Origin of the sequence: Sphingomonas floccifaciens (genome assembly GCF_042681125.1) — a bacterium.
GTDB lineage: Bacteria > Pseudomonadota > Alphaproteobacteria > Sphingomonadales > Sphingomonadaceae > Sphingomonas > Sphingomonas floccifaciens.
Genome location: NZ_JBHUFC010000003.1, coordinates 796386 through 853206, shown reverse-complemented (window position 1 = coordinate 853206; position 56821 = coordinate 796386). Strand labels below are relative to the sequence as shown.

Sequence of the window (56821 nt, the reverse complement as noted above, 5' to 3'; positions counted from 1 at the left end):
TGATTAGCCGATGTGAGCATCCGCCGTGCCGGGTCTATAGCCGGTCTCAGCCATTCTCCGGTTCTTGGCCTGGCTTGTAGCTGGGCTTTGCTGGCGGAACGATATAGCTCAACGTAACGATCCCCGCGACGATCAGTCCAGCACGCCAATTCCAGAATGCCAAGACGAACGCTGCCCAATAGGCTCCGGCAGTTAGGCCATATTTGATGGTAAGGCGGCGAAGATAAGCCTCGGTCAGCCTTCGATCGGGAAGACCTCTCGCGGTGGCGTATACCCAACGAAGAAACCACCAAGTCGCCGGTGTCGCTGCTACGCCCAGATACCATTGGGCGGCGGTGGTGCTCTCCGCATCTCCGCCGAGGTGTTCGACCAACGGCCGCGCAGGAAACGGAGTGATGCTGACGGCAGCCAGAAAGCCGATGCTCAGCAGATTGTAGCCGTGGTCGGTCTTCTCCAGCAGCTTGCCGCTGAAATGGCTGTGCGCCCAGTAGAGGCCGATCAGGATCACGCTGAGGACGTAGGTGCCGTACTCCGGCGCCAGCTTCAGATACGCCGCTGCGAGATCGCCCTCTTCAGGCTTCGGTGCACGCAGCTCCACCGCAGGAAAGGTGATCGCGATCGCAAGCACCGCGTCCATGAACGCCCCGAGGCGATCCGATTTGCGTTCGGTTGCTTTGAGAGAGGATGTCGCCATCTGACGCTACAGCATTTCGAGTGGGCGACGGCCCGCTGGCCGGGGAAATGCCGCATCAAGTGTCGCAAGGTCGGCGTCGGAGAGGACGATATCTGCGGCAGCGCGGTTCTCCCGCACATGTGCAATCGAACTTGCTTTCGGGATGGCGATAAGGCCATCGTGGCGCAACGTCCAGGCAAGTGCGACCTGCGCAGGGGTTCCGCCAACCTGGGCCGCTACTTTGTCGAGGGCGGGATGGCTTGTGAGGCGTCCCTGCTCGACGGGACTATACGCCATCACTGGCACTTTGTGCTGTGCGAGCCACGGCAACAGGTCCAACTCAGGGCCTCGACGGACGAGATTGTATAGGATCTGATCGGTCACGCAGCCATCCCCGCCGGCAGCGACAAGCTCGTCCATATCGTCGGTATCGAGGTTGCTGACACCCCAATGCCGAATCTTTCCTGCCGATTTCAGCGCCTCCATTGCCTCTATCGTCTCAGCGAGCGGCACCGATCCACGCCAGTGGAGCAGGTAGAGGTCGAGCCGATCGGTGCCGAGCCGCTTCAGGCTCGCCTCGCACGCACCGGCAAGGCGGGAGCGCGATGCGTTCTGTGGATACGCCTTGCTGACGAGGAACAACTGGTCGCGAAGGCTGCCCAGCGCCTCGCAGATCAGCGTTTCCGCCGCACCATCGCCATACATTTCGGCGGTATCGACGAGCGTCATGCCCAGCTCGACACCCGCGCGCAGCGCGGCGATCTCATCGGATCGCCGTTCGGCACGTTCGCCCATCTTCCAGGTGCCTTGACCCATCGAAGGAACCACTTCCCCGCCGGGCAATGTCACGTGTTTCATGTGCTTTTGTCCTATGAGATGAGTTCGACTGTTCGGTCGCGGGAGGCGGATTGGCAGATGACCACCATGTAGCGATCATATCGCGGCCGGCCATCGATCGAGTGCCATTCTGGCGATGGAGAGCAGTTCGTTGATCGTAGCGCCGTCGCGCGCCTGAACGGACATGCCTTCCATGACCGTATTGATGAATTTGCCTAGCACGGCCGGATCGGAGTGGGCCGCAAGCTCGCCCTGCGCGGCGCCGCGTTGCAGACGCTCGATCAGGAGGGCCTCCGCCGCGATACGCTTGTCGCGCAGCAGGCATTCGATGGCGGCGGACGCCGGCGAAACGGCTGCCGCTGCTGAATACATGAAGCAGCCGGCCGGCGTTCCGGGTTCCGAGAATGATGACGCCGCCCGTTCCAGCAGGCCTTTGACGGCCTCGTAGGTGGACAACGCCGGATCGTTGATGGGTGCATAGAGGTGGACGCTGAACGTCGCGGCGTAGCGCTCGATCACCGCCGCAAACAGCCCCGCCTTGTTGTCAAACGCTGCATAGAGACTTGCGGCGGCGACGCCAGTCTCCGCCACCAGATCGGCCATCGATGTCGCTTCGTAGCCGCGCTGCCAGAACAGCCGTACCGCCTTGTCGAGCGCAGCGTCAGTGTCGAACACACGAGGGCGACCTGCGCGGCGACGGGCTTTCGTCTCTGTCATCTCTGGTGCACGATATGGAACGATCGATAAATAATATCTTGAATCGGGTAGTTCGCTCCCTTACAGAACGATCATTCAATAATCAAGGAGTCTCCAATGAGCCGCATCGTCCGTATCCACGATTATGGCGACGCCAGCGTCCTCAGGATTGAAGATGTGGCAGTGCCCGCGCCCGCGGCCGACGAGGTGCAGATCGCGGTGAAGGCGATTGGCATAAACCGTGCCGAGGTGATGTTCCGCAACCATGCCTACCTTCAGGAAGCCGAGTTCCCGAGCCGCCTCGGCTACGAGGCCGCCGGCACCGTCGTTACGGTCGGCGCCGACGTTACCGGGTTTGCGGAAGGCGAAGCCGTCAGCGTCATCCCCCCGCTCGATATCGCGCGTTGGGGCACCTATGGCGAGGTCGCCAACGTGCCCGCCCGCCTCGTCGTCAAGCATCCGGCGGCGCTGTCGTTCGAGGAAGCGGCGGCCGTGTGGATGCAGTATGTCACCGCCTGGGGTGCACTGGTGGAGCAGGCGAAACTCGGCGAGGGCGATTTCGTCATCGTCACAGCTGCCTCCAGCAGCGTCGGCCTTGCTGTCTTCCAGATTGCGCGGATGGTCGGCGCGACGGTAATCGCGACGACGCGTACCGGCGCCAAGCGCCAGGCCCTGATCGATGCCGGTGCGCATCATGTCGTCGCGACCGGGGAAGAGGACCTGGTAGCGAGGGTGATGGAGATAACCGATGGTCAGGGTGCGCGCGTGGTGCTCGATCCGGTCGGCGGCCCGTCGTTCGAGCCGCTGACCGAGAGCATGGCACGCGGCGGCATCCTGCTCGAATATGGCGCGCTCAGCGGCGAACCGACGCCGTTCCCGTTGTTCTCCGTGCTGGGCAAGAGCCTCACGCTCAAGGGGTATCTCTACAGCGAGATCGTCTCGGACGATGCCGCCCTCGATCGCGCCAAGGCTTTCATCGTGGCGGGTCTGGAATCGGGCGCGCTCAAGCCGCGGATCGCGCGCACTTTCCCGCTCGACGCCATCCAGGACGCTCACCGCTTCCTCGAATCGAACGACCAGATCGGCAAGGTCGTCGTTACGGTCTGACCGGCATACCGGGGGGGTGAGCGATCACTCCCCCCTTCCCCGACAGAGGATCGGACCCTCGGCGCCCATGCCAGGGCTGCTCGTGGCGCAGGCTTGAGAGCATGACCGGAACCTCGCCCGATTGAAAAACGCCCGGCTCCGTGCAGGATTGAAACTCCCCCCCTGTATAGTATGCTTCAGCGATTTCTCGGGAAAACGCGATGCCACATTCATCAGAGGACAAGAAGCGAGCCATCACACGCTTGCGGCGTATCAAGGGTCAGGCGGACGCTCTGGAACGCGCGATCGAAGCGGGGGCCGATTGCGCTCCCCTGCTGCAGCAAATTGTCGCCATGCGTGGTGCGACAAATGGACTGATGGCAGAAGTGATGCAGAGTCATCTCAGGGAAACATTCGGTGCGGGCGCAAATCGGGCCGTCGGAGGCGCAGGTGGCGATCACGATGACGGCGTGGAGGGCGTAATGAAGATTCTGCGTACTTATCTTAAATGACAATTTCAGGCCCATTTTCGCGCCCGTGTTCTCCCGCACTCAGAAGCCAGCCCCTGCTGCCTTCTCTGGTTTGAGATCCTCGTTAGGACACCTCTTGTATACTGCTGGGGAGTATGATAAAGATACTCCCTGCCAGTATGAGAATGTCGACGAATTTGCGCTGACGCGACGGCCTCGCACCAGCAATCGGTTCAACTCAACGAGGGTATCCCAACATGAAATCTCGCGCCGCTGTAGCCTTCGAGGCGGGCAAGCCACTCGAAATCGTCGAGATCGATGTCGCCCCACCCCGGAAAGGCGAAGTCCTTATACGGGTGACGCACACCGGTGTGTGCCACACCGACGCGTACACGCTGGCGGGGAGTGATCCGGAGGGTGTTTTCCCGGTGGTTCTGGGCCACGAGGGCGCGGGCATCGTTGTCGAGATCGGTGAAGGCGTCACCAGCGTCGGACCGGGCGATCACGTGATTCCGCTCTACACCGCCGAGTGCGGCAAGTGCGACTTCTGCCTGTCGGGCAAGACCAACCTGTGCGTCGCTGTCCGCGAAACGCAGGGCAAGGGCTTAATGCCCGATGGGACCACCCGCTTTTCGTACAATGGTCAGCCCCTCTATCATTACATGGGCTGTTCAACCTTCAGTGAATATACGGTCGTCGCCGAAGTCTCGCTCGCCAAGATCAATCCCGAGGCAAACCCCGAACATGTCTGCCTGCTCGGCTGCGGCGTCACGACCGGCATCGGCGCAGTCCACAATACCGCCAAGGTCCAGCCCGGAGACTCGGTTGCCGTGTTCGGCCTCGGCGGCATCGGCCTCGCGGCGATGCAGGGTGCGCGCCAGGCGAAGGCGGGTCGCATCATCGCCATCGACACCAATCCGTCCAAGTTCGAGCTGGCACGCCAGTTCGGTGCGACCGAGTGCATCAACCCCAAGGACCATGACAAGCCCATCCAGCAAGTGCTGATCGAGATGACGGGCTGGGGCATCGATCATACCTTCGAGTGCATCGGCAACGTCCACGTCATGCGCGCCGCGCTTGAATCAGCGCACCGTGGCTGGGGTCAGTCGATCGTGATTGGCGTTGCCGGCGCTGGCGAGGAAATCTCCACCCGCCCATTCCAGCTCGTCACGGGCCGCGTATGGAAGGGGTCCGCGTTCGGTGGCGTCAAGGGACGGACACAGCTCCCCGGAATGGTCGAGGACGCGATGAGAGGCGATATCGATCTGGCCCCATTCGTAACCCACACGATGGGTTTGGAGGAAATCAACGAGGCCTTCGCACTGATGCACGAAGGCAAGTCGATCCGCACGGTCATTCACTACTGACCCGCCGATCCGAAGCGGCGCGAGGCGCTCGGATCGACAACTCGGCCGTCATCATGGCCCGACCCCGGCCATGATGACGCGCGCTCTGGCAAAATGGGCAACGCGTCGCGATGCGGTAACAAGCGCCGAAGTGCGGTCGTTACATGCCGATAGCGGCATGGACCAGGGCCGCCTGGCCCAGGCGCTTACCAGTGGAGTGCGTGTGGCCTCGTCGCGCGACCCAACGGGAAAAATGGTTTTGTCGTAACCTTTGTCCAATGCTGGAAAAATATTTCAAAGGTGCCGAACATCGGGCCAGCCTGGCCGTTGGATGTATTGAGTCGGAAATGCATTCATCTGTTACCCGACTGTGATGAACCACAGGCCGCACGGGCGTATAGGGCAGAAAACTGAATTGAAGAGCAAGGATATTCACGCGACGACGCCGGCCACCGATCATGGGCATACGGGGCCGCCCGCTTGCGTGCAGGTTCGCGGCGCGCGCCAGAATAACCTCAAGAATGTTGACGTCGATGTACCGCGCGACGCCTTCGTGGTGTTCACCGGCATATCCGGCTCGGGCAAGTCATCGCTCGCGTTCGGCACCCTTTATGCCGAAGCCCAGCGGCGTTATCTGGAATCGGTTGCGCCCTATGCCCGTCGCCTGATCGACCAGGCCGGCGTGCCGGAGGTCGATGCGATCGACGGTTTGCCGCCTGCGGTCGCGTTGCAGCAGCAGCAGCGCGGCTCGGCCAACGCGCGATCCTCGGTCGGCAGCGTGACGACTCTCTCCAGCCTGGTGCGGATGCTCTATTCGCGCGTCGGCGAATATCCGCGCCATCAACCCATGCTCTATGCGGAGGATTTCTCCCCCAACACGGTCGCGGGGGCCTGCGCGACCTGCCACGGTATCGGCCGCATATATGACGCGACCGAAGAGACGATGGTTCCTGACGACACGCTGACGATCCGGGAACGCGCAGTCGCCGCTTGGCCGGCGGCATGGCATGGCCAGAACCTGCGCGATATCCTCGTGTCGCTCGGCTATGATGTCGACACGCCGTGGCGCGATCTGCCGAAGAAGGATCGCGACTGGATTCTCTTTACCGACGAGGCGCCGACGGTGCCGGTCTATGCGGGCCTGACGCCCGAACAGACCCGGACGGCGCTCAAGCGCCGCATGGAGCCGAGCTACCAGGGCACCTTCACCGGCGCGCGCCGCTATGTGCTGGAAACCTTCGCCAACACTAAAAGCGCGCTGATGAAGAAGCGCGTCTCGCAATATATCATCGGCCGCGATTGCCCGACCTGCGATGGCAAGCGCCTGAAGCGCGAAGCCCTGTCGGTCAAATTCGTCGGCCTCGACATTGCCGAGTTCGGTGACCTGACGGTGCTCAAGCTGAAGGATTTGCTGATGCCCGTCGCGCATGGCGCGTATGGGGCGGTCTCCGCCCCCTCAAAGGGCCATGTTCTGGAAAAAGCGGCCCGCGATGCAGCGGTCGAACAACGGGTTGCGGCGGGCGGCTCTGCGCACAAGAGCGCGCCCGACGTACGCCGCACGCCCAATCTCTCCGACGAGAAGCGGATCGCCGCCCAACGCCTTGCCTGCGAATTGATCGAGCGGCTAGAGCCGCTGATCGATCTTGGCCTTGGCTACATTTCGCTCGCCCGCAGCACGCCGACGCTCTCCTCCGGAGAGCTGCAGCGCTTGCGGCTTGCCACGCAATTGTCGTCACAGCTTTTCGGCGTGGTCTATGTGCTTGACGAGCCTTCGGCAGGGTTGCACCCGGCAGATGGCGAAGCCTTGCTCACCATTCTCGAGCGTCTCAAGGCGGCGGGCAACTCCCTGTTCGTCGTCGAACATGATCTCGACGTGATCCGCCGCGCGGAATGGCTCGTCGATGTCGGGCCAGGAGCCGGGGAAAAGGGCGGTGAAGTCCTCTACAGCGGGCCGATAGAGGGGCTTGCCGACGTCGAGACTTCGATCACCCGCCGCTACCTGTTCGCAGAGCCGCTCCGCAGTGAGCGCACGCCGCGCGATCCCAAGGCATGGCTACGCCTGGAAGGGATCAGGCGGAACAATCTCCATGGTCTCGACGTCGAGTTTCCCATCGGCTGCTTCACCGCTGTCACCGGCGTTTCGGGATCGGGCAAATCCAGTCTTGTCAGTCAGGCGCTGCCCGAGCTCGTCACGGAACACCTCGGCGGCTCCCCCGTGGCCGAGGAGGAGGATATCGATCCGCTGCTCGATGTTGCGCAGAACGACACTGAAGGACGCATTGTCGCAGGCATGGAGCATGTTCGCAGGCTGGTGCGGGTCGATCAGAAACCGATCGGCCGCACGCCGCGCTCGAACCTATCCACCTACAGCGGCATGTTCGACCATGTGCGACGGATCTTCGCTGATACGCCGCTCGCCTGCCGGCGGCACTACAGCCCGGGAAGGTTCTCGTTCAACGTCGCGCAAGGCCGCTGCCCCGTGTGCGAGGGCGAGGGATACGTCATGGTGGAGCTGCTGTTCCTGCCGAGCGTTTTTGCCCCGTGCTCGACCTGTCATGGCTCTCGCTACAACCCGCAAACGCTCGAAGTCGAATGGAACGGGCGCAATATCGCCCAGGTGCTCGAACTGACGGTCGACGACGCGTGCGATTTCTTCGCTGGCGAGGCATCTGTGATGCGCTCCCTCGACGTGTTGCGGGAGATCGGTCTTGGCTATCTGAGGCTCGGTCAGCCGGCGACCGAGCTGTCTGGCGGGGAGGCGCAGCGCATCAAGCTGGCGACTGAACTGCAACGCGCTCAACGCGGCAACACGATCTACATCCTCGACGAGCCAACTTCGGGGCTTCACCCCTCCGATGGCGACCGGCTGATGCAACACCTGCAGGGCCTCGTAGACGCCGGCAATACCGTCGTAGTCGTCGAACATGACATGCGCGCCATCACGCAGACGGACTGGATCATCGACCTGGGACCGGGGGCCGGGGAAGATGGGGGCCGTATCGTTGCCAGCGGCGTCCCTGGCGTCGTTGCGGAAGCGGAAGGCAGTCTCACCGCCCGCTATCTCAAGGCGGCGCTTTAGGTCGTAAATCTGGCCGAACGCACGTTCGATCAGGTGCATCTCAACCACACGTTGGAATGGGTCGAATCTGGAAGCGGGAGCCGGCGATGTGTCACCGCGGTTGACGCGGCTTAGGGTTTGAGTGCCCGTCAGGTGCGCCGTGTTCGTGTGATACGCGGCGTGGCGGACGGCCAATCGCTGGCCATCCGCCACGCTTGCTTTGTGCGGACCTTCTTTAGGGAGAGGGCCCTCACATGGTTCGTCGAAACGCCCCGTCTTAATTCCCTGCTGCGAGCGCTGCGCCGACACCTTCTGCGATTTCCTCAACGAGTTTGGCACAGAAGGCGGGCAAATCATTGGGATCGCGGCTGGTAACAAGGCCGTTGTCGACCACGACTTCCTCATTGGTCCATGCACCGCCGGCGTTCTCGATATCGACCTTCAGCGTCGGGTAGGACGTCAAGGTGCGACCCTCAAGCACGCCCGGCTAAGCTGATACGGCCTTCATACATGTGACGGTCCGACCCGCAGATATTGGTCGTGGTCAGCCGGATGATAACATCGGTCTGCTTTTCGATCTTGGGATCATCGATGGTATTGACAGAAACATCTTTGGGCCCGTTGTACACGACAGCTTTCACGGATCTTTTCGTTTCGCAGCCCTTCTCAACGCGTCATCAAATCGAGACCGTGCTGTCGATCCGGGCCATCGCAACGGCGGAGGACATCGCACCCTTTCACGTGATCTCAGTTTCCTGAACCTTCTGCTACCTGAGAGGTTCCTTCCCGTAGGGCCATCCTGGGATCGATTCCCGGTGGTATTCTGAATGACTGGGCCAGAACAGCCGAATAACGCGCCAAATCGATGTGCTCAAGAATCTTCCGCGAACTAATGTGCCGTTACGTCGCGACACATCAACGGCGCCTTATCAGTAATTTCAGAGGTGTGATAAGCGCAAAAGACAAGGCCATCCACTATCGCGGATGACCTGTCTTATTCAGTTATTCATTTCCCGATTCGGCCGGGCCATCCATTCCGGATGGAAACACGAGCCTTACCCCGCATTCAAACGGCAGCTTAGGGTGCCGACCGCTTCGCTATTTCGCCGCCAGCAGGGTGAACTTGTGAATCTGCGGCGGTTCGGAAAACAGTTCTTCTGCCTTGTCCATCAGTGCGGCGGCAACCTTGCCGTCAAGATGGGCCTGCCGATCCTCCTCGGTGTCGAACGTATCGAAGATCGCGTACGCACCCGGGCCTTCCTCGATCGCATACCAGGTCAGCGTGCCCGGCTCAGCTTGAACGAGCGGCAATGCCGAGGTCAGGAAATCGGCGACATCGCGCTCTTTTCCGGGCTTGGCCTTCAGGGGTACATACAGGGCAAGTTTGGGCATAAACGACTCCTCAAGTGAAACGGACAGATATTCGGCAAAGTAACGGACGAGCGGGCCGGTCCGTTCCCCATGAGGCGGAGCCCACGCGGCCCCGCCTCCTCGTCGAAATCAGAACTGCTGTGCGGTCGGCCGGATGACGATCGCGTTGACGTCGACGTCATCAGGTTGTTCGACAGCGAACGCGATAGCACGCGCCACCGATGCCGCCGGGATGGCCTGCTTGTAGAAGTCCAGTACCGTCTCGGCAGCCGTGCCAGAGGTCGTGAACTTCAAATCGCTTTCGACAGCTCCAGGCTCGATTGACGTGACCCGGACCTTTTCCCCCACCTCGTGGCGCAAGCCCTCGCTGATCGCGCTGACGGCGAACTTGGTGCCGGAGTAGACCGTGCCGCCCGGTGCGAAGACCTTGATGCCCGCAACCGAGCTCAAGTTGATGATGTGACCGCTGCCCTGCTCGAGAAAACTGGGAAGGGCCGCCGCGATGCCGTAGAGCGTACCCTTCAGATTGACGTCGATCATCTGGTCCCACTCGTCGGTGTTGACCTCGGCCATCGGACGGATCGGCATCAGCCCGGCGTTGTTGATCAGCACGTCGAGGCGGCCGAAGTCGGCAATGATTGCGGCGACGACGGACTGGACCGCCGATTTGTCGGTCACGTCCAGCGCGTAGCTACGTGCCGTGCCGCCGCTTGCGGCGATGTCCGCGACGACCTCGTCGAGCCTGTCCTTGCGCCGCGCGGCGATGGCCACCTTGGCGCCGCGTTCCGCGAGAAGCCGCGCGGTTTCCGCGCCGATGCCGGTGCTGCCGCCGGTAATGAGAACGACCTTGCCTTCGATACCCTTGGTCACGACTGTATTCCTTCAAGTCAGTTGTTGATTTTTCGCCGGATCGCGGCCCCGCGCCAGCGATAGGCGCGTAGATGAATGAGGCCCAAGAGCCCGGCGCGAAGCGCAGGTGCCAACAGGCCGGTCAGCCGCAACACGTCTGTGTCGAACGCCTTTACAGGCCGTGCCGCACCCACCCATTCTTCAGGCTTGCCCAGTGGCAGCTCCTCAGGTTGACGAGACGGGGTTGAGGACAAACGCGGCGCGCTCGGCCAGATCGCCGATCTGAGACAGATAGTTTTGGAAGTGGGGCGTCGCGCGGTGGGCGGTAACCGCATCCGCGTCCGCGTACAGCTCGTCGAGGACGAAGCGGTTCGGATCGCTCTGGTCCTGCCAGAGATCGTAGCGCAAATTGCCCGGCTCGGCACGGCTCGGCTTTAGCATGGCGTCGAGCAGAGCGCGCAGGCGGTCGACGGTATCCGCACGGGCGGTTAGGACGGCGACGATCTTCACGTTGGCGGTCATGGCACCATACCCTCTCCTGGTTATGTCCGAAGCGGGGCGTATCCTGAGCGCCCCGCCCGTCATCCTGGTACTCACGCAGCGGCGCGATCGAGGGCTTCGATCAACGCGTCGGCCATGGCCCGGTCCGACGCGGGATTCTGACCCGTGATCAGTTCCCGGTCCACGACGACATTCGAAGCGAAGTTCTTGTCGGTGACAGAGACGTCGCCACCGGCCGACCGCAGCGCCTTTTCCATGTCGAAGTAGAGTTCGCCCTTCAGCACTTGCTCCTCGGCGATCTTTTCCTCGCTCGCCGAAAAGACTGTCATGCGGTAACCTGCGTAGATCCAGTCTCGCGCCAGGTCGGCCGCCCCGGCGTCATCACCTTCCTCCAGCGCCTTGCGGAAGGCCGGAGCATCGTCGAGCGTAGAGACAACGGCAACCGGTCCGTGGCAGAGGAGCGCGGTCGGCTTGGCCGCCGTGTGGAAGTGACGGAGGATCGTGCCCGCGTCGTGATCCTGCATCAGGTCGACGATGGGAGCGTGGCCGCCCGGCACGAACACGCCAACGAATCCGTCCAGACCCTCGTCGACGACCGATTTCAGCGTGCGGACGTCGTTCATGACCGGGTGGCTGGCGAAGAAGTCCTTGGCGCGCTGGTATGCCGCCTCATCACCGCCGAAGTGGTCCTTCGTGTCGGAGCCGGCGTCGATGTGCGGCTTGGTCCCGTTGGGCGTAGCGAGAACAATATCATAGCCGGCGTCGAGCAGTGCCAGCGCGGGGACTGCCGTCTCGTTGAGATACTGACCGACCGTCGCCGTACCGCCGCCACGCAGACTGATCTGCGTCGCGTTCGATCCAAGAACGAGAACCTGTCCCTTGCTCATCTGAACCTCCATGTTCGCGGCGTCCGTCGCCGATGGATGGGAAATGGGCCTCGTTGACATATTCCAGAAGTTTGTATTTCTGATTTCAGATATAGCGCTAACAGGATGACTGCATGCGCTACGATCTGAACCTGCTGCCGATCTTCGTCGCGTTGATGGAGGAGCGCAGCGTCACGCGGGCCGCCGAGCGCATGGGCATGACACAGCCCGCCCTGTCTAACGCCCTATCGCGTCTACGACTGATGCTTCAGGACCAACTGTTCGTCCGCGAGCGCTACGGCATCCAGCCGACCCCGATCGCGCTTGAACTCTCACCGCTGATCGCCGAGGCACTTGCGCAGCTCGACAATGCGGTCCTCGGTCAGCAGGCCTTCGACCCCGTACAGGCCGAACGGCTCTTCACGATCGCGCCAAACGGCTATGTCGAGTTCGTCCTCGTTCCCGCTATCGTGGCGCGCCTGGAGAAGGTCGCCCCCGGCATAAAGCTTCGTCTGACGCCCTACGGAAATGATCTTGTGGAAACAGGCGTCGTGTCGGGCACGACGGCGCTCGTGCTGGGCCGCATCGTCGATCCGCCCGACAACCTCGTCGTCCAGCACCTGATGGACGAAGGGCTCGCCTGCGCCGTCCGTGCCGACCATCCGGGCGTCGGCGATGTCATGACGCGCGAGCAGTTCGAGACGATGAAGCATGTCAACATCGTGCCGCCCGGACGGATGCGCGCCGGGCTGTTCCAGGCGCTGGCGCAGCAGCAGCTGAAGCGCGACGTCGCAATCTCCGTGACAAACTTCTTCGCGGTAGCCGAGATGGTGGCCGTGACCGACTATTGCGCCACCTTGCCCTCGCTCATCTGCAGGCGGCTGATGCACGACCCCCGGCTGAAGATCCTGCCGGCTCCGGTCGACCTTGGCAGCTTTCCCGTGGAAATGGCTTGGCACGTCCGCTATCGGCATGATCCCGCACACCGCTGGTTACGGGCGCTGATCGGCGCGGTCATCACCGACCTCACGGGGAAGACGGCAGCGGCAACCACGCCGTCGCCAGCCTGAGGACGATGTCGAACCGCGATGTCGCTTGTGCGTATCCCGTACGCGACAACGTTCGCTATACAGCCCCTGACAATAGGATTTATCATGCGCGCAATCGGCTACCAGCAGCCCGGAACGATCGATCGCACGGAAGCTCTCGTCGAGATCGACCTTCCCGATCCCAACGCTACCGGCCGTGATCTCCTCGTCGAGGTCAAGGCTGTCTCGGTAAACCCGGTTGACACGAAGGTGCGCGCTGGCTCGGGTTCGATCCACGGTGATTGGCGTGTCCTGGGTTGGGATGCCGCCGGTGTCGTTCGCGCTGTTGGCCCTGAAGTGCGCGGCTTCGAACCGGGCGACGAGGTGTTCTACGCGGGCAGCATTGGCCGCGATGGGACCAACGCCGAGTTGCACCTGGTCGACGAGCGCATTGTTGGGAAGAAGCCGGCCAGCCTCGATTGGGCAGAGGCAGCGGCGTTGCCGCTGACGGCGATCACCGCGTGGGAGGCCCTCTTCGAGCGATTGTCCGTGCGTACTCCTGTAGCCGGTGCAGCACATGCGCTGTTGATTGTCGGGGGTGCTGGCGGGGTAGGCTCGATGGCAATCCAGCTTGCTCGCCAGGTACCCGAGCTGATCGTCATTGCGACGGCCTCGCGCCCTGAAACGCAGGCCTGGGTGGGTGAGCTCGGTGCGCACCATGTCATCGATCATCGCCAGCCGCTGGCTCGGCAAGTGGCGGATTTGGGCATCGGCGCGCCGGCTTTCATCTTCTCGGCCACGCACACCGACGAGCATATCGAGCAGATCGCCGAGCTGATCGCCCCGCAGGGACGTTTTGCGCTCATCGACGACCCCAAGACGCTCGATGTCGTACCGTTCAAACGCAAGTCGGTGTCGACCCACTGGGAGTTTATGTTCACCCGGTCCATGTTCGAGACTGCTGATATGGAAACGCAGGGTCAGATCCTGTCGGCCATCGCCAGCCTCGTGGACGCCGGCGAGGTGCGCACCACCCTCACCGAACGGTTCTCCCCCATCAACGCCGCGAACCTCAAGCGCGCGCACCAGGCGCTTGAGAGCACTACCGCACGCGGCAAGATCGTCATCGAGGGTTGGCAGTGATGCGGTTCACGCTCACTCAACGTCCGCCGCGCCCGCGGCCCCCGCTGCACCAACTGAAAGGGACCAAGCCTCGGCGTTATCGATGCCAGCCATGTGCGGTTGTGGGCGTCGCTTTCGCTGGGTCACTGATATCTACAATCGTAAAAGACCGTGATGTTTCGAGATAGCAGACGCGGTCCTCGGGTGAAAACTCGGGACGTTTGCTAGCTCGGCATCTCACCAATCGGTGCCAAGAGCGGGGAGTGCTTCGGCTAAGAAGTCAATCCACGCCCGCGTCTTGGCGGCGGGGCGCCGCGTCGGGTGTGTGATGGCATATGCCGCTCCCAGCATCATAGGCGGCTCGTCCAGCTCAAGCTCGCTCAACTGACCGGCGCGAAGCGCCTCTGCCGCAATAAAGCGTGGCCCATAGACCAGCCCTTGGCCCGCGATGGCAGCGCGAACCAAGGCCTCGCCATTGTCGGAACACATCGATCCTGAGATCGGCACCTTGATCGTCCCGTCTTTGCCGAACGCCCACGATGTCGTTCCTGCAAGCGACGCGTTGGTGTGGCCCAGACAATCGTGATCGCCGAGATCGGCCAGGCGGGTTGGCGTTCCCCGCCTCGCCAAATAAGAGGGGGCGGCACACAACACGACGCCCATCGCGACGAGCTTGCGGGCAACAAGCGCACTGTTGGCGAGGCGCCCGATCCGTACGGCGACATCCCAGCGTTCTTCCAGCAGGTCGACGTAACGATCGTTGAAGCCCAGTTCGATCGTCACCTCGGGATGACGTGCGGAGAAAGCAGGGATGAGTGAGGCAAGGTGCAGAACGCCGAAGGTGGCGGGCGCACTGACGCGCAGCAGTCCCTGGGCGGTGATCGACCGCGACGATGCCTCCGCCTCGGCTTCCCCGATCTCCATCAGGATACGTTCGGCCTTTTCGAAATAGTCGGTGCCTGCCTCGGTCAGCGACAGCCGACGCGTCGAGCGCTGGACCAGCGTGGTGCCGAGCCGCGCTTCGAGGGCGTCTAGGTGCTTGGCCGCCATCGCCGGCGACATGTGCAGATCGCGTGCGGCAGCAGAGATGCCACCGAGCCTGATCGCCTTTACGAACACGTCCATACCCGTCAACCGATCCGCCATGATTTCCTACCCGTGGTTGAAGCTGATCCTTCTACGTGGCAGATTATCATTGCGCGATAGTGGGCACATATCCCGGTCAACAGATCGAACCATGATCCAGGCGGCTTCCGTGGCGCCTGCACCGGAGTGTATGACCATGAGCGTCCAGCCTCCCGATATTCCATTCAACAACTAGGGCAACGCGTATCCGACGGTTGCCTGCGCTACGGGGCGATCCTCACTGTCTTGCCAGATGCGCACGTCGACGACAGCCAGTCTTCGTCCAAGCTTCAGTAAGCGCGCTTCGGCAACGATCATGCGCATTTCGCAGGCTCTCAGGAAATTCATCGTAAGCGTGTTGGTGACAGCCATGGCGACTGGTCCGACATGGGCGATCACCACTGCATAAGCGACTACGTCTGCCAAGCCCATCAGCGTCGGCCCAGACACCCGCCGCCCAGGCCGCAGCATGGCTTCGGTCGGGTCCAGCCGCATCTCGGCATAACCGGGCGCGACCGTCGACACGCGCCCGTAAACCGGCCGCGTGTCCTTGGGAAATGCGGTATCCAGAAAGGCGGCAACCGCCGCCGCGTCCATGATTTGCTGATAACTGCCCACTTCAGTTCGCTTCACTTTTTGACAGCGCGTTTAGGCAGCTTAGCGCTTGAGAGCCATCGGGTCCGTTCGTTTCAATTCCATCGCCAACCTACTGGATTGAGATTACCAACCACCTCCGTTCGACCTCGCTGCGCAGTGATCATCTTGCCGGCCTGCTCTTGTAGCTCGACGAACGCGAACTTACTGGTCAGGTCGATCACGACGAACGGGCGCAACTTGCCCTCTGCGGTCTGCACCTCCACGATATCAATATGGAAGTAGCCTATCGGGCATGCCTTGAACTTGCGCTTCGGCGTCTTGTCGCCGGTGACTTCGGGTAGTCGGCTGATACCGTGTCGTTGCATGCAGCGATGCAACGACGAGCGCATCAGATGTGGGATGGTCGCCTGCAGTGCGTTGAGGCAGTCATCCAGGGGCAGCAGCGTATGGCGGCGGAAGGCGATGATGACAGCCTCGTCCTCGATGGTCAGCACCGTTGAGTGCGGATTCTTCGAGCCGGCCGCCCTCCTTCCCGCCGCGCGGGTTGAGCGGTATGCAATATGCCCCCTTGAATTGCTTGCGATGAGCGCTCGGCGATGCCCACCAGTCCTGCGTCCACTCCCACACATTGCCGATCATGTCGTAAAGTCCGTACGCGTTCGCCGGATAGGAGCCGACCGGTGACGTTCTCTCATAACCATCAAGCAGTTGATTGGCATAAGAAAAGGTACCCTGCCAGTAGTTGGCGAGCATGACGCCTTCAGGCGCAAGTTCATCGCCCCATGCAAAGTCTGCTCGGTCCAGCCCGCCCCGCGCGGCGTATTCCCACTCAGCCTCGGTCGGAAGTGATTTGCCCGCCCAGCTCACATAAGCAAGCGCATCGGCATAGGCGACATGTACGACCGGATGATCCTCCAGCCCGGCGATCGAACTGTTCGGACCCCAGGGATGGCGCCAATCGGCGCCTGGCATGAACGACCACCAGTTAGCCGAATTGTCGAGATCGAACGGCCCATCTGTACGCGCGAAGACGAGCGAACCCGGTTGCGCGAACTCGGGCAGCATTCCGGGATAGTCCGCCGGATCAGGTGCGATCTCTGAAAAGGTCACATAGCCGGTCGCGTAGACGAAGCACGTGAAGTCGGCGTTCGTCACCGGACGAACGTCGATCAGAAATGAGTTCACCCGCACCTCGCGCACGGGAGCTTCTTCGGGATAGAAGCCGCCCGATCCCATGAAGAACCGCCCGCCGTCGATCCGGCGCATTTCAGGATCGGAAAACCGCGGATCGATGAGATTTGCCGACTATATCATGCGTTGCAGTATCCGAATTCTGGCAATCCCTACCTAATGATGCCAGCTGTTCGCATCTTGAGGTGTGTGGGCGTCGAGAGGGAGTGAAACGCACCGCCGGAAACTTCGGCCTTCACGAATCCCAATCGTCCACCGATCTTTTGCATCCATGATTTTTGTAGCACCGTTGCGAGAGTGTTGCGAATGCACTTTATCAACAAGGTGGTGCGAAACCGGCACGATCACCATCAAAGACCCGGTCCGATCGAAATCGCCATCGACCGGCGCCGGCTATGTGGTGTCTATACACACTCGTTGACGTCTGCCCGTAATTACATGGCAGACATCTCCTCCAGCGCGGTTCGGATCCGGTGCCAGTCGTCCTCGAACATACGGTGCATCTGGGCGGGCGGGTCGTCGAACATGGCGTGCACGGCGGCGAACCCGGAGAGGTGGTGCGTCAGCACGGGTGTGACGATATGCACATGGGGGCTACGGCTGGAACGCGCATCGGACGGCATGTGCTGGACGATAAGGCTGCTGAGATGCCTGGGCTGCATGCAGAGCGCCGTGTACATATAAGCGGCGTGCATCATGCCATGACGCGGCAGCGATGCCGGAAACCGCAAGGTCTGGACGACCGCGAGCAGGTTCTGGCCCGGCTGGATGTGGGCGTCATAACGTTCAAACAGCTCACGCGGGCTAACGACGTCGCCGACACCGTCGGCGAGCAGCAGCCGGTAGTCGGCGGCGGTGACCGCCCAGTCCTCGCCGACCGCGGCGATCTCCGCGGCGGTCGGCTTGCGCGGCTGTAGCTTGGCGCGGGCGAGGTCGGCGACCCGGTGGGCACCGCCCTTCCCATCACCGGCCCACAGCAGCGCGAACCCGTAATTGCTGTCCGGCCCGGTGCGCGCCGGATCGTCATACAGCATATCCATCGTCTGGGCGGGGCTAATCCACTTCATCGTTCAGCCCTCCAGTGCCTGGTCGATCAGCACGCGGGCTGCGGTCAGCCCGCGATAGCCGTCGATCGTGTTCGCAAACGGCTTGGACCTGGGCTCAAGCGGCCCGCCAGCCAGGCGGAACGACGGCTCGGCGTCGACCGGCGCACGGGGGTCGGGCACCAGCCATAGGTCGCCGGTCTGCGATAGCCACGGCAAGTGCGGGCCATACCAGTGGACGCCGAGCGACGACCACAGGCTTACCAGCGCCGAGACCTGACGCTCGCCGCGCGTGGTCTTGCCGATGTAGATGATAAGCGCGTCGCTGCGCGCCTGGCGCACGGCGCTGCCGACCGTGCCGCGCAGGCCACGCGGATCCTCGATCGTCGGCACCAGCAACAGCGCCGGTTCGCTCACGTAAAGGTAGTTCCAGAAGTCGCGGGGCAGCTCCGTGGTGGCGTCCTTGCGAATCGTCCAGCCGGCGGTGGTCATCAGCGCGAGGCTCGCGCCGATTACCTGCGCCTCCGCGATGCGGCGCGCGTGAATGTCGTTGCTCACTTGGGTCTTCTTGTGTCAGCGCGTCGCCGGCTGCGGACGCGAGCGCGCGAGGGACATTTTCACCTGACGGTACAGCCGCAGGCTCCTTCCCAATTCAATTCAATCGGCGGCGCCGATCCTGGCCGCCAGGCGGTCTTATTCAGTCGCCGATGCCGGGCCCGTGCCGCCCGGTCGATGGCAATGACATCGCGCCGCCGCGCTGATCGAGCACCTGCCAGCTATCGAACCTTTCAGCATCGCCCGGCACCGTCTCGGCAATCCGCACCAGCAGCCAATATCCGGCGTCGCTCACCGCCAAGGCGCGCAGACGGTCCATCACCTCGTCCGATGCAGTCGCGGCCAGCATTACGCCACCGTCGATCCGCAGCGACGCCCGCCCCGCGACGATATCGTTCAGCGGTTCCTGCATGCTATCGTCAAACGTTCGCTGGCCCGACTTATCGAGCCGCGCGTACAGCGTATGCTCGCGGAACGTGGCGACGACCTGATGCACCGACTGCAGTCGGCGGTCGTGCTCAATTTGCTTCGGCCTTGCGCTGGGTGGCGGCTGCGATAGCGTGGTCCGTGTTGCTGGTTTGGGCGACGGGTCGGGCGGCGACGTGGTGCCATGCACTGGACGCTGCCGGACAAGATCGCGCAAACGTTCCGTCGGCGACGCGGATGCGCGTCCGACGGTTTCATGCCGCGGCGGCGCGACCGTGTTGCGATCCGGTAGGCCGACATCGCCGGGAGCCTCGCCCGGGTCAGGTTCGCCCGGATCGGCGGAGCGCATAACCGATTGCCCGACCCTCACCTGATCCCCCGCATCCGACATCGGAACTTGTTCGGCGAGCGCGCTTGGTGACGGATGCCCGCCCGTGTCTGACAAGGCAACGACAGCCTCCGGCTCTTTGCCCAGGTCGCTGACGGAAGGTGTTGTGACAGGCTGCCCAGGCTCGAGTCCCCGACCTGCGACACGCGGCCGAGGCGCAGTCTGCACCGCCCCGGCGGACGGAGGATTCGTCCGCGCTTCGGCATCGATCAAGCGCGCCGCTACCGCGGCGCGCTCTTGCCTCGTCGGCGCTGCCCGATCAACCTTATCGACCGACGCCGCCACCGACGTCTGCGTTTGCGCCTCCGGTGTCGCGGCGACATCGCCGACCCGGATCGATCGACCACTTTCGCGGGCGCTGGTGGCGTCAGTCGAACTCGCCTTTCCGACATCACGCGCGTTATTGACCGACTGATCGACGCCCCCGTCGGTACGGTTGGACAGCGGCGCCGTCGCAGTTACCTCAGCCGCGCCCCCGAGAGGGGATTGCGACACCGGCGGAGCCGCCGCTGTCTGGTGATCTTCAGCCCCTCTATAGGCTGGAATCGTGACTGGTGTCGCCGATGTTGAGGGTGACCGGGCAACCGGTTGGGCCACGCTCCGTGACGGCGAGATGAGCTTTGCCATCGGGTCGCTTTCCGGCACCGAAGATGACGACACAGTTGGCGCCTTTGGCAACGTTGGCGCGGCTATGCGCAGATCGGCGGGCGGCATCGCAATCGGGACCCGTGAATTGTCCGGTGACACTACGATCGCCGGTTCGGCGACCGGCATGTCGACGCCAACGACCACCGCGCTGGACGCGCGGCTGGCGGTCTCGAATCGCGCTCTCGCATCCTGCAGCAGATCGCAAAACGTCGGGTGATCCCGATAGAGACGATAGTGCCGCCGCACTGTGCGCGGAGCCGTGTCAGTATCGTTGCCAAGCAGCCCGTCTTCGCCATGCGCGGCGATATAGGCGAGCACCCGGCCTATCTCTTCCTCCTGCCGCTTTCCGGCCTCGCGCAAGACACCCGCGAACCGTCGGGCATAGGGTTGTCGGACGATCAATGCTTCGTCCGACGCGCGCAACCCGATGGGCGTGAAAAGGTCGCCGGTTCCGTCTGCCCGAACAAGCTGGACGAACCGGTCGGCTGACGTCGCCCATTCGGCGCTGCGCTGGTTGCGGATATGCTCGACCAGCGCTTCAAAATGCGCATCGTCGCCGAGCGGTGCCGGGTGACGCGTGGGCAGCAGCACCGTTTCGCTGGACCAGATTGCAGCGCGACGGGCGACGTCCCGCGCGTGCTCAAGCTGGGCGACGCGTGCGGTGATCCGGTCGGCGATGCCGTGCAACGCGCGTCGCATCCCGGCGACCTCCGCCCGCGCGGTCCTGATCGTATCCGCGTGCGGCATGAGCACATCATCGACCGCGTCGAGATGCGCGAGTGCAAGTTCATTGCGCGCGCGATAACTTGCGCTCGCACGCATCTCGGCGGCGCTTGCCGTGCCAGCTTCGATGGCGGCGAGCGCATCACCGCTTTTGGTCGCCAGCCGGTCGGCGGCGGAACGCGCCATCTCGGTCGAGAGATCATGGTCGGCGAGCAGTTCCAGCAGGCCCGCCAGGCGGTCGGTTAGCGCGATGTGTTGATCACGGAGCGCAGCCAAATCGGCATCACTGCCTCGCGCATCGGTATCCTCAACGCGCGCGATCACCGCGCAATGGCGGGCCAGTTCGGCGGCGATGTCTCGCGCTGTTTGGCGACGGCGACCGTCCCAACCCCTGATCGCGTTGCGGCGATCGATATCGATCGCATCCCCCGCCTCGACCCGCGCTGCAGCGGCGCTGCCGAGATGCTCGCCCGGCGCCTGGTCGATGCCCATCTCGGCAAAGGTTCTGGGGTCGTAGCGTCGACGCACACCGCGCCGTTCGAGGCGGGCGTTGACCATGTCGGCGAACGCGCGCCTCAGCGCCGCGACATCCGCCGCCGAGCGCTGCTCGAACCAGAGTTTGGCCAGGGTGGTTTTGTCGACGGCGCCCAAACCCAGCGCGATATCGCCGGCCTGCAGCTTGCCGCCAAACTCCCAGCTGCCATCGTCGCGCCGGCGGCATGCGCCCGGATAGATCAGGATATGCGGATGCCGGTTGCGCAGGTCGTTGCGATGGGTCGGATGATGCGCAGCGATGGTGTATTTAAGGCCAAGGCTGTCGAGCATCCGGCCATAGTCCTGGGCGACCGTACGGTCGTCATCGCCATCGAGCTCGTAGGCGAACTCGGTCTCGATCCGCCACTGCAGCACGCCGCCGCGTGGGCGGACAATGTGGACCAGCCGATCGTCCCGGCGCGTGCCGTAGCGGTCCTCGTCCAGCGTCTGGGCCCAGTCGAACGTGGCCTGGTCGAGGTCGATCAAGTGGATGCGCCGGTGCGGCCCGGCGCCCTCCTGCGCAAGCTCGCGCAGCGCCCGTTCCACCGCTACCGGTGTGCCATCCTCGTCCGCCAGTCGCACCAGTTCGGCCAGATCGCCGCGATGCGGACGGATCTCCAGCCGCGGCTTCGACGGCGTGGCGGATGCCACATGCGCCGCGTCCCAGAACGCCTCGCGCGTCCGGGGGTCGTCCGAGATGTTGCTGATCACGAATGCCGTGCGCGAGCCGCCGGCGTGATAATGCTCATCGACCACGTAGCGCTCGGCGCCCACCGCCCGGTTCGCCGCCGGATTGTGCGCGGTCACATAACGCTCGAAGCCGCTCGCCGCGTTGGCGGCGGCTGTGTCTCCCGCTCCCGGTCCAGCCGCTGGCCGCACCTTGCTGATCGACGAGAAGGCGAAATGGAAGCTGGTCGCGCCATCGCGCGTTGCCGGCCGCCACGATGGCGGCGCGGGGAAGCTGAGATCGATCGCCTGACGCGACCGCGGCCAGCCCGAGGCGCGCTTGCCGGCCTGCTGCTTCTCGCGTTTGACCCTGCGCACCGGTCTCACACCCTCAAGCTCCTCAAGTGCCTGCCGCGCGATCAGCGCGCGAACGGCGGCGTTGGCATGGAACAGGCGGTCGGTCAGCTGCACGGCGGCTCGCGAAAGTTACGTCATGGCATTAGGATGACTCGGCTCCGCCACGCCGGCCAGCCCCCCCTTGAAAATAAACTTCCCGCCTTCCGGAGCGACAGCGGCGGACCTGCGCGATCACTCAAAAATCGCGCCCCGCCTCATCGACCGGGAACCGGGCGACAGGCGACATATGGGTTGGTGGCCGGGCAGCCACCCCCCATCGCCCGTTAGTCGGCATCGACTACCGTATTGCGCAAAACCTTCCTCCTTTCCTCCCTACACTCGCATGCGTGTGGCGCATGCGCACGCGCGTGGCACATCCGCTTGTGCGTGTCGCACGCGCCCGTTGCGCGCCTCGCGTGCGTGAGGCCGTGTCTGCGGTTCAGGTTACCCTGAAGGGGGTGTCGATCGACCGTAATTTCCGCCGGTCGCCCCTCGTCGGGCACCGGACAGGAAAGGTCGCACCATGAACGCATTCAACATCGGCAAGCAGCCGCCCGAAGTGGCGCAGGCACTGGGCAAGGTGCTGGCCGAACTCGTTCTGCTCGGCAAGGAAGATCCTTTGACGATCGAGCGCGTCGCCGAGCTTGTCGACGGCGGCGAACGCGATGCGTGGCTGATGGCGCGGGCGCTCGAAATCCTGCCCGCGGAAATCGATGCGCGGCGGTGGCTCGACTGGATCGAGGGCGGTCGCGCACCGGCGTCAGCCGACCGCCTGACCGACCCCGAGCGCGGGCAGAAAAAGTCGGCGCGCGGCGCATGGCAGTCGGCGGTCGACCGGCGCGAGCTGGCCGCGCAGCAGGTTACGATCGCGCGCGAGAAGTTGGCCGAGGCCGAAGCCGATTTTGAGGAGTGCGAGCTGGCGGTCAGGCACGCCGACGCGCATCTGCGCGCGGCGGTCTGCTACCGGCTCCGGATCGATGAGGCGAAGCTGCTTGCGGGTGCCTTCGCAATGGGGCCGGCGTTCACGCTATTGCGCGCGATCAGCACCTATCAGCGGCGCGACGCGGCGTTCGAGGCAGCGCTCGACGAGCATGGCCGCGCGTGGATCGACGAGCATATCACCAACCGCCAGGACACGGCGCGGACGATCATGGAGCTGCTCGACTTTCTTGCCGGCGACGCTGGCGTCGAGATCAAGCTGCACCACGCGATCCACAAGGTGCTGACCGAGGCCTATGCCGCGGTCGAAGCCGAGCGGACCGAGGCGAAGCGGGATGGCACGCCGCTCAGCCTCCGAGCAAAACGCACCATGCGCAATCACGACCAGCGCCGCACCAGCGTGCGGCGCGAAGGCCTGCGCAACGACTATGGGTTAGTGCTCGACGGATTGGATGTCGGCGCATCGGCCGACGGAGATGAAGAGCAGGCAATCCTGCATCGTGATCGAAGATCACAGGGTCGTACATAAAAAGCCCGAGCGTCGCCCCGGACGCTCGGGCTTGTGTCTTACGGGGGCAGTGAAATGGCGTCGCGACCGCTCAGGCGGCTTGCAGCTCGTCCACCTGAATGAACCGTCGGCGCATGCCGAGCCGGACGTCGGTATAACGGTCACCGCGCGCCCGCGCCGAGGTGATCACCGCGTCGCCGAGCAGTGGCTCGCCGTCCAGCAGAGTGGCCGCTGACAGGCCGACCACATGCTGCAGATCACTGTCGTTCAGCGCCCGATCGAGCCGCAGCTCCGACCCATGGATAAGCGCGGTCGGCGACGTCGTCGCCAGCCGGGCACACAAGGAAATGCGCCCTTCCCACAACACAACCGACACGAAAGTGACATCGACGCCGGAATCGCCATCGCGGTAAAGGTCGGCCTGCCGATATTTTGTCTGCAGGTCGGCGATCACTGCCGCGGGGTCGCGCCCGCTGCGCGCGATCGCTGCCTCCGCCAGGGCGTCGATTTCCAGCATCGCGTGATGCGCGTCAAGCCGGGCCTTGCGCCGCTGCCGGCGTCGTTGCGACGGCGCGATAAGACGCATGCTGCCCGCGAAATCACGGCCGTTCGTACCGCCGATCGCCGACACCTCCGGTCGCAGCATCGGGTCGAGCGTCTCGACCGCCGCTTCCAGCTCCTCACGGCGCCAGTCGAACGGGCACTGTATCGGCAAGGGCGCCATGCTGAACCCCGCGAGCCGCATGCCTGCGTTGGCCCGATCGATCGACGCCTCGACCCGTGCCCGGAGCGCCGCGACGCGCTCGGCGAAGCGGTCATGTTGCGCCAGCAACTCGCTGATCCTTGCGCGGATCGCGGCCGCCAGAAACGTCGTCTTGTCATTGCCGGCGGTCACCTCGTCGACCAACAGCACCAGCTCGACGTCAGCCAGGGTCAACACCACCCGGAAGCCATCATAGCCGCTCCGCCGATCGGTCATCGGGTTAATGGTGACGGTGGCTTTGACACCGATCTCCGCGGCGGCCTTCGTTGCGATCCCGCGCACGCGCCGAGCGATGCGCTTGAGGTGCTTGGCCTGCAGGTCATCGGGGTGGTCGGTCATCTACCTGGTCCTTGTGAATTTCATCCGAACGTCAGCGTTCGACCTCCATCATCCACTCCACTTCTCGTGCTCTTCGTCGATCGGTCACACGGGGCACCAACAGATGTTGTCGCACACCGACAAAGTCTAAGTTGCAATGCCGATGTGTCTGCAGCAGACGGTTATGCCCATCAGCGCATAGAATGCCGTGTCGGTCTGGGAATGGCCGAGCGGGCGGGATTTATGGCCGCTACTGGGCCGCAACCGGACTGGCGGCTTGTGGCCGCCGGAGCGGCATAAGCAGACATCGTAGCGGGTGGTGCGCGTACAACTCGAATTGGGCCGCAAGCCGCCTTACCGCTTTCGTGCGGTGCCGCCGCGATAGCTGGCGTGAGTCCCTCCGTTACGCGCCATGCTCCCCACAGTATTGAGTCCTGGGCTTGCCGCAACGATCGACGCAGGTCGGCGGTCGTGCCCAGTGGCGCGACCGCGGCGGTTGCGTTATGCCCGCGCTCTGCTCCCTCTTCCGCTGAGAACCTCATGGCATTGGTCAAGAAATCGAACATCGACAGGCGCGCGAAATCCGGGAGCGATGCGACGCCGGAGCCAGTGACCTCGACTAAGCCCGCTGCCGTTACGCGGCGCAAGCCACCCGCGCGGACCGGGAGAGCTGTGACCGCCGCCGACCGTATCGAAGTCGCGACCGAGGAACTCGCCAGCGGCCTCGCCGAATCCGCCTCCGCGGCGGCCGAACTGCAGCGCGCGATGGATCAGATTTCGGCCGGCGCCGAGGAAGCCGCGGGCGCCGCGCAGGAATCGCTCGGACTGATCGGCGCGCTCGCCGACGGCTTTCGCGAGGCGCGCGACCGGGCGGAAGCCTCGCGGCGCCAGGCCGAACTCGTCCAGAGCGCGTTCCTGGAGACCAGCGCCCAGATCGACAGTTCGCTCGCCGCGATCGAACTGAGCGCCAGCCGCCAGCTCGTCTCGGTCGAGATCATCGCCGCGCTGGAGGCGTCGGCCAACAGCATCGGCGATATCGGGCAGAATGTCGCCGATATCTCCGACCAGACCAGCCTGTTGGCGCTCAACGCCACGATCGAGGCGGCGCGCGCCGGCGAGGATGGGCGCGGCTTTGCCGTCGTCGCCGATGAGGTCCGCGCGCTGGCCGAGGCATCGGAGGCCAGCGCGAGCGAGATCCAGGCGCTCGCGCTCGGCATTTCGGAAGAGGTGCGCTCGGTCGCCGAACGGATCCGCAGCGCCGCCGCGCTCGCGGTGGACGAAGCCGAAGCGGGGCGTTCGGTGGTGACCGTGCTCGACGCGGCGCGCGGCGATCTGGCCAAAGTCGTCGACGGCACCCAGGCGATCCTGCTTGCCTCGGTCGAAGCAGACGGCGCGGCGCGCGAGGCGCAGCGCGGCGCCGAGCAGATCGCCAGCGCGGCCGAGGAGCAATCCGCCGCTGCCGCCGAGGCGCAGCAGGCGGTGCAGCAGCAGAGCGTGTCGCTCGACCAGAGCCAGGAGACCGCCGAGGCGCTTTCCGAGCAGAGCGCGCGGCTTCGCGACGATGGCGACAATCAAGCGGCCGCGGAAGACCTGGCCTCGGCGGCCGAAGAGCTGTCGGCGACCGTGCAGGAGCTTTCCGGCGCGTCGGCGCAGATCCTCGTCGCGGTCGAGCAGATCGGGCGCGGCGCGCAGATTCAGGCGGCGGCAACTCAGGAAGCCAATAGCGCGATGGCCCAGATCGAACGCTCGGCGCGGGCGACGCAGGAAATCTCGAATGCCGCGCTGGAGCAGATCGGCACGGTCGCCGGATCGGTGCGAGGCGCCGGCGAGACGATCGGCAAGCTGGCCGGCGGGGTCGAGACCGCGCTGGGCGACACGCGCCAGACGCTCGGCCTGCTCGGCGGCCTGAACGACACGGCGCGGCGGATCGAGAAGATCACCGACGGGCTCGCCTTGGTCGCGGTGCAGACCAACATGCTTGCGGTCAGCGGCTCGGTGGAAGCGACGCGCGCGGGCGACGCGGGACGCGGCTTTGCGACCGTGGCGGGCGATATCCGCAACCTTTCGCGTGATTCGGCGGCCAGCGCCGAGCGCGCCGGCGATGTCGTGCGTATGATCCAGGAAGGGATCGCATTGGTGAGGCGCGACCTCGACCAGATTGTCGCCGCCTCCGAGATCGAAGCCGCGCGCAACCGCGCGGTAATCGAGCGCTTCGGGCAGATCGTGAGTGACCTGGAGGGCGCGCGCGCGGCGAGCGAGGCGATTTCGCACGGCGCCGAGGCGATCTTCCGCTCGGTCGGCGAGATCCAGAACGGCACGGCGCAGATCGCGACCGCCGCCGAGGAAGCGTCGGCCTCCGCGGTCGAGGCGGGCAGCGCGGCGCGGCAGCAATCGCTGGCGGCGGAAAGCCTGGCTGCGGCGATCGAGGATATCGCAGCGCTGGCCAACGCGCTCGTCGACAAATCGGCCTGATCGCATGGCGAGCGCGCCCCTCGACGCCGGGCAGATGCTCAGCTTCAACGTCGCCGACGCGCGCTTCGCGCTGCCGGCCAGCGCGGTGCGGGAAGTGGTGCGCCGGCCCACAGTAACGCGGGTGCCGCACGCGCCCGCCAGCCTGCTCGGCCTCGGCAATCTGCGCGGCACGGTCGTGCCGGTGGTCTCCCTCGGCGCGCTCATCGGCAAGCCGGTCGGCGCGGGCGGACGGGTGATCGTGCTCGAACAGGCCGATCCTGTCGGCATCCTGGTCGACGAAGTCTCGACCGTCACCGGGCGCGGCGGCGAGGACGAGGCGCGGCCGATCGACTTGCCGGCGCTGCTGTGCGAGGCGTTCGGGACCGAGCGGGCGGCGCGCCCTGCGAGCATCGGGTCGCTCGGCGCCACGCTGCGCGAGGAAGCGGCGGCAGAGGATATCGTGCTGCTCGCCTTTTGGGTCAGCGGGCAGGAATATGCCCTGCCGCTAGATCAGATCGAGGAAGTTACACGGCTGCCCGACGACATCACCTTGCTGCCCAGGGCCGATGCGGCGGTGGTCGGATCGGTGGCGCGCGCGGGCAAGCTGCTTCCCCTGCTGTCGCTGCAGGCGCTGCTCGGGCTGAAGCAGCGCGAGACCGGGCAACGGCCGCGCATCGTGATCGCCCGGATCGGCACCCACAAGGTGGGGCTGGTCGTCGACTCCGTCAGCGCGATCCTGCGCGTCGACGAAAGCAGGATCGATCCTGTGCCGGCGGTGCTGTCGCGCGGATCGAGCGAGGCGCGCATCCAGGCGATATGCCGGTTCGACGGCGACAAAAGGCTGGTGTCGATCCTCGCCACCGACCATCTGGTGCGCGACGACGTGACCAGCAAGCTGCTGCAGGCATCGGACGGCGAAGGAGCGGATATGGCGAGCGAGGCCGAGAGCGCCGATACCGAGCAGTTCCTGGTCTTCCGTCTCGGCGACCAGGCGTTCGGCCTGCCCATCGCGGTGGTCAGCGAAGTGACGACGCTGCCCGCGAAGCTGACGCCGTTGCCCAAGGCGCCCGCTTTCATCGAAGGGGTGATGAACCTGCGCGGACAGGTGTTGCCGGTGATCGACCAGCGGCGGCGCTTCCTCGGCGATGCCGCCTCGGGAAAGCGGCGGCGGGTGGTCGTGGTATCGCTCGGCGATATCCAGGCCGGGTTTGTCGTCGATGCGGTCTCCGAAGTGCTGCGCGTGCCCGCCAATGCGCTGCGCACCGCGCCCGAGCTCGGCAATGACGAAACGCGGGTGTTCGACCGGGTCGCCAATCTAGACAGCGGCATGATCCTGATCGTCGAGCCGCGCGAGCTGCTCGACCGCGCCGAGCGGGATATGCTGGCGGCGATGGCCAGCGAGGACGCTCCGCCTCCGTGATCAAGCTGCTGATCGTCGACGATTCCCCGCTGATGCGCAGACTGCTTTCCGACTTGTTCGCGGAAAGCGGGAGTTTCGAGGTGGCGATCGCGCGAGATGGCGCCGAGGCGATCAAGCAGCTTCACGCTTTCGCCCCCCAGGTCATCACGCTTGACATCCACATGCCGGGCATGGACGGGCTCGCCTGTCTCGACCGGATCATGCTCGAACGGCCGACGCCGGTCGTGATGGTGTCGGCGTTGACCGCGCAGGGGGCCGACGAGACGCTGGAGGCGATGGCGCTCGGCGCGATCGACTTCATCGCCAAGCCTGGCGGCGCGATGTCGATGGAAATCGACAAGCTGGCGGGGGTGCTGATCGACAAGGTCCGTTTGGCGGCGAGCGCGCGCATCCCGCGGACGCTGCGCCTCGCCGAGCGCGTGCGCTTGCGCACCGCGGCGCCCACGCGACCGGCCGCCCCGCGGCCCGCCCCCGCGCGGCTGCCCAAGCGGCTGGCGGCGCTGCCCGGCCAGGGGCTGGTCGTGGTCGGCTGCTCGACCGGGGGACCGCCGGCGCTCGAGGCGCTGCTCACCGGGCTTCCCGCCGATTTCCCCTGGCCGATCGTCATCGCGCAGCACATGCCGGCATCGTTCACCGGACCGCTCGCCCGCCGCCTCGACCGCATCTGCGCACTCACCGTCAGCGAGGTCAGCCGGGCGACGCCGCTTGCCCCCGGCAACGCCTATATCGGGCGCGGCGACGCCGACGTGGTCATCGCCAAGCGTCCCGCCGGGATCGTTGCGATGGCTGCCCCGAGCAGCGCCAACTTTCACTGGCATCCCAGCGTCGATCGGCTCGTCGCAAGCGCGATGGCGCATTTCGGGCCCGAACAGCTTGTCGGTGTGTTGATGACCGGCATGGGAGCGGACGGCGCGGACGCGATGCGGCAATTGAAGCAGGATGGTGGCGTGACGATTGCCGAGGCCGAGGAAAGCGCGATCGTCTGGGGCATGCCTGGTTCGCTGGTGAAGCTCGGCGGGGCGAGCCTGATCGCGCCGCTCGACCGCATCGCCGCGGAGCTGGCCGGCGTGATGGGAAGGAAGTGAGCGAGCCCGCCGCGCCCCAGCCCAAGCCGTTCCATCTGTCGCCCGAGGATCTGGAGCGCGCCACCCAGCTCATCTACCGGCTGACCGGCATGATCTTCGGCGAGAACAAGCGCTATTATATCGAGCGCCGGATCGCCGACCGCGTGGCGAAGAGCAACGCGCCGGACGTGCGGACCTATCTCGCGCTTGCGGCAGCCGGGCCCGAGGCCGAGCGGCTGATCAACGCCTTCACCGTCAACGAAACCTATTTCTACCGCGAAGACCATCAGCTCGCGGCGCTTTCCAATACGATCCTGCCCGAAGTCGTGAAGAGCCGCCGCCCGGGCGATCTGATCCGCATTTGGTCGATGCCCTGCTCGACGGGGGAAGAGCCCTATTCGATCGCGATCTGGTTGCTCGAGAACTGGCCGCTTGTCGACGCATACAATATCGAGATAGTCGGATCGGACATCGATACCCATGCGCTCGCCGCCGCCAGGGCCGGCTATTTCAACCAGCGCTCGCTCGCCAAGGTGCCCGATCGGGTCCGCGAGGCCTATTTCGAGCCCGAGCATCGCCATCGCCGCAAGCTGATCGACGATCTGTGCGAGTCCGTGCGCTTCACCGCCGCCAATCTGGTCGATACCGCGAGCGTCGTCGCGCAGGGCAAGTTCGACGTCGTGCTGTGCCGCAACCTGCTGATCTATTTCGACGACGCTTCGCGGGCGATTGCGGCCAAGAACCTTTATGCTTGCCTCAACCCCGGCGGCTTCCTGTGCCTTGGCCATAGCGAATCGATGGCGCGGATCACCGAACGCTTCACCCTGGCTCGCCTTGACGACGCAATAGTCTATCGTAGGCCGTGATGGACGAGCTGCTCTCCCAGTTCCTGATCGAGGCGCGCGAGCTGATCGCCCAGGCCGGCGACGATTTCGAAGGGCTGGCGCGCGACCCCGCGGACAGCGCCCGCATCGACAGCGCCTTTCGCGCGATCCACACGCTCAAGGGCTCGGTCGCGATCTTCGACATGGCGCCCGCCGGCCGCACACTCCACGCCGCCGAGGACGTGCTCGATCGCGCCCGGGCCGGGCGTCACCGGCTCGGCCGGGCCGATGTCGATGCCCTTGTCGCCGTGCTCGACCAGACCGACCGCTGGGTCGAATCGATGGAGCGCGACGGTGCGCTCTCACCGCGCGCAGGGGCCGAGGCCGATGCACTGCTCGCCCGGTTGCAAAGCGATGCCTCGCGGCCGAGCGAGCCGGCCGCTGGGGACACGCCGCTCTGGCTACCCGCCTTGCTGGCGCGCGAGGCCGCTGCGCTCGACGCCGCCGCCAGCGATCTGGTGGCCTTCCGCTACAGCCCCGACAGCGAATGCTTCTTCCGCGGCGAGGATCCGCTCGCCACCGTGGCGGCGCTTCCCGGTATCGCCGCCCTGGCGGTCCTGCCCAACGCCCCCTGGTCGGCGATCGACGCGTTCGAGCCGTTCCAGTGCATGGTGACGATCGAGGGCCTGAGCGCCGCCGCGTTCGACGATGTCCGCGCCGCGTTCCGCTTCGTCGCCGATCAGGTGGCGCTGTTTCCCGTCGCGGCGGCACGCGCCGCCGAGACCGAGACCCAGACCGCCGCCAAGTCGCTGCGCATCGACACCGCCCGGATCGACGCGCTCGCCGATGGCGTCGGCGAGCTGATCGTCGCCAACAACGCGCTGGCCCATGTCGCCGCCGAGGCCGACCGCGTCGATCCGCAGATCGGCGCGCAGGTTCGCGCGGCGCATGCGGCGCTGGAGCGCGCGGTGAGCGACATGCGGCGCGCGGTGATGGCGGTGCGGCTTGTGTCGCTCGGCCCGAGCCTCCGCCGGCTGCCGCGGATGGTCCGCGAGATCGCCGCGACCTTGGGCAAGGTCGTCCGCTTCGAGGTCAGCGGCGAAAGCATCGAAGTCGACAAGGGCATTGCCGATGAGCTGTTCGAGCCGCTGCTCCACCTTGTCCGCAACGCGCTCGATCACGGCATCGAGCCGGCTGCGGTCCGCCGCGAGGCGGGCAAGCCCGAGGCCGGGCTGCTCAGGCTGGCGGTAACGCGAGAAGGCGATCAGGTGGTCGTCGCGCTGACCGACGACGGCGCCGGCATCGACACCGGGCGGGTGCGCGCGCTCGCCGTCGAGCGCGGTCTGCTCGAGCGCGAAGCCGCCGCCGCGCTCGACGAGATGCAGGCGATGCGGCTGGTCTTCGCGCCGGGCTTCTCGACCGCGGCGACGGTCAGCGCGGTCTCCGGACGCGGCGTCGGCATGGACGCGGTCAAGGCGGGGATCGACCGGCTCGGCGGCCGGGTCGAAATCGGCAGCGTGTTGGGCCAGGGCACCACGATCCGGCTGCGCCTGCCGCTCAACGCGATATTGACCCGGCTGCTGATCGTGCGCGCCGGGGGCGAACGCTACGGCATCCCGCTCGACCGGATCGTCGAGACGACCAGCGTTGCGAGCGAGCATATCCACGAGGTCGGCGGCGGGCGCAGCTGCGTGCTGCGCGATCGCGCGCTGCCGGTGCTAAGCCTCGCCGCGCTGCTCGGCGGCGAAGAGCGGAGATCGCCCTTCACCAAGTTGATCGTCACCGAAAATGCCGCGGAACCGGTCGGCGTCATCGTCGACGGCTTCGGTCAGCGGATCGACGGGCTGGTTCGCCCCAAGTCCGGGCTGATCGCCGGCATGCGCGGGCTTGCCGGCACCACCACGCTCGGCGATGGCGGGGTGCTTCTGGTGCTCGACCTGGCGGAACTGGTCGCATGAGCGTCGCGTTCGCCGGCGACGCTATCCACCTGGCCGGCGATTGCCCGGTCGAGGACGCCGAGACCTTGCTCGCGCTGCTCCAGGAAAATGCCGCGGCGGCGATCGACATCAACGACTGCGGACGCCTGCATATGGCAGTGGTGCAAGTGCTGTTCGCCGCGGCGAGGCCGGTTCGGGGAGAACCGGCAAACGTCTTTGTCCGGGAATGGCTTGTACCTCAAATGCTTAGCGCGACCGATTGAATGCTACCGCACTTTGATCCCTTGCTCTAAGCCGTATCCCAAACGAAAGAACTGAGTCGAACCGAATGGCCGTTACCATCCTCATTGTCGATGACAGCAAGCTCGCGCGCATTGTCGCCGGAAAAGCCCTGACAGAGCTGCAGCCCGACTGGCAGCGAGTGGAGGCGAGCAGCGCCGCCCAGGGGCTCGAGATCGTCGCGAGCCAGCAGATCGATGTCGCGCTGATCGACTTCAACATGACCGAGAAGGACGGCCTGGCCCTCGCCGCCGAGCTGCGCGCGCTGCATCCCGACCTGCCGATCGCGATCATCACCGCCAATATCCAGGACGAAGTCATCGCCCGGGCGCGTGAAGTCGGTGCGGCCTTCGTGCCCAAGCCGGTGACCACCGAGGGCCTTCAGGGCTTCATCTCGGGCGCGGCGCTGCGATTGCGATCCAGAACGTGAGCGCCGACCCCGCCGTCACGCTGGACGAACTCGAAACCGATGCGTTGACGGAGATCGTCAATATCGGCGTCAGCCGTGCTGCCTCGAACCTGCGCAAGATGGTCGGCGACCAGGTGCTGCTTTCCGTGCCCTCGATCGAGGTCGTGAGCCAGCGCCGCGCCGCGCGGCTGATCAACGAGCGCGAGATCACTCAGCTGATCGCCGTGCGCCAGGATTTCGCGGGTCCCTTTTCCGGCCGGGCGCTGCTGATCTTTCCCGTGGAGAACAGCCTTGAGCTCGTGCGCGCCGTCACCGGCGACGAACTCAGTCCCCAGGAAGTCCAGGACATCGAGCACGAAGCCTTGGCCGAAACCGGCAATGTGATCCTCAATTCGTGCCTCGCTACCATGGCCAACATGCTGCAGCGCTCGCTGACCATGACGATCCCCGAGGTGCTGCGCGGCGACGGCGCGGCGCTGTTCGAAACGCGTGACGAAACCGCCGCCGACGGACTCGTGCTGTTCCTCTATATCGACTTCGCGGTGCGCAAGCGCGACATCCGCGGCTATATCGCCATGCTGATGGATCTGCCCTCGCTCCAGGCGCTCAAGGCGCTGCTCGGCGAGTTCATCGAGCGGGTCGTCGGGGACGATGGCTGAAGCGCCGTCCAGCGACGAGTCCGTGGCGGAGCGGCTGCGCGCCGTGCTTGTCACTTCGGGGGCCAGCGGCACCTGGGACTGGGATATCGCCGCGGACACGCTGTATTTCGACGAGCATTTCGCCGATCTCTACGGCCTGACGCCCGAAGCGGGCGTCGACGGGGTTCCCGGCGCGACCTTCTTTTCAGCGATCGACCCCGAAGACCGCGCGCGCATGAAGATCGCCGTCGCGGGCATTCTCGGCGGCGCCGAGCTCTTCTCGAAGGAATTCCGCATCCAGCGGCCCGATGGCTCGGTGCTGTGGATGCATGGCCGCGGCCAGGGTCATCTCGACGATCGCGACCGGCCAGTGCGCTTCACCGGCCTGCTGGTCGACGTCACCGAGCGCAAGCGGACCGAGGAACGGCTGCGGATCGCGCAGAGCGCGGGCGGGGTCGGCACGTTCGAGCATGTCGACGGCTTCGCGACCGCGTCGGTCTCCACCGAATTCTGCCGCCTTCTCGGGCTGCATCCCGCCCGGGTGCTGCCGGTCCGCACGATCAACAGCGTCTTGCTTGTGGGCGACAAGCCGATCATCCCCGATACCGAACAGACGGGTGAGCCGCTCGACGGCGAGTTCCGGATCATTCGCAACGACGACGGCGCGGAGCGCTGGATCGCGCGGCGCGGCGAGATCGTGCGCGACAGCGAGACCAGCGGCTATCGCTTCATCGGCGTGATCTATGACGTCACCGCCGCCAAGCAGGCCGAGGAACGGCTTCGCGAGCTCAACGAGACGCTCGAGGCGCGGGTCCAGGAGGAGATTGCCGAACGCCGCCAGGCCGAGGAGACGCTTCGCCAGGCCCAGAAGATGGAGGCGGTCGGGCATCTCACCGGCGGCATCGCGCATGATTTCAACAATCTGCTGACGATCATCATCGGCAATATCGACACGGTCACGCGTAGGCTCGATTCGTCAAGCGACCCTCGCGCGAAGCGCTCGCTCGACAACGCGCTCAAGGGCGCCGAGCGGGCGGCCGCGCTGACTCAGCGGCTGCTCGCCTTCTCGCGCCGCCAGGCGCTCGATCCCAAGCGCACCGACATCGCGCGATTGCTCGCCGGCATGTCCGACCTGCTGACGCGCTCGATCACCGAGACGATCGCGATCCGGATCCATGCGCCCGGCGATCTGTGGAACGTCGAGGTCGATCCGCACCAGCTCGAAAACGCGATCCTGAATCTTGCGGTGAACGCGCGCGACGCCATGGCGGACGGCGGAAATCTGACGGTCGAGGCGCACAATCTCGTCGCCGAGGCGGGCAACACGGCCGCCTTTGTCGAGGCAGGTCATTATGTCGTCGTGAGCGTGACCGACACGGGCACCGGGATGACGCCCGAGACGGTGGCGAAGGTCTTCGATCCGTTCTTCACCACCAAGGAGGTCGGCAAGGGCACCGGTCTCGGCCTCTCGATGGTCTATGGCTTTGCCAAGCAATCGGGGGGCTATGTCCATATCGACTCAGTCCCCGGCGCAGGGACTACCGTTGACCTTTATCTTCCCAGGGCCGCGGACGGCGAGGCGGAGGCGGCGGCTGAGGAGTCGGTGCAGGCCATCGAGCTCGGAAATCGCGATGAGACGATCCTGGTCGTCGAGGACGACGACGATGTCCGCACCTACACCGTCGAGATCCTGCGGGAGCTGGGCTACCGCGTCATCGAGGCGCATGATGGCCAGACCGCTCTGGGCCTCCTGACCCGCACCGAGCAACCCGTGCACCTCCTGCTGACTGACGTCGTGATGCCGGTGATGTCCGGTAGTGAGCTCGCCGACCGCGCCCGAGCCATACGGCCGGACATGGAGGTGCTCTTCACGTCGGGATATACCCGCGATGCAATCATGCGAGACGGCAGAATTGCGCCGGGCCTGGACCTGTTGCCGAAGCCGTTCACGTTCGCGTCGCTGGCCGCAAAGGTGCGAGAGATGCTCAATCGCAGTGTAGCCTGATATATCGGGATGATCTCCCCAAGCCCTCCGATATATCGCCCTTTGGGCCGCCGCCGCTCGGCGCGTTGCCTTACGAGTTCGTTTGCGCCACGGCGCGATCCCACAGATTTCCGCACGAGCGAAAGTTATATGGCTGCGCTGATTGGGCTGACCGCCCATCAGTTGCTGGTGGGCGGCCTCGATTAGATTTCGGTCCTCTCCGCGATTGTGAGAGCATCCTCGATGTCCACTCCGAGGTATCTGACCGTGTTCTCGATCTTCGTGTGTCCGAGGAGGATTTGAATGGCTCGAAGATTTCCCGTCGCTTTGTAGATCATTGCTGCCTTCGTGCGCCGCAGTGAGTGTGTTCCGTATTCAGTGCGTCGTAAGCCGATGGCGGTGACCCATTCATCGACAAGGCGCGCATATTGCCGGGTGCTGAGATGGCCAGCGCAGTCAACACGGCTTGGGAAAGCGTAATCTGCGACAGTGCCGCCGCGGCGTTCCAGCCAAGCAAGCAGACTCGCGCGAACATCAGCCGTGAGCTCAAACTGCACCGGTCTTCCCGTCTTCTGCTGGATGACGATTGATCTGGTCCGGATCTCGGCACCAGCCACGACATCGCCGATCCGAATCTTGACCAAATCGCATCCGCGCAGCTTGCTATCGATCGCAAGGTCAAAGAGCGCTCGGTCTCGAAGCCTTTCCTCCCGGTCTAGGAAAAACCGGACCGCCCATATCTGCTTCTGCGTGAGAGGCCGTTTGGTGCCGACCATCTTACCCGAGTTCCATGCGGTCCTGTTCTGCATGACAGGGTCGTACTGTGAATGTCCCATGTTCCAGCTCCTAGGCCTTAATTGGCCACGGAAATGCTCGCGCGAATGTCCTTCATCTTGGTTCCGGCTACTGCGCGAGCTCTCGACGCTAGTCAGCCGTGGCGAGTTGGATGAAAAGGCTCGGTCACGATCGTCAGCTTTCAGGATTAGCGGCGCTTGTCTTCAACGACCGATTTTGGGGCGCCTAGCTGCCGCAGCAAAGCTGGGACTGGTTGTCCATTCAAAGATCGATCAGCCCGGCCGCACATGGATCGAACGCGGAACCGCCGCCGGGCACGGTGGGCGCCGGGACATAGGGCAGCAGATGAGCCAATCGCGGCTGGTTGCTGAATATCCATCCGGCCAGTTCGCGCCAGTGCTCGATGCCCAACCCCGGTGCCTGTGCCGACCGCCACATCTGGGCGGCGAGCCATGCCGATACGACGTCGGATTCGCAGTAGCGCTCAATGCGCCCGTAATCGCCCTGCGCCGCGAGCGCGGCGACACTGCTGCCAGCGATGTCGAGTTTCGCCGGGATACCAAAGCCTGCGCATACATCGACCAGCCGCGGTCTGACCGCAGCGCCGTAGCTGGTGATCTCATCCATGAGATCCGTATGGAACCCAGCGTTCGCCCGATTACCGGCGCGCAATAGGCTCGGCACATACTCGCCGGTCAAGGCGGCCCGGGCGAGTAGTACCGGGATATCGAACCCGCGTCCGTTGTACGTGATCACGCCACGACATTTCTCAAGCCGCCGCTCGACCTCGGCGACGATGGCGCGCTCCGACATCGCCGAGCGTGAGAAGGTCTCGACTTCGAAACGGTGCCGCTGGTCGCGGTCGCGATCAACCGTCAGCAGCGATACACACAGCAATTGGTGCAGCGGCCATGCCGGGAACCCGTCCGCCGGATCAACGGCGGCGCGTTCGCAGGCGGCGGGATCGGCGATCGTTTCGATATCGAGTACGATAATAGTCATTTTTCATCTCCTGTGTTGAGGCACAGGAACCTTCCCCTTTGCACGTCACCTTCACTAAGCAGCACGCGCGACGACAATAGCGCTCAATCCGCGCTTTTCGCGGCCTGTCTCTCATGCTATCTTTCGCTGGTCGGATGCTTTGACGACGCGTGCATTCGATCGGGTAGTGTTGGCGCAGGTCTGGGCGCCAAAGGAGAAGCAGCGGGGCGCAGTCAACCCCCAGTCGGTCGCGGGCCATCCCTGAGTGTGGCTCAGCCCCTAGAAAGGGCTAACCTCACGAGATCGCTCCCGGACCGCGATCCATAGCCAGGGCTATGGTCGCATGCCGCGTAAAGTTCGCAAGCCCCCGAAGGCGCCCCAGATCCGCCGCGTCCTGACACGCGCCGAGCGCGCCACCGCTGCCGCCCGTAACGTTGCATTGTTCGACCGGCATGAGCTGGCCCAGCTCGTGGCCGCATTCATTCTCGATACGGGCCAGGGTTCCAAATCGTTGCCAGCCCCGATCCGCGCCGCTGTCGAACTCAGGAACGCAGCAGTGCGCCACCCCTTGTCCAGCCTGCACTTCGGGACGCTGCCTGGGGATTACAAGGCGATCCGCGAGCAGTTGCTCGCGATCATTTCAACTGAGGCAAGTTCGGTCTTCGCCAGGGATGATGCACTCTTCTGGATCACCAGCGACTGGCTGGGCGATCGTCTCGACGCCCATGCCGAGGCGCTGGACGAACTGCGCGAGACGCATCCCCGCATCTTCCGGGCGTTGTTCGAACGTCAGTTGCGCTTGGCAGCGCGGCTAGGCACGCAAGCCGGGATCGACCGGTCCAGGCTGAAGCACCTGCTATGCGATCATGCGCGTATCCTGCTGATCGGCATGGCGCACGATAATATCGCGCACATCCGTCGCCTCGCCATCAGCCCGCACGGACGGCATTTCGCGGGCTACACCGTCTGGAAGTCCGCCGGCCACGTCCTGCTGACATCGGTTGCCGAACCGGCGATCGCGGTCAGCGAGCTGATCGCGCGGGCACCGACGATGAGCGGTGATGATGATGCAGTCCGCAAGAAGCTGCTTGGCGACAAATTGCTCGCCAGCGGCGCAGCCGGTGACTTCGTGTGGGCGGTCGCGATCGAGGTCCGCGCGATGCTGCGCCGGGCGGCTTGTGCCGATGCGCGCGTGACCACCAAGCTTGGCGCGATCGCCAACGCGGTCGCCGCTGTCGCCGGAATTACCAACCGCGATATCTTCGAGCAGAACCTGACCCAGACCAGCATGAGCGGCTTCTGGTTCGGGCTCGAGTCCAGCGAGGCCGCCACGTTCGTGGCGATCGATCTGATCAAGGCGCTGAATGCGGTCGAGGCGCTGGTCGAGGCGGTGCTGGACCAGCGCGCGCTCGAGGCACACGCGACCAAACCCTCCAGGACCAAAACCATCTTCGTCGCGACCGTACTCAGGGCGGCGGGGCAGCCGGATCGCGAGGCGGCACAGCTGGGCACCGCGCGTGGCGGCGATGGTGGGCTCGATCCGGCCAACAAAGGTTCACGCGGACCGCTTGCGTCGCTCCAGGTCAAGCTGCGCGATCCCGTGATCGCCGAGCGCGCGTCGCGGACGTTCGGCATCGATCCCGTCGCGCTGTTCCGCCGGTGATCGTCATGCGGTTCGGGTTACCCCTACGCCGCTCGCGAATCGGGCGATGCTCCATGCGTGAGCAACCTCGATCCCTTGCCTTTTGTCGACGACCGGCTGTCGGGCACTTTTTCGCTCGAGCGCTCGGAATCGCAGTGGCTGCTCACCCTGCTGAGCGCGGACGAGCTGCGCTACATCTTCGAAGGACCGGACGACGGCGAACCCATCGTTGGTGTGCAGCCGTCACCCGCCCCGGCCGATCCCACCGCCACCGCCAAAGCCTGATCAAGTGAAGGAGTAATCATGTATATCGTGTGCGACGAGATGTGGAACAGCGTCGAAATCTACGGCCTGCAAAGCGAGATCGATCGCTTCAAGCGGCGCTTCATCTTCCCCGCGCCGGCCGACAACTGGGCTGGCAGCACCCACGCGATCGAGCTTTGCCGGATCGGCGGTGAGGAGACCTGGAACTTCCGTGAAATTTTTCCGGCTGAGCCCGGCTATTATTCGTTCGCGTTCGATACGCTCGCGATCTTCCCCACCGACACGTTCGAGGATCTGGCCAGGCTGTTCCCGATGCTGGCCTTCGACTGCGAGTGCATCGCGGACGATGATCGCTCGATGGGCTATGGCTGGTTCAACACCCCGCCTGGCGGCGAGGATTTTCGCGACGACTATGACGTGCCTGCGGACTATTGGACGGTCAGGGGCTGCAAGCGCTCTCCGGCCGATCAGCGGCGCCACGAGATGGTAGTCGCGGCGTTGCGGCAGAACCTGCGCGAGACGGACAGCATCAATGGACTGTCATCGGACGCGTGATCCGCACTCGCAACGCTGACGTGTCGGACGCCGGGCTGCTACCGTTCCCGGGCACAAACCGGCTGCGCTACAATATTGAAGGGTCTTATCGATGACCAAACCGAAAACCGAACGCGCGCTCGGCTATGTCCGGGTGTCGACCCAGCGCCAGGCCGAGGGCGGCATCAGCCTCGACAACCAGGCGGAGCGGCTGACCACGCATTATGCGCAGCGCAGCGTCGAGCTGGTCGATATCTACCGCGACGCCGGCCTCAGCGGCACCACCGACAGCCGACCCGGCCTGCAGGCGCTGTTCGAACATGCATTGCGGCAAGGGAGCGGCATCACCGAGATCGGCGTCTACAGTTTCTCGCGGCTGTTTCGCGATCACTATCTGCTCGAGCATTACCGTCGGAGACTCAAACGCGCCGGCGTGCGCATCGTCGCGATCACCCAGGATGTCGGGCAGGATGCCGAAGGCGATCTCGTCCGCTCGGTCCTCTCCAACTTCGACGAATATCAGTCGCGCCAGACCGCAAAGTTCACCCGCGACACCATGCGGCGCAACGCGGCCGACGGCTATTGGAACGGCGCGATCCCGCCGTTCGGCTACACGACCGAGATCGCCGAGATGCGCGGACACAAGGCCAGGAAGCGGTTGGCGATCGAACCCTCCGAGGCGCTGATGGTCCAGCAGATCTTCCGCATGAAGCGGCTGGGCATCGAGCGCGGACCGATGGGCTACAAGAAGATCGTCTGCCATCTGAACGCGACCGGCGCGACGTTGCGGGGGCGCAAGTGGCATGTCTCTAACGTCCGCGACATCCTCACCCGCTCGACTTATCGCGGCAAACATCTGTACGGCGTTCACAGCACCCGCAATGGCATCAAGCGGCCCGAGGAGGAATGGCAGGAGGTCGCGTCGCCGGTCATCATTCCCGAGGCCGAATGGCTGGAGGTGCAGGCCGGTATCGCCCGCAACGCCCGCCACATCACCGCGCCGACGTTCGTGTCGGGACCGACCATGCTCGCTGGTATCGCCAAGTGCGGCCATCCCGACTGCGGCAATGCGCTCACCATCGCCACCGGCAAGGGCGGTCGCTACCGCTATTATCGATGCTCGCGCAACTTGCGGCGCGGCGAGACCGCCTGTGAAGGTACAAGCATCCGCGACGAAAAGCTGGAAAAGATCGTGATCGACGCCATGGCCGAACGGCTGCTCCGTCCGGAACGGCTGCAGCAGCTTCTTGCCAATTTGCTCGACGACAGTTCCGCCGCCGTGCGCGAGCGGCAGGCGCATCTGAAAGCCCTGCGCACCGAGCGAACGCGGGTCGACGGCGCCATCCAGAACATGTTCGACTTTATCGAACAGGGCGTGGTCTCTGCTCGCGACGTGGATTTCACCGCGCGTCTCGCCGCCCAGCGCACCCGCCGCGCCGATCTCGAACAGGAAATCCTGCTGGTCGAACGCCAGCTCTCCGCCGCCGACCGGCGGGTCACGCCCGAGGCGGTCGGCAGACTCGGTGAGGTCATCCTGACGAAGCTCCGCTCGGACGACCCGACCCTGCGACAGGGCTATGCGCGCCGGTTCATCGCCAAGGTTGTGGTCGCACCGCAGCTGATCACCATCACCGGGCCGATAAAGCCGCTGGAAATCGCCGCCAACAGCGGTCCCGATCAGCAGGCACCCATGGTGCCCTCTCTTGATCGGGAGTGGTGCCGCCTACAGGACTCGAACCTGTGACCCCCGCATTACGAATGCGATGCTCTACCAGCTGAGCTAAGGCGGCCTGGTGTCGTGTGCGGCGCACCGCACGTCGAGGGGGCGGCGCTTAGCAAGGGGGCGGGGGTCTGGCAAGTGCCGTTTCCACAGACGCCGCCTTTACCCTGTCTTTACCACATGTCGGGCACATCCGATCCGGATTGGGGCACGTTGTCCCCGCGGGGTCGAGGAAAGACGAGATGGAAGTCACGCGCGAGATCGACGAGGGGGTCGCCCTGTCGCCGCAGTCGTACGACGATGCGGGGGTCGACGACATGCCGCTCGTGCTGGGCGACGAACGCCGCATGCATGTCCGTGCCTACAATCACTGGGTGTCGCTGCTGCAGGGCCGCGCCTATCCGTCGATCGAGGACCTGGACCCGGCGTCGATTTCCGATTTCGGTCCGCACAGCGTGCTGCTCGACTTCTCCAAGGGTATCGAGGACCCGCGCATCGCCTTTCTCGGCCGCGCGCTGCGCGAGGAATGCGATGTCGAGGCGGGAATCGCCCAGATTTCGCAGGTGCCCAGCCGCTCGCTGCTGTCGCGCCTGACCGACCATTACCTCCAGATCATCGCGAATCGCGCGCCGATCGGCTTCGAGGCGGAATTCGTCAGCACGCGCGGGCACCCGACGCTGTATCGCGGCATATTGATGCCCTTTTCGTCGAACGGCGATGCCATCGATTACATCTACGGCGTCATCAACTGGAAGGAGATGGTCGACGCCGGCACCCAGGCCCAGCTGAACGCCGACCTGGCCGCCGCGCGCCGCCTGATGCCGTCGCAACCGGCCGCGACGCAGGTCTGGGCGGACGGCCCCAGTGCCGCCTTCCCGGCGGAAGACGTCGACGCCGCCACGACCGAGGCGGTTCCGGCCGACGCCAGCCTCTACGACCGGCTGGCATTCGCCCGCACCAGCGCGGAGGCCTTTGCCGCCAGCGAGGGCCGTAGCCGCGGCGCGCTGTACCAGGCGCTGGGCCATGCGCACGGCATCGCGATCGCCGCTGCGAACGAACCCGAAGCGCTGGCCGAGATGCTGTCCGACGCCGGGCTGAAGTCCCAGGCTCGCGCCCCGATGACGCCGATCGCGAAGCTGGTCTTCGGCGCCGAATATGACAAGACGCGACTGACCGAGTTTGCCACCGTCCTGACCCACGCCCAGCGTCACGAGGTCGCGCGCGAGGGGCTGGTCGCCTATCTCGAAAGCTTCCCCGGCGGGATCAAGGGCGTCGTCGGCGCCGAGCGCGCGCTGCGCCGCAAGCCTGCCGCCGATGCGACGCAGTGGGACGATATCGCGGCGCAGCTGCGCAGCCGCCCGCCGCTGGCCCATGTCGATATCGCCCGCGCGGGCGACGGCGAGTTCGTCGTGCTGCTGGCCCGGACCGACGCGTCGGGCGGGCTCGACGTCGTCGCCTGTGTCGAAGGTGACAAGGCGCTGACCGAACGGGCGGTGCGGCGGGCGGCGGCGTAGGCTCCGCCCCCCACAAACGCACGAAATAAAATTACAACGGTCTTGAGCCCGTCCGCGACCGGGCGCATAGAGCGGGCATGGCAAACAAGACCAGTTCGCTGTCGGATGCACTCGCCGCCCGACTGATCGAAGGCGCCCTGCCGGGAGAGATCGAAGGCCTGACCGCGGCCGAGCGGGCGGAGGCGGCTGCCTTCGTCGCGCAGACCGCTGCCAGCCGTCCGCCCGGCACTCCGGCGATCGCACTTGAGGTGGTGGAGAGTGAGAATCATCGCCGCCGCATGCGCCTCGCCGTCGTCAATGACGACATGCCCTTCCTGGTCGATTCGATCGCCGCGACGATCGCCGCACACGACGTGCCCATCGACCGCGTGATCCATCCGGTCGTCCTCGCCAAGCGCGATGCCGAGGGCAAATTGCTCGCCATCGGCGAGGGCACGTTCGAATCGATGGTCTATATCGAGATGCACCGCGCCGACGCGCGCGTGCGTCGTGCGCTGGAAACCGAACTGGCGCGCAACCTCGCCCATGTCCGCAGCGCGGTCGCCGACTGGCCCGCACTTCAGGCCGCGATGCGCACCGACGCGTCGAAATTGGTCGGCGAAGGCAATATCGAAGGCGGCACGCTGCTGCAGTGGTTCAACGACCGCGCGATGACGCTGCTCGGCCATGAGACCTGGTTCCGCGACGGGCGGCGTGAGAATGCGCTGGGCATCGCGCGGCACGAATTCGACGTGCCCCTGCTTGCCGAACGCTCGCGTGGCACCGCGATCGAATTCTTCGAAAAGGGCGGCAGCGCGCCGCTGTTGCTGAAGTCGAACTGCATCGCGACCGTCCATCGTCGTGTGCCGCTCGATCTGGTCATCCTGCCGGTGCGCGAGGGCGGCAAGGTGACCGGCCTGTCGATGCACGCCGGCCTGTGGACATCCGGCGCGCTCCACGCCTCCCCTCGCGACGTGCCGGTGCTGCGCGAGCGGCTGGCGATGATGGAGGCCAAGTTCGGCTTCGATCCCAAGGGGCATACCGGCAAGGCGCTGACCCACGCGCTGACCGCCCTGCCCCACGACCTGACCACCGCCTTCCAGCCGGCCGAGCTCGAACGCCTGGCGCTGACCGCGATGAGCCTGGCGGATCGTCCGCGTCCGAAGCTGGAGATGGTGAAATCGGCGCTCGGCCGGCACATCTTCGCCTTCGTCTGGCTGCCGCGCGACGATGTGACGACCGCGCGCCGCCTGGCGATCGGCGACATGCTGGCGAAGGCGGCGGATGCGACCGTGCTCAACTGGTCGATCGCGCTGGAGGACGGCGTGGTCGCCCTGCTGCGCTACACGCTCGACGTGCGCGAAAGCGGGAAGACGCCCGACGTGCCCGCGCTCGATGCCGAGCTGGAGCGGATGGTGCGCGGCTGGGTGCCGGCGATCGAAGCGGCGCTGATCGAACAGGTCGGCGACACCCGCGGCACCCGCCTGACGCTGCGTTTCGCCAACGCCTTCCCCAACGGTTACCGGATGCACTATCCGCCCGAGGCGGCGGCGCAGGACATCCTGCAACTGGGCGAACTGGCCGGCCCGGACAGCCGGTCGATCCGCATCACACCCGCCGCAAATCCCGATGAGCGGCGCGTGAAGCTCTACCGGCTGGGCGGCGCACTCGCGCTGTCGGATGCTGTCCCGGTGTTCGAGAATTTCGGCTTCCGCGTGATCGAGGAAGTACCGGTCGCGCTGGCGGATGCGGACGGCGCGTTTGTGCACGATTTCCTGGTATCGCTGCCGGCCGACGCCAATTTCGACACCGCGACCGTAGAGGCTGCGGTCGGCGCGGTGCTGGAGGGGCGCGGCGAGAACGACGCGTTCAACCGCCTGATCGTCGAAGCGGCGATGGACCCCAAGGCGGTCGTGCTGTTCCGCGCCTGGTTCCGCTATCTGCGTCAGGCCGGCCTCACCTATGGCCTGGTCACCGTCGTCGATGCGATCCGCCGCGCGCCGAAGGTCGCGACCGCGCTGATCGAGCGGTTCGTCGCGGCGCATGATCCGATGGCGACCGACCGCGACGCGCGCATCGCCGCGGCCGATCGCGCGGTGCTCGACGGACTCGACAAGGTCGCCGGCGTCGACGACGATCGCATCCTGCGCACCATCCACGGGGTCATCCTGGCGACGCTGCGCACCAACGCCTTCGCACCGGCCGCGGCCGAGGCGCTGGCGTTCAAGCTCGATTCGGCGAAGGTGCCCGGCCTGCCCAAGCCGCTGCCGTGGCGCGAGATCTGGGTGTACTCCCCACGCGTCGAGGGCATCCACCTGCGTGCCGGCCCGGTCGCGCGTGGAGGCTTGCGCTGGTCCGACCGCCGCGACGACTTCCGCACCGAAATCCTGGGGCTGATGAAGGCACAGCGCGTGAAGAACGCGGTGATCGTGCCGACCGGCGCGAAGGGCGGCTTCTACGCGAAGCAGCTGCCCAACCCGGCGATCGATCGCGACGCATGGTTCGCAGAGGGGACCGAGAGCTACCGGATCTTCATCCGCACATTGCTGTCGATCACCGACAACCTCGTCGAGAACAAGGTCGTTCATCCTGAGAGCGTGACCGTGCTCGACGGCGACGATCCCTATTTCGTCGTCGCCGCCGACAAGGGCACAGCGACATTCAGCGACGTCGCCAACGCGATCGCGCTGGAGCGTGGCTTCTGGCTGGGCGACGCCTTCGCCTCCGGCGGCTCGGTCGGCTATGACCACAAGGCGATGGGCATCACCGCCAAGGGCGCCTGGGTATCGGTCCAGCGCCACTTCGCCGAGAAGGGCGTCGACGTACAGACGCAACCAATCGACGTCGTCGGCTGCGGCGACATGTCGGGCGACGTGTTCGGCAACGGCATGCTGCTGTCGAAGGCGATCCGCCTGGTCGCCGCCTTCGACCACCGCCACATCTTCCTCGACCCCGCGCCCGATCCCGCGGCGTCGTGGGAAGAGCGCAACCGCATGTTCGCCCTGCCGCGCTCCAGCTGGGCGGATTACGACGCCAAGCTGATCTCCAAGGGCGGCGGCGTGTTCTCGCGCACCGAAAAGTCGGTCAAGCTGTCGAAGGAAGCTGCCGCCGTGCTGGGCCTGGAGCCAGGCGAGATCGAGCCGGCCGCGCTCATCTCCGCGATCCTCAAGGCCCCCGTCGACCTGATCTGGTTCGGCGGTATCGGCACTTATGTGAAGGCGCGTGCGGAGAATAATGCGACCGTCGGCGACCCCGCCAACGACCGTCTGCGCGTCGATGCCGAGGATCTTCGTGCGACTGCGATCGGCGAAGGCGCCAATCTGGGCGTCACGCAGGCCGCGCGTATCGCGTTCGCCGAGCGTGGCGGGCGGATCAACACCGACTTCATCGACAATTCGGCCGGCGTCGATTGTTCGGATAACGAGGTCAACATCAAGATCGCGCTGAACCGCGAGATGGCCGAAGGGCGCCTGGCCGAGGACAAGCGCAACGCGCTGCTCGCCAGCATGACCGACGACGTCGCGCATCTGGTGCTGGAGGACAACCGCCTCCAGACGCTGGCGCTGTCGATCATGGAGAATGACGGCGCGATCGCGGTGCCGAGCTATGTCCGCACGATCGAGATGATGGAGGCGTCGGGCCGCCTCGACCGCGCGGTCGAGGGGCTGGCGAGCAACGAGGAATATCTGCGGCGTGCGCAGGAGGGCGGGCATCTGACCCGGCCCGAACTCGCCGTGCTGCTGGCGACCGCCAAGCTAGCGCTGCAGGACGCGATCGAGCAGCGCAAGCTGGGCCTCGACGACGAATTGAAGCCCGACCTGCACGCCGCCTTCCCGCCGGCGATGCGCTCTGCGCATGCGGCAGCGATCGACGCGCACCGCCTGCGCGGCGAGATCGTCGCGACCAAGCTCGCCAATCGCATCGTCAACCGGCTGGGCGTGCTCAACCCGTTCGAGCTGGCCGAGGAGGAAGGCGCGGCGATGGGCGACATCGCGGCGATGTTCGTCGCGGCCGAACGCCTGTTCGACCTGCCTGCGCTGTGGGAAGCGATCGAGACCGCCGCCATTCCCGAAGGCGCCCGCATCGCGCTGTTCGAGGAAGTCGCGGTCGCGACGCGCTCGCAGATCGCCGACCTGCTGCGCGCGGCCAAGCCGGGTGAAGGGCCGGGCGACGTCGTCGCGCGATTGAAGCCGCAGATCGACGCGCTCGACCGCCAGACCGCCGACCTGCTGCGCGCCGAAGTCCGTGCCGGCAGCGACCGCATCGTCGAGCGGCTGGAAGCCGCCGGCGCGCCCAAGCCTTTGGTCCGCCGCACCGTCCGCCTGTTCGAGCTGGACGGCGTCGTCGGCCTCGCCGACTTGGGCCAGCGCAGCGGCGCGGACGAGACGCGGCTGACGCATGCCTTCACCCATCTGGGTCAGGCGCTGGGCCTCGACTGGGCGCAGACGACCGCGGCGCGGGTGACGACGGGAGATCCGTGGGAACGCCTGCTGATCGCAGGGCTGGCGCGCGACTTCCAGCAGCTGCGTCTGGACTTCCTGGCGCGGCATGCGGGTCAGGATCCGGAAAAGGCGGTCGATGCGTGGCTGGTCGACAATGCCGCGCGGGTGACCCAATTCGCGGACCTCGTCCGGCGGGCGCGCGCGGCAGCGACGCCGAACGCGGCGATGCTGGCACAGATCGCGAGCCAGGCGCGGGTTTTGCTGGGGCGGTAAGGGGCCGCCCCTCCCCCGTTCGTGCAGAGCGAAGTCGAAGCACCGTTCTGCGATACGCCCGCGCATCGCTCGCGGCACGAAGGACGGTGCTTCGACTTCGCTCAGCACGAACGGGATTGATAAGCATCAGTAGTGCTCCCGCGCAGGCGGGAGCCCAGGGTTACAGCGGACCTCGCTGGTGGCTCTAGGCTCCCGCCTGCGCGAGAGCACGGGTGGCTGGACAGCCTCTCCATACACGTCATCCCGGGCTCGACCCGGGATCCAGGGCCACGAGCGACGTGGCCCGCCGCTCTGGATGCCGGATCAGGTCCGGCATGACGGGAAGTTTACCGCATCGCTCGGTCGAACAACCACGTCCTGAGCGCACTCGCCAAATTCGGCGGCTCGTCCGCGGCAATCCGCAGCACATCGATCTGCGCGATGAGCGCGTTGAGCGGTAGCGCCGCCTCAACAGCCGCCTGCTCCAGCGCGGTCCAGAACACCGGTTCCAGGCTGATCGACGTCTGGTGTCCGGCGATCGTCACCGACCGCTTCACCGGCCCGACGAAGCCGCCTGCGGGTCGGTCAATCATGCATCAAAGCGCCGACAGGCCACACGCCCCCCGCCCCCGTTCGCCCTGAGCCTGTCGAAGGGCAGCCATACGCGAGCGAGCCGCTTGCGGCACCACGCCCTTCGACAGGCTCAGGGCGAACGGTAAAAACCATCACACTGCATCATCGAACAGCCCGGCCAGCTGCTCGATCATCGTGCCAGCCAATTGCTCGACGTCCATGATCGTCACCGCACGGCTGTAATAGCGCGTCACGTCATGCCCGATGCCGATCGCGACCAGCTCGACCGGCGACCGGCTTTCGATCCAGCCGATGACCTGCCGCAGATGCCGCTCCAGATACGCCCCAGAATTCACGCTCAAGGTAGAATCGTCGACCGGCGCACCGTCCGAAATGACCATCAGAATGCGGCGATCCTCGGGCCGGGCGATCAGACGGCCGTGCGCCCACAGCAGCGCCTCGCCGTCGATGTTCTCCTTCAGCAACCCTTCGCGCATCATCAGGCCCAGCGCGCGCTTCGCCCGCCGCCACGGCTCGTCGGCCTGTTTGTAGATGATGTGGCGAATGTCGTTCAGCCGCCCCGGCTGCGGCGGGCGCCCTGCGGCCAGCCATGCCTCGCGCGCCTGTCCGCCCTTCCACGCGCGGGTGGTGAAGCCGAGGATCTCGACCTTCACGCCGACGCGCTCCAGCGTGCGCGCCAATATGTCCGCGCTGATCGCGGCGATGCTGATCGGCCGTCCGCGCATCGACCCCGAATTGTCGATCAGGATCGTGACGATCGTGTCCTTGAACTCGGTATCGCGCTCGCGCTTGTAGCTCAGCGACAGCATCGGATTGACGATAATCCGCGCCAGCCGTGCAGCGTCCAGGATGCCTTCTTCCTGATCGAAGTCCCACGACCGCGACTGCTGCGCCATCAGCTTGCGCTGCAACCGGTTGGCGAGCTTGGTGACGACACCCTGCAAGTGGACGAGCTGCTGGTCGAGATATGCCCGCAGCCGGTCGAGTTCCTCGGCGTCGCACAGGTCGGTCGCTGCGATCTCTTCGTCGAATTTGCGGGTGAAGGGCTTGTAGTCGAACTGCGGCGACAGGTCGCTGAACGGGCGGTTCGGGCGGACCGGCTGCATGCCGTCGTCGCCCTCGTCGCCGGGTTCGCCATCGACGTCGTCGAAGCTGTCCTCGCCCTGCTCGCTGCCTTCGCCATCGTCGGTGTCGGACTCGCGCTGCTCGCCGCGCGCCTCGACCTGGCCCTCGCCCTGGTCGCCGCCGTCCTCGTTGTCGTCGCCTTCGTCGGGGCGCTCGTCCTCGCTGCCTTCGTCGTCGTCGCCGCTCTCGTCATCCTCCTGCGGCAGGACTTCGCCCTCGACCAGATCGAGGTCTTCGAGCAGCTTGCCGACCAGCCGCGCGAAGGCCTGCTGGTCGTCGATCGCAAAGGCCAGCGCGTCGAGATCGGCGCCCGCCCTCGCCTCGATATCCTCGCGTACCATCGCCAAGCCCGCCGCGGCGGACGCCGGCGCCTCGCGTCCGGTCAGCCGCTCGCGCACCATCAGTGCGACCGCGCTCGACAACGGCACCTCGTCCGCATTGCGCGCCCGCGCGATCGGGTCGGACTTCATCCGCATGGCAAGCGCGCGGTCGAGGTTCGCGGCGATGCCGGCATAGCCCTTCGACCCGACCGCCTCGACCCGCGCGGTCTCCACCGCATCGAACACCGCCCGCGCCACCGCCTCATGCGGCGCCCCGCGCTGGTGGAGCGTGGTGTCGTGATGCTTCAGCCGCAGCGAGAAGCTGTCGGCAAAGCCCCGCGCCTCCGCCACCTGCTCGGCCGGCAACGTCCGCGCCGGCATCGGCACCTTCAGATGCCGCCCGGCCTGCGTCGGTGCGTCGGCGGTGAAGGCCAGCTCCACGTCCTGCCGCTCGGCCAGCGCGCGCGACGTGCCGGCGAGGACGGACTTGAACCGGTCGAGAGGAGTTTCGGTCGCCAAGCCGTCAGGCCTTCGCCGCCACGCTCTCGGGCAGGTCCTTGCCGAACACGCGCTGGTAATATTCCGCGACCAACGACTTCTCCGCCTCGTCGCACTTGTTGAGGAACGACAGGCGGAAGGCGAAGCCGACGTCGCCGAAGATCAGCGTGTTCTGCGCCCAGGTGATGACGGTGCGCGGGCTCATGACGGTCGAGATGTCGCCGTTGATGAAGCCCTTGCGGGTCAGGTCGGCGACGCGGACCATGTTGTCGACCTGTTCCTTGCCGCCGGGCTTGTCATACTCGCCCGACTTGGCGAGCACGATCTGCGCTTCGGTCTGGGCAGGCAGATAGTTCAGGCCGACGACGATGTTCCAGCGGTCCATCTGACCCTGATTGATCTGCTGGGTGCCGTGGTAGAGCCCGCTGGTATCGCCCAGGCCGACCGTGTTGGCGGTTGCGAACAAGCGGAACCAGGGGTTGGGGCGGATGACGCGGTTCTGGTCGAGCAAGGTCAGCTTGCCCTCCGTCTCCAGCACGCGCTGAATGACGAACATCACGTCCGGCCGCCCGGCGTCATATTCGTCGAACACCAGCGCGGTCGGGGTCTGCAGCGCCCAAGGCAGCAGCCCTTCGCGGAATTCGGTGACCTGCTGGCCGTCCTTCAGCACGATCGCGTCGCGGCCGATCAGGTCGATGCGGCTGATGTGCGCGTCCAGGTTGATGCGGATGCACGGCCAGTTCAGGCGCGCGGCGACCTGTTCGATGTGGGTCGACTTGCCGGTGCCGTGATAGCCCTGCACCATCACGCGGCGGTTGTGCGCGAAGCCGGCGAGGATCGCGAGCGTCGTGTCAGCGTCGAAGACATAGGCCGGGTCGAGATCGGGCACGCGCTCGTCCGCCTCGCTGAACGCCGGCACCTTCATGTCGATATCGATGCCGAACATCTCGCGGACCGACACTTCCTTGTCGGGCGCCTCCAGAATGGTCGTGTCGCGGCTGTCGGGCTGGGTATTGGGAATGTCGGTCATCGGAAGCCTTTCGAGGCAAGCCCTACAGGAAGCGCTAGAACGCGTTCAAGTGATCCTGGCCTTCTCGGGCATCGGAAAAAATTGTCCGAGCCGCTCGGCGAGCGCACGGTCGCCCTCGACGGTGATCAGTCCGTCCGCCTCCAGTGCCGTCAGCGGCACACCGGCATAGACCAGCGCGGCGACGCCGCCCGTCTGGCCACCGAAGACAATGTGCGGGTCGCTCGGCAGGCCGCGGCCCAGCGTCACGGCGCCGTGATCGATCGTCCAGTGGAACGTCTCGTCGCCATAGCGAAAGCCCAGCCGTGCGACGAGATCGCCCGCGGCGGCAGTGTCGATCATCGTGCGAAGCGACAGCATCAGCGACACCGGGCTGAACGGCTTCGTCGGGTCGTGCAGCGGCGATCGCGCCGCCCAGCGGCCCAGCGCCTGGAATACCGGCCCCGCCTGCTGTCCCCATTCGGTCAGGCCATAGACCTGCACGCTGGCGGGCGGCGGCAGTTTCTCGCGCCGGACGATGCCCGCCGCCTCCAGATCGCCGAGCCGCTGGGTCAGCACATTCGCGCTGATCGCCGGCAGGCTCTTGCGCAACTCCCCGAACCGCCGCGGCCCCAGCATCAGCTCGCGCATGATCGGCAATGCCCAGCGCTCGCCGATGATGTCCATGCCGTGGGTCGCGGCACAGGCATCGTCATATCGGCGCTTCGCGGCGTCCTGTCGCATGTTAGTTACTTTATCTAACGACACAGTTGTCTTTTCTAACCACGCGGTTCAGATATGCCTGCAACGAGTCGCGATCAAGGGAGAGGGTCTGTGCCGAAGATGATTTTCGTGAACCTGCCGGTGGCGAACGCCGCCGCGGCAGCGACCTTCTACGAAGCGATCGGCTTTACGAAGAACGAGATGTTCTCGAACGACCGGGCGTCGGCGATGGTGTGGTCGGACACGATCAACGTCATGCTGCTGGAGCGCGATTTCTACGCGACCTTCACGACCAAGCCGATCATCGACGCCAAGACGACCAGCGGCGTGCTGCTGGCGCTCAATTTCGACGCGCGCGAAGAGGTGGACGCGATCACCCAGGCGGCGCTGGCGGCGGGCGGGCGCGAGCTGCACGATCCCGAGGACGAAGGCTTCATGTACAGCCGCGCGTTCGAGGATCTCGACGGCCATGGCTGGGGCCCGTTCATGATGGACATGACGGCGGCAGAGGCGCAGTTTTCCGACGAGGGGTAAGCCGCGATGCGACCGACGATCACCGCGTTCGACTGGGTGCCCGATTTCGCGAAAGGCCAGGTTCGCGACCTGCGGGTCCGCTGGGCACTCGAAGAAGTCGGCCAGGCCTATGACGTCGTCTATCTGGCGCAGGGCGAGCAGAAGGCTCCACCCCATCGCGGACGCCAGCCGTTCGGTCAGGTGCCGACCTACCAAGTCGGTGATCTGACGCTGTTCGAATCCGGCGCGATCGTCCAGCATATCGCCGACACGCACGACGGCCTGTTTCCGCCCGACCCGAACGGCCGTGCCCGCGCGATCGAATGGATGTACGCCGCGCTCAACACCGTCGAGCCGCCGGTGATGGACCATGCCATCGCGACGTTGTTCGAAGCCGACAAGCCGTGGTCGAAGCCGCGCCTGCCCTCCATCCTGCACCGCATCGATGCGCGCTTCGGCGAATTGTCCGACCGGCTGGGCGACAAGACGTGGCTGGACGGCGACGTCTTCACGGCCGGCGATCTGCTGATGATCGCGGTCCTGCGTATCCTGGAGGGGGAGCCGGTGCTGGACGCCTATCCGACGCTGGTCGCCTATGTCGCCCGCGGCACCGCGCGGCCGGCGTTCCGGCGCGCGCTGGACGCCCAGATGGCGGGCTTCACCGGCACCCCGCCGCCCGCCGTGATCGCATGGCTCGAAAAACAAAAGGCTCAGCAAGGAGAGACGGCATGACCTATATCGAAGGGTTCCTGACGCCGGTGCCGACCGCGAACCGCGACCGCTATCTTGACCATGCCCGCGCCGCCGTTCCGATGTTCAAGGACTTCGGGGCCGCGCGGATGGTCGAGGCCTGGGGCGAGGATGTGCCGCGGGGCCAGCGCAACGACCTATGGATGGCGGTCGCGGCCGAGGAGGGCGAAGCGGTCGTCTTCTCGTGGTTCGAATATCCCGACAAGGCGACGCGCGATGCGGCGAATGCCAGGATGATGGCCGACCCGCGCCTTGCCGAAATGATGCAGGACATGCCGTTCGATGGCGGCCGCATGATCATGGGCGGGTTCGATAGCGTCAGCGACGCCGGCTCCGGCTCCGGTCGTAACGCAGGCTTCATCGACGGCGTCGTACTGCCGCTCAAAGCCGATGCGCGGGAAACGTACCGCGACTTCGCATCGTCGCTTGCCCCGATCTTTCTCGAATTCGGCGCGCTGCGCGTGCTGGATGCGGTCGCCGACGATGTCCCGACCGGCGAGCGCACCGACTTCTATCGCGCGGTCTGTGCCGAGAAAGGTGAGCCCCCCGCCTTCGGCTTCGTCGAATGGCCCGACCGCGCCACGCGCGACGCCGGCTGGAACGCGATCATGGCCGATCCGCGGATGCAGGATCAGACCCCGCCGTTCGACGGCAAGCGCATGATCTTCGGCGGCTTCGCTGTGATCGTCGACGCCTGAACAGGAGAGACACCATGGCCAACGCCAACGGGACCCCGATCTGGTTCGAGCTCAACACGCCCGACGCTGCCGCCGCTCAGGATTTCTACACCGCGGTCGCCGGCTGGAACATCGCCCCCTCGCCGATGACCGAGCATTGCGGCTACCGCATTGCCAGTACGGCCAGCGGCACCGGCGTCGCCGGCCTGATGACCCCGCCCCCCGGCGCTCCGGCATCGAGCGGCTGGACGACCTATTTCGGGGTGGACGACGTCGATGGCTTCGCCGCGAAGATCGTCGATCTGGGCGGCACGATCACCTTCGGCCCGATGGACATTCCCCATGTCGGCCGCTTTGCGATCGCGACCGATCCACAAGGCGTCGTCTTCGTCGTGATGAAAGGCGACAGTGCCGAGGATAGCCATGCCTTCTCGCAGGGCGATGGCGACGCGTCGCTGGGCCATGCCGTGTGGATCGAACTCGCCACACCCGATCCCGACGCGGCCTTCGCCTTCTACGGCGCACTGTTCGGTTGGGAAAAGGCCGGCGCGATGCCGATGGGACCGGCGGGCGACTATGGATTCATCGGCGACAGCGCGGCCGGCGCGGACTGTCCGGACGGCCAACCGACCGGGCCCGGCGCGATCATGTCGAGCACCCTGACCAGCGCTCCCGCTCGCTGGAACTGGTATGTTCGCATCGCCGACATCGACGCCGCCGTCGCGACCGTAAAGGATCGCGGCGGGGCGGTGCTGCACGGCCCCAACGAGGTTCCTGGCGGCGACTATACCGCCAGCATCACCGATCCGCACGGCAACCAGATCGGCCTGGTCGGCAAGCGCGTGGAGGCATGACGGTGCAGAAGCTGACGACCGTGCTATGGTTCGACCATGGCGAAGCGCGCAAGGCCGCCGAATTCTATGCGGCGACCTTCCCCGACAGCCACGTCGGCCCGGCGGCGGATGCGCCCACCGACTTCCCCGGCGGCCATGCCGGCGCGGAGATCACCGTCGACTTCACCGTCCTCGGCCGCGCCTTTTCCGGCCTCAACGGTGGCCCGAACTTCACGCCGAACGAAGCGGTCAGCTTTATGGTGGTGACCAAGGATCAGGCTGAAACCGACCTTTATTGGGATGCGATCGTCGGCAACGGCGGTCAGGAAAGCGCGTGCGGCTGGTGCAAGGATCGCTGGGGCTTCTCGTGGCAGATCACGCCGCGTACGCTGCTCGACGCGCTTCAGGCCGGCGGTGCGGAGGCCTCCCGCGCGTTCGAAGCGATGATGACCATGCACAGGATCGACGTCGCCGCGATCGATGCCGCCCGCCGGAGAGAGCCGTCATGACCGACCCACGTGAACTGCGCATCGACCGTGTCATCGACGCGCCGGTCGATATCGTCTGGCGCGCCTGGACCGAGCACGGCGCCGAATGGTTCTGCCCGCAGCCCTGGCGCGCGGAGATCGTCGAACAGGACCTGCGCCCCGGTGGCCGATCCGCGATGGTCATGCATGGCCCGGCCGGCGAACGAAACGCGATCGAGGGCGTCATCCTCAACGCCGTCCCTGGGCGCCTGATCGTCTCGACCGACGCCTTCACCCACGGCTGGCACCCCGCCGGCCCGTTCATGGTACGGATCGACCGCTTCGATCCCGACCCGAACGATCCGGCAAAGACCCGCTACAGCGCCATCGCCCGCCACTGGACCGCAGAAGCCGCCGAAAAGCACAAGGCGATGGGCTTCGAGTCCGGCTGGTCCGCCGCCACCGATCAGCTGGAGGCAGTGGCCAAGCGGCTGGCTGCGGGCTGACCCGTCGTCCGGCGGGTGGTCAGTCGACCATCCGCCACGCCAACGTCTCGCCCGCGCGGAACGGTACGACATGGCTCTCCCCCGCCCCGAACTGCTCGGGCACGTCGAGCGGCGCACGCTCCAGCGTCACCGTACCTTCGTTCAGCGGCAAGCCGTAGAAGCGTGCGCCGTTCTCGCTCGCGAACCCCTCGAACCGGTCGAGCGCATCGTCCTGGTCGAACACCTCGGCATAGAGTTCCAGTGCGGTCAGCGCACTGAAGATGCCCGCGCATCCGCACGCTGACAGCTTCGCCTCGACCATGTGCGGCGCGGTATCGGTGCCCAGGAAGATGTTGCGCGCCCCGCCCGTCACCGCCGCGCGCACGGCGACCCGGTGGGCCTCGCGCTTGGCGACCGGCAGGCAATAGGCGTGCGGGCGCAGGCCTCCAGCGAAGATCGCATTGCGATTGATGACCAGATGCTGCGGCGTGACCGTAGCGCCGATCCGCCCGCCTGGATTGTCGAGTGCAAACGCCGCCGCCTCGGCCGTCGTGATATGCTCCATCACCACCTTCAGCGCTGGAAAATCCGCCAGCATCGGCGTTAGTACCCGGTCGATGAACACCGCCTCGCGGTCGAAGATATCGACCGCCGGATCGGTCACTTCGCCGTGGACGAGCAGCGGCATGCCGATCGCCTGCATCGCCTCCAGCACGGGCGCGATATGCGCGATGCTGGTGACGCCATGCGCCGAATTGGTCGTGGCGTGCGCAGGGTAGAGCTTGCAGGCGGTGAATACCCCGCTCTCGAAGCCGCGGCGCACCTCCGCCGGGTCGGTCGCATCGGTCAGATAGCAGGTCATCAGCGGAACGAAGTTCACCCCCGCCGGCAGCGCCGCCAGGATGCGCGCACGATAGGCCTCGGCCGCGGCGACATCGGTCACCGGCGGTGACAGGTTCGGCATCACGATGGCGCGTC

The 56821-nt window shown here is 65.6% G+C and carries 52 protein-coding genes, 1 tRNA gene and 2 pseudogenes (2 of these 55 only partly in view); 30 read left to right on the top strand and 25 right to left on the bottom strand.

Annotated features, from left to right (window positions below):
* On the top strand, positions 1-3 hold the end of the coding sequence (locus ACFSC3_RS11055; protein ID WP_380940463.1) for a xanthine dehydrogenase family protein molybdopterin-binding subunit. Its footprint begins 909 nt before the window's first position; only the last 3 of its 912 coding nucleotides appear in the window; its start codon lies off the left edge, out of view; it ends in the stop codon at positions 1-3.
* A gap of 43 nt (positions 4-46) precedes the next feature.
* On the opposite strand, the gene ACFSC3_RS11050 is transcribed toward ACFSC3_RS11055, so the two are convergent.
* The 3 genes from ACFSC3_RS11050 to ACFSC3_RS11040 form a co-directional block, all read right to left on the bottom strand.
* Positions 47-694 (bottom strand): TMEM175 family protein, encoded by a 648-nt coding sequence (locus tag ACFSC3_RS11050; RefSeq protein ID WP_380940461.1) that lies wholly within the window; start codon positions 692-694, stop codon positions 47-49.
* A 6-nt stretch (positions 695-700) separates the two neighbouring features.
* A complete protein-coding gene (locus ACFSC3_RS11045; protein ID WP_380940460.1) occupies positions 701-1531 on the bottom strand; it encodes an aldo/keto reductase in 831 nt (276 codons plus the stop codon).
* Positions 1532-1606: 75 nt separating this feature from the next.
* Positions 1607-2185 carry a TetR/AcrR family transcriptional regulator gene (locus tag ACFSC3_RS11040; protein ID WP_380940459.1) on the bottom strand — a complete coding sequence of 193 codons (579 nt, stop codon included), beginning with the start codon at positions 2183-2185 and terminating at the stop codon, positions 1607-1609.
* Between the two features lie 138 nt (positions 2186-2323).
* On the opposite strand from ACFSC3_RS11040, the gene ACFSC3_RS11035 reads away from it, so the two are divergent.
* The 4 genes from ACFSC3_RS11035 to ACFSC3_RS11020 all read left to right on the top strand — a co-directional run bounded on the left by ACFSC3_RS11035 (position 2324) and on the right by ACFSC3_RS11020 (position 8187).
* Positions 2324-3313 carry a zinc-dependent alcohol dehydrogenase family protein gene (locus ACFSC3_RS11035; RefSeq protein WP_380940458.1) on the top strand — a complete coding sequence of 330 codons (990 nt, stop codon included), beginning with the start codon at positions 2324-2326 and terminating at the stop codon, positions 3311-3313.
* Between the two features lie 200 nt (positions 3314-3513).
* The gene (locus ACFSC3_RS11030; RefSeq protein ID WP_047820964.1) at positions 3514-3804 is read left to right on the top strand and encodes a metal/formaldehyde-sensitive transcriptional repressor; all 291 of its coding nucleotides are present in this window, start codon (positions 3514-3516) and stop codon (positions 3802-3804) included.
* Between the two features lie 215 nt (positions 3805-4019).
* Positions 4020-5129, top strand: a complete 1110-nt coding sequence (locus ACFSC3_RS11025; RefSeq protein WP_380940457.1) for an S-(hydroxymethyl)glutathione dehydrogenase/class III alcohol dehydrogenase — start codon at positions 4020-4022, stop codon at positions 5127-5129.
* 352 nt (positions 5130-5481) lie between these two features.
* Positions 5482-8187, top strand: coding sequence for an excinuclease ABC subunit UvrA (locus ACFSC3_RS11020; protein ID WP_465270253.1), 2706 nt, complete (start codon positions 5482-5484; stop codon positions 8185-8187).
* Positions 8188-8443: 256 nt separating this feature from the next.
* On the opposite strand, the pseudogene ACFSC3_RS11015 reads toward ACFSC3_RS11020, so the two are convergent.
* The 6 genes and pseudogenes from ACFSC3_RS11015 to ACFSC3_RS10990 all read right to left on the bottom strand — a co-directional run.
* Positions 8444-8647 (bottom strand): annotated as a pseudogene (locus tag ACFSC3_RS11015) (DJ-1/PfpI family protein); the annotation flags it as partial.
* Positions 8640-8807, bottom strand: a complete 168-nt coding sequence (locus ACFSC3_RS11010; RefSeq protein ID WP_380940455.1) for a hypothetical protein — start codon at positions 8805-8807, stop codon at positions 8640-8642. The pseudogene ACFSC3_RS11015 and the gene ACFSC3_RS11010, both read right to left, overlap by 8 nt.
* Before the next feature lie 457 nt (positions 8808-9264).
* The gene (locus ACFSC3_RS11005) at positions 9265-9558 is read right to left on the bottom strand and encodes a putative quinol monooxygenase (protein ID WP_009823882.1); all 294 of its coding nucleotides are present in this window, start codon (positions 9556-9558) and stop codon (positions 9265-9267) included.
* A 108-nt stretch (positions 9559-9666) separates the two neighbouring features.
* Entirely contained in the window at positions 9667-10407 is a 741-nt protein-coding gene (locus ACFSC3_RS11000; RefSeq protein ID WP_380940453.1) for an SDR family oxidoreductase, read from the bottom strand.
* Between the two features lie 204 nt (positions 10408-10611).
* Positions 10612-10908: a putative quinol monooxygenase gene (locus ACFSC3_RS10995; protein ID WP_380940452.1), complete on the bottom strand. Its 297-nt coding sequence runs from the start codon at positions 10906-10908 to the stop codon at positions 10612-10614.
* A gap of 71 nt (positions 10909-10979) precedes the next feature.
* Positions 10980-11774: a type 1 glutamine amidotransferase domain-containing protein gene (locus tag ACFSC3_RS10990; RefSeq protein ID WP_380940451.1), complete on the bottom strand. Its 795-nt coding sequence runs from the start codon at positions 11772-11774 to the stop codon at positions 10980-10982.
* 113 nt (positions 11775-11887) lie between these two features.
* Here ACFSC3_RS10990 and ACFSC3_RS10985 point away from each other — a divergent pair, with 113 nt between their 5' ends.
* Positions 11888-12823: a LysR family transcriptional regulator gene (locus ACFSC3_RS10985; protein ID WP_380940450.1), complete on the top strand. Its 936-nt coding sequence runs from the start codon at positions 11888-11890 to the stop codon at positions 12821-12823.
* An 84-nt stretch (positions 12824-12907) separates the two neighbouring features.
* On the top strand, positions 12908-13924 hold the full coding sequence (locus ACFSC3_RS10980; RefSeq protein WP_380940449.1) for a zinc-binding alcohol dehydrogenase family protein: 1017 nt from the start codon (positions 12908-12910) through the stop codon (positions 13922-13924).
* 216 nt (positions 13925-14140) lie between these two features.
* Here the strand turns inward: ACFSC3_RS10980 and ACFSC3_RS10975 are convergent, their stop codons facing one another.
* The 7 genes and pseudogenes from ACFSC3_RS10975 to ACFSC3_RS10945 form a co-directional block, all read right to left on the bottom strand.
* Complete coding sequence (locus tag ACFSC3_RS10975; RefSeq protein WP_380940448.1) at positions 14141-15049, bottom strand: LysR family transcriptional regulator; 909 nt, start codon at positions 15047-15049, stop codon at positions 14141-14143.
* A gap of 171 nt (positions 15050-15220) precedes the next feature.
* Complete coding sequence (locus tag ACFSC3_RS10970; RefSeq protein WP_380940447.1) at positions 15221-15661, bottom strand: PaaI family thioesterase; 441 nt, start codon at positions 15659-15661, stop codon at positions 15221-15223.
* A gap of 113 nt (positions 15662-15774) precedes the next feature.
* A pseudogene (locus tag ACFSC3_RS10965) lies at positions 15775-16143 on the bottom strand (transposase family protein); the annotation flags it as partial.
* The gene (locus ACFSC3_RS10960) at positions 16052-16891 is read right to left on the bottom strand and encodes a formylglycine-generating enzyme family protein (protein ID WP_380940445.1); all 840 of its coding nucleotides are present in this window, start codon (positions 16889-16891) and stop codon (positions 16052-16054) included. The gene ACFSC3_RS10960 and the pseudogene ACFSC3_RS10965, both read right to left, overlap by 92 nt.
* 359 nt (positions 16892-17250) lie before the next feature.
* Positions 17251-17883 carry a hypothetical protein gene (locus tag ACFSC3_RS10955; protein WP_380940444.1) on the bottom strand — a complete coding sequence of 211 codons (633 nt, stop codon included), beginning with the start codon at positions 17881-17883 and terminating at the stop codon, positions 17251-17253.
* A gap of 3 nt (positions 17884-17886) precedes the next feature.
* Complete coding sequence (locus ACFSC3_RS10950; RefSeq protein ID WP_380940443.1) at positions 17887-18417, bottom strand: hypothetical protein; 531 nt, start codon at positions 18415-18417, stop codon at positions 17887-17889.
* Positions 18418-18556: 139 nt separating this feature from the next.
* Positions 18557-21907: a MobA/MobL family protein gene (locus ACFSC3_RS10945; protein WP_380940442.1), complete on the bottom strand. Its 3351-nt coding sequence runs from the start codon at positions 21905-21907 to the stop codon at positions 18557-18559.
* A gap of 70 nt (positions 21908-21977) precedes the next feature.
* On the opposite strand from ACFSC3_RS10945, the gene ACFSC3_RS10940 reads away from it, so the two are divergent.
* Both ACFSC3_RS10940 and ACFSC3_RS10935 read left to right on the top strand, forming a co-directional pair.
* The gene (locus ACFSC3_RS10940) at positions 21978-22112 is read left to right on the top strand and encodes a hypothetical protein (protein ID WP_380940441.1); all 135 of its coding nucleotides are present in this window, start codon (positions 21978-21980) and stop codon (positions 22110-22112) included.
* Between the two features lie 606 nt (positions 22113-22718).
* On the top strand, positions 22719-23663 hold the full coding sequence (locus ACFSC3_RS10935) for a hypothetical protein (protein ID WP_380940440.1): 945 nt from the start codon (positions 22719-22721) through the stop codon (positions 23661-23663).
* Positions 23664-23733: 70 nt separating this feature from the next.
* Here the strand turns inward: ACFSC3_RS10935 and ACFSC3_RS10930 are convergent, their stop codons facing one another.
* Complete coding sequence (locus ACFSC3_RS10930) at positions 23734-24744, bottom strand: hypothetical protein (protein WP_380940439.1); 1011 nt, start codon at positions 24742-24744, stop codon at positions 23734-23736.
* A 651-nt stretch (positions 24745-25395) separates the two neighbouring features.
* On the opposite strand from ACFSC3_RS10930, the gene ACFSC3_RS10925 reads away from it, so the two are divergent.
* From ACFSC3_RS10925 to ACFSC3_RS10885, 9 genes are all read left to right on the top strand, one after another.
* Positions 25396-27195, top strand: a complete 1800-nt coding sequence (locus ACFSC3_RS10925; protein WP_380940438.1) for a methyl-accepting chemotaxis protein — start codon at positions 25396-25398, stop codon at positions 27193-27195.
* A gap of 4 nt (positions 27196-27199) precedes the next feature.
* Complete coding sequence (locus ACFSC3_RS10920; RefSeq protein ID WP_380940437.1) at positions 27200-28594, top strand: chemotaxis protein CheW; 1395 nt, start codon at positions 27200-27202, stop codon at positions 28592-28594.
* Entirely contained in the window at positions 28591-29679 is a 1089-nt protein-coding gene (gene cheB, locus ACFSC3_RS10915; RefSeq protein WP_380940436.1) for a chemotaxis-specific protein-glutamate methyltransferase CheB, read from the top strand. The genes ACFSC3_RS10920 and cheB overlap by 4 nt, the downstream gene beginning before the upstream one ends.
* Positions 29676-30524, top strand: coding sequence for a CheR family methyltransferase (locus ACFSC3_RS10910; RefSeq protein ID WP_380940435.1), 849 nt, complete (start codon positions 29676-29678; stop codon positions 30522-30524). Before cheB ends, ACFSC3_RS10910 begins: the two co-directional genes overlap by 4 nt.
* Entirely contained in the window at positions 30524-32440 is a 1917-nt protein-coding gene (locus tag ACFSC3_RS10905) for a chemotaxis protein CheA (RefSeq protein ID WP_380940433.1), read from the top strand. The genes ACFSC3_RS10910 and ACFSC3_RS10905 overlap by 1 nt, the downstream gene beginning before the upstream one ends.
* Positions 32437-32682 carry a hypothetical protein gene (locus ACFSC3_RS10900; RefSeq protein ID WP_380940432.1) on the top strand — a complete coding sequence of 82 codons (246 nt, stop codon included), beginning with the start codon at positions 32437-32439 and terminating at the stop codon, positions 32680-32682. The genes ACFSC3_RS10905 and ACFSC3_RS10900 overlap by 4 nt, the downstream gene beginning before the upstream one ends.
* Positions 32683-32747: 65 nt before the next feature.
* Positions 32748-33128: a response regulator gene (locus ACFSC3_RS10895; protein ID WP_380940431.1), complete on the top strand. Its 381-nt coding sequence runs from the start codon at positions 32748-32750 to the stop codon at positions 33126-33128.
* Positions 33125-33766, top strand: a complete 642-nt coding sequence (locus tag ACFSC3_RS10890) for a chemotaxis protein CheX (protein ID WP_380940430.1) — start codon at positions 33125-33127, stop codon at positions 33764-33766. Before ACFSC3_RS10895 ends, ACFSC3_RS10890 begins: the two co-directional genes overlap by 4 nt.
* A complete protein-coding gene (locus tag ACFSC3_RS10885) occupies positions 33759-35750 on the top strand; it encodes a hybrid sensor histidine kinase/response regulator (RefSeq protein ID WP_380940428.1) in 1992 nt (663 codons plus the stop codon). Before ACFSC3_RS10890 ends, ACFSC3_RS10885 begins: the two co-directional genes overlap by 8 nt.
* Positions 35751-35932: 182 nt before the next feature.
* Here ACFSC3_RS10885 and ACFSC3_RS10880 read toward each other — a convergent pair whose 3' ends face one another.
* Both ACFSC3_RS10880 and ACFSC3_RS10875 read right to left on the bottom strand, forming a co-directional pair.
* Positions 35933-36565 (bottom strand): tyrosine-type recombinase/integrase, encoded by a 633-nt coding sequence (locus ACFSC3_RS10880; protein WP_066798571.1) that lies wholly within the window; start codon positions 36563-36565, stop codon positions 35933-35935.
* 220 nt (positions 36566-36785) lie between these two features.
* Positions 36786-37526: a ribonuclease H-like domain-containing protein gene (locus ACFSC3_RS10875; RefSeq protein ID WP_380940426.1), complete on the bottom strand. Its 741-nt coding sequence runs from the start codon at positions 37524-37526 to the stop codon at positions 36786-36788.
* A 322-nt stretch (positions 37527-37848) separates the two neighbouring features.
* Here ACFSC3_RS10875 and ACFSC3_RS10870 point away from each other — a divergent pair, with 322 nt between their 5' ends.
* The 4 genes from ACFSC3_RS10870 (at position 37849) to ACFSC3_RS10855 (ending at position 41689) form a co-directional block, all read left to right on the top strand.
* On the top strand, positions 37849-39168 hold the full coding sequence (locus ACFSC3_RS10870) for a hypothetical protein (protein WP_205497956.1): 1320 nt from the start codon (positions 37849-37851) through the stop codon (positions 39166-39168).
* Positions 39169-39225: 57 nt separating this feature from the next.
* A complete protein-coding gene (locus ACFSC3_RS10865; RefSeq protein WP_380940425.1) occupies positions 39226-39432 on the top strand; it encodes a hypothetical protein in 207 nt (68 codons plus the stop codon).
* An 18-nt stretch (positions 39433-39450) separates the two neighbouring features.
* Positions 39451-39966: a hypothetical protein gene (locus ACFSC3_RS10860; protein ID WP_380940423.1), complete on the top strand. Its 516-nt coding sequence runs from the start codon at positions 39451-39453 to the stop codon at positions 39964-39966.
* A 91-nt stretch (positions 39967-40057) separates the two neighbouring features.
* Positions 40058-41689, top strand: a complete 1632-nt coding sequence (locus ACFSC3_RS10855) for a recombinase family protein (protein WP_380940422.1) — start codon at positions 40058-40060, stop codon at positions 41687-41689.
* On the opposite strand, the gene ACFSC3_RS10850 is transcribed toward ACFSC3_RS10855, so the two are convergent.
* Positions 41660-41735 (bottom strand) — tRNA-Thr (locus ACFSC3_RS10850). The two genes, ACFSC3_RS10855 and ACFSC3_RS10850, sit on opposite strands and share 30 nt — an antisense overlap.
* A gap of 172 nt (positions 41736-41907) precedes the next feature.
* On the opposite strand from ACFSC3_RS10850, the gene ACFSC3_RS10845 reads away from it, so the two are divergent.
* Both ACFSC3_RS10845 and ACFSC3_RS10840 read left to right on the top strand, forming a co-directional pair.
* On the top strand, positions 41908-43179 hold the full coding sequence (locus ACFSC3_RS10845) for a PAS domain-containing protein (protein WP_380940420.1): 1272 nt from the start codon (positions 41908-41910) through the stop codon (positions 43177-43179).
* Between the two features lie 77 nt (positions 43180-43256).
* Positions 43257-47873: an NAD-glutamate dehydrogenase gene (locus ACFSC3_RS10840; protein WP_380940418.1), complete on the top strand. Its 4617-nt coding sequence runs from the start codon at positions 43257-43259 to the stop codon at positions 47871-47873.
* Between the two features lie 326 nt (positions 47874-48199).
* Here ACFSC3_RS10840 and ACFSC3_RS10835 read toward each other — a convergent pair whose 3' ends face one another.
* From ACFSC3_RS10835 to ACFSC3_RS10820, 4 genes are all read right to left on the bottom strand, one after another.
* A complete protein-coding gene (locus ACFSC3_RS10835; protein WP_380940417.1) occupies positions 48200-48445 on the bottom strand; it encodes a ribbon-helix-helix domain-containing protein in 246 nt (81 codons plus the stop codon).
* A gap of 132 nt (positions 48446-48577) precedes the next feature.
* Positions 48578-50410, bottom strand: a complete 1833-nt coding sequence (gene cobT / locus ACFSC3_RS10830) for a cobaltochelatase subunit CobT (protein ID WP_380940415.1) — start codon at positions 50408-50410, stop codon at positions 48578-48580.
* Positions 50411-50414: 4 nt separating this feature from the next.
* A complete protein-coding gene (cobS, locus tag ACFSC3_RS10825; protein ID WP_205497581.1) occupies positions 50415-51419 on the bottom strand; it encodes a cobaltochelatase subunit CobS in 1005 nt (334 codons plus the stop codon).
* A 45-nt stretch (positions 51420-51464) separates the two neighbouring features.
* Positions 51465-52139: a winged helix-turn-helix transcriptional regulator gene (locus ACFSC3_RS10820; RefSeq protein ID WP_380940414.1), complete on the bottom strand. Its 675-nt coding sequence runs from the start codon at positions 52137-52139 to the stop codon at positions 51465-51467.
* 99 nt (positions 52140-52238) lie between these two features.
* Here ACFSC3_RS10820 and ACFSC3_RS10815 point away from each other — a divergent pair, with 99 nt between their 5' ends.
* From ACFSC3_RS10815 to ACFSC3_RS10790, 6 genes are read left to right on the top strand one after another with little or no spacing between them, the layout of a single operon-like run.
* Positions 52239-52652: a VOC family protein gene (locus ACFSC3_RS10815; protein WP_380940912.1), complete on the top strand. Its 414-nt coding sequence runs from the start codon at positions 52239-52241 to the stop codon at positions 52650-52652.
* Positions 52653-52658: 6 nt separating this feature from the next.
* A complete protein-coding gene (locus ACFSC3_RS10810) occupies positions 52659-53363 on the top strand; it encodes a glutathione S-transferase family protein (RefSeq protein WP_380940413.1) in 705 nt (234 codons plus the stop codon).
* Positions 53360-54079, top strand: a complete 720-nt coding sequence (locus ACFSC3_RS10805; RefSeq protein WP_380940412.1) for a DUF1428 domain-containing protein — start codon at positions 53360-53362, stop codon at positions 54077-54079. Before ACFSC3_RS10810 ends, ACFSC3_RS10805 begins: the two co-directional genes overlap by 4 nt.
* Before the next feature lie 14 nt (positions 54080-54093).
* Positions 54094-54912 (top strand): VOC family protein, encoded by an 819-nt coding sequence (locus ACFSC3_RS10800; RefSeq protein WP_380940411.1) that lies wholly within the window; start codon positions 54094-54096, stop codon positions 54910-54912.
* Positions 54909-55400 (top strand): VOC family protein, encoded by a 492-nt coding sequence (locus ACFSC3_RS10795; RefSeq protein ID WP_380940410.1) that lies wholly within the window; start codon positions 54909-54911, stop codon positions 55398-55400. Before ACFSC3_RS10800 ends, ACFSC3_RS10795 begins: the two co-directional genes overlap by 4 nt.
* Positions 55397-55864: an SRPBCC domain-containing protein gene (locus ACFSC3_RS10790; protein WP_380940409.1), complete on the top strand. Its 468-nt coding sequence runs from the start codon at positions 55397-55399 to the stop codon at positions 55862-55864. The genes ACFSC3_RS10795 and ACFSC3_RS10790 overlap by 4 nt, the downstream gene beginning before the upstream one ends.
* Before the next feature lie 19 nt (positions 55865-55883).
* On the opposite strand, the gene pyrC is transcribed toward ACFSC3_RS10790, so the two are convergent.
* Positions 55884-56821, bottom strand: partial view of a dihydroorotase gene (gene pyrC, locus ACFSC3_RS10785; RefSeq protein ID WP_380940408.1) — the 3' portion only. 103 nt of this gene lie beyond the right edge of the window; 938 of the gene's 1041 nt are visible here — the last part of the coding sequence; its start codon lies off the right edge, out of view; the stop codon is at positions 55884-55886.

Excerpts from the sequence above, each read along its gene's own strand:
- ACFSC3_RS11050 (WP_380940461.1), bottom strand. The coding sequence starts at position 694 with ATGGCGACATCCTCTCTCAAAGCAACCGAACGCAAATCGGATCGCCTC.
- ACFSC3_RS11045 (WP_380940460.1), bottom strand. The coding sequence starts at position 1,531 with ATGAAACACGTGACATTGCCCGGCGGGGAAGTGGTTCCTTCGATGGGT.
- ACFSC3_RS11035 (WP_380940458.1), top strand. The coding sequence starts at position 2,324 with ATGAGCCGCATCGTCCGTATCCACGATTATGGCGACGCCAGCGTCCTC.
- ACFSC3_RS11030 (WP_047820964.1), top strand. The coding sequence starts at position 3,514 with ATGCCACATTCATCAGAGGACAAGAAGCGAGCCATCACACGCTTGCGG.
- ACFSC3_RS11025 (WP_380940457.1), top strand. The coding sequence starts at position 4,020 with ATGAAATCTCGCGCCGCTGTAGCCTTCGAGGCGGGCAAGCCACTCGAA.
- ACFSC3_RS11020 (WP_465270253.1), top strand. The coding sequence starts at position 5,482 with ATGAACCACAGGCCGCACGGGCGTATAGGGCAGAAAACTGAATTGAAG.
- ACFSC3_RS11005 (WP_009823882.1), bottom strand. The coding sequence starts at position 9,558 with ATGCCCAAACTTGCCCTGTATGTACCCCTGAAGGCCAAGCCCGGAAAA.
- ACFSC3_RS10995 (WP_380940452.1), bottom strand. The coding sequence starts at position 10,908 with ATGACCGCCAACGTGAAGATCGTCGCCGTCCTAACCGCCCGTGCGGAT.
- ACFSC3_RS10990 (WP_380940451.1), bottom strand. The coding sequence starts at position 11,774 with ATGAGCAAGGGACAGGTTCTCGTTCTTGGATCGAACGCGACGCAGATC.
- ACFSC3_RS10985 (WP_380940450.1), top strand. The coding sequence starts at position 11,888 with ATGCGCTACGATCTGAACCTGCTGCCGATCTTCGTCGCGTTGATGGAG.
- ACFSC3_RS10980 (WP_380940449.1), top strand. The coding sequence starts at position 12,908 with ATGCGCGCAATCGGCTACCAGCAGCCCGGAACGATCGATCGCACGGAA.
- ACFSC3_RS10975 (WP_380940448.1), bottom strand. The coding sequence starts at position 15,049 with ATGGCGGATCGGTTGACGGGTATGGACGTGTTCGTAAAGGCGATCAGG.
- ACFSC3_RS10960 (WP_380940445.1), bottom strand. The coding sequence starts at position 16,891 with ATGCGCCGGATCGACGGCGGGCGGTTCTTCATGGGATCGGGCGGCTTC.
- ACFSC3_RS10955 (WP_380940444.1), bottom strand. The coding sequence starts at position 17,883 with ATGAAGTGGATTAGCCCCGCCCAGACGATGGATATGCTGTATGACGAT.
- ACFSC3_RS10935 (WP_380940440.1), top strand. The coding sequence starts at position 22,719 with ATGAACGCATTCAACATCGGCAAGCAGCCGCCCGAAGTGGCGCAGGCA.
- ACFSC3_RS10930 (WP_380940439.1), bottom strand. The coding sequence starts at position 24,744 with ATGACCGACCACCCCGATGACCTGCAGGCCAAGCACCTCAAGCGCATC.
- ACFSC3_RS10920 (WP_380940437.1), top strand. The coding sequence starts at position 27,200 with ATGGCGAGCGCGCCCCTCGACGCCGGGCAGATGCTCAGCTTCAACGTC.
- ACFSC3_RS10905 (WP_380940433.1), top strand. The coding sequence starts at position 30,524 with ATGGACGAGCTGCTCTCCCAGTTCCTGATCGAGGCGCGCGAGCTGATC.
- ACFSC3_RS10900 (WP_380940432.1), top strand. The coding sequence starts at position 32,437 with ATGAGCGTCGCGTTCGCCGGCGACGCTATCCACCTGGCCGGCGATTGC.
- ACFSC3_RS10895 (WP_380940431.1), top strand. The coding sequence starts at position 32,748 with ATGGCCGTTACCATCCTCATTGTCGATGACAGCAAGCTCGCGCGCATT.
- ACFSC3_RS10885 (WP_380940428.1), top strand. The coding sequence starts at position 33,759 with ATGGCTGAAGCGCCGTCCAGCGACGAGTCCGTGGCGGAGCGGCTGCGC.
- ACFSC3_RS10880 (WP_066798571.1), bottom strand. The coding sequence starts at position 36,565 with ATGGGACATTCACAGTACGACCCTGTCATGCAGAACAGGACCGCATGG.
- ACFSC3_RS10875 (WP_380940426.1), bottom strand. The coding sequence starts at position 37,526 with ATGACTATTATCGTACTCGATATCGAAACGATCGCCGATCCCGCCGCC.
- ACFSC3_RS10870 (WP_205497956.1), top strand. The coding sequence starts at position 37,849 with ATGCCGCGTAAAGTTCGCAAGCCCCCGAAGGCGCCCCAGATCCGCCGC.
- ACFSC3_RS10860 (WP_380940423.1), top strand. The coding sequence starts at position 39,451 with ATGTATATCGTGTGCGACGAGATGTGGAACAGCGTCGAAATCTACGGC.
- ACFSC3_RS10855 (WP_380940422.1), top strand. The coding sequence starts at position 40,058 with ATGACCAAACCGAAAACCGAACGCGCGCTCGGCTATGTCCGGGTGTCG.
- ACFSC3_RS10845 (WP_380940420.1), top strand. The coding sequence starts at position 41,908 with ATGGAAGTCACGCGCGAGATCGACGAGGGGGTCGCCCTGTCGCCGCAG.
- ACFSC3_RS10840 (WP_380940418.1), top strand. The coding sequence starts at position 43,257 with ATGGCAAACAAGACCAGTTCGCTGTCGGATGCACTCGCCGCCCGACTG.
- ACFSC3_RS10835 (WP_380940417.1), bottom strand. The coding sequence starts at position 48,445 with ATGATTGACCGACCCGCAGGCGGCTTCGTCGGGCCGGTGAAGCGGTCG.
- cobS (WP_205497581.1), bottom strand. The coding sequence starts at position 51,419 with ATGACCGACATTCCCAATACCCAGCCCGACAGCCGCGACACGACCATT.
- ACFSC3_RS10820 (WP_380940414.1), bottom strand. The coding sequence starts at position 52,139 with ATGCGACAGGACGCCGCGAAGCGCCGATATGACGATGCCTGTGCCGCG.
- ACFSC3_RS10815 (WP_380940912.1), top strand. The coding sequence starts at position 52,239 with ATGATTTTCGTGAACCTGCCGGTGGCGAACGCCGCCGCGGCAGCGACC.
- ACFSC3_RS10810 (WP_380940413.1), top strand. The coding sequence starts at position 52,659 with ATGCGACCGACGATCACCGCGTTCGACTGGGTGCCCGATTTCGCGAAA.
- ACFSC3_RS10805 (WP_380940412.1), top strand. The coding sequence starts at position 53,360 with ATGACCTATATCGAAGGGTTCCTGACGCCGGTGCCGACCGCGAACCGC.
- ACFSC3_RS10800 (WP_380940411.1), top strand. The coding sequence starts at position 54,094 with ATGGCCAACGCCAACGGGACCCCGATCTGGTTCGAGCTCAACACGCCC.
- ACFSC3_RS10795 (WP_380940410.1), top strand. The coding sequence starts at position 54,909 with ATGACGGTGCAGAAGCTGACGACCGTGCTATGGTTCGACCATGGCGAA.
- ACFSC3_RS10790 (WP_380940409.1), top strand. The coding sequence starts at position 55,397 with ATGACCGACCCACGTGAACTGCGCATCGACCGTGTCATCGACGCGCCG.